The organism is Chitinophaga sp. GbtcB8 (assembly GCF_019091455.1).
GTDB lineage: Bacteria > Bacteroidota > Bacteroidia > Chitinophagales > Chitinophagaceae > Chitinophaga.
This window is the reverse complement of the sequence record NZ_JAGXJN010000028.1, coordinates 1-57,671: the sequence shown is the minus strand read 5'-3', so window position 1 is coordinate 57,671 and position 57,671 is coordinate 1. Positions and strand designations below refer to the sequence as shown.

The 57,671-nt window shown below is 46.6% G+C and carries 47 protein-coding genes and 1 pseudogene (1 of these 48 running past the window's edge); 18 read left to right on the top strand and 30 right to left on the bottom strand.

Annotated elements, in window-relative coordinates; all coding sequences use genetic code 11:
* Positions 1-932, bottom strand: partial view of a phosphocholine-specific phospholipase C gene (locus KVT36_RS21995; protein WP_217605598.1) — the start only. 1,609 nt of this gene lie to the left of the window's left edge; 932 of the gene's 2,541 nt are visible here — the first part of the coding sequence; the start codon lies at positions 930-932; the stop codon falls past the left edge of the window.
* A 173-nt stretch (positions 933-1,105) separates the two neighbouring features.
* Positions 1,106-1,882, bottom strand: coding sequence for an SDR family NAD(P)-dependent oxidoreductase (locus KVT36_RS21990; RefSeq protein WP_217605597.1), 777 nt, complete (start codon positions 1,880-1,882; stop codon positions 1,106-1,108).
* Positions 1,883-2,026: 144 nt separating this feature from the next.
* Between KVT36_RS21990 and KVT36_RS21985 the strand changes: the two genes are divergently transcribed.
* Positions 2,027-3,250, top strand: a complete 1,224-nt coding sequence (locus KVT36_RS21985) for a M57 family metalloprotease (protein ID WP_217605596.1) — start codon at positions 2,027-2,029, stop codon at positions 3,248-3,250.
* A 132-nt stretch (positions 3,251-3,382) separates the two neighbouring features.
* On the opposite strand, the gene KVT36_RS21980 is transcribed toward KVT36_RS21985, so the two are convergent.
* The 4 genes from KVT36_RS21980 to KVT36_RS21965 all read right to left on the bottom strand — a co-directional run bounded on the left by KVT36_RS21980 (position 3,383) and on the right by KVT36_RS21965 (position 6,660).
* Complete coding sequence (locus KVT36_RS21980; RefSeq protein ID WP_217605595.1) at positions 3,383-3,982, bottom strand: Crp/Fnr family transcriptional regulator; 600 nt, start codon at positions 3,980-3,982, stop codon at positions 3,383-3,385.
* A 15-nt stretch (positions 3,983-3,997) separates the two neighbouring features.
* Complete coding sequence (locus KVT36_RS21975; protein WP_217605594.1) at positions 3,998-4,501, bottom strand: hypothetical protein; 504 nt, start codon at positions 4,499-4,501, stop codon at positions 3,998-4,000.
* Between the two features lie 151 nt (positions 4,502-4,652).
* The gene (locus tag KVT36_RS21970) at positions 4,653-5,822 is read right to left on the bottom strand and encodes a M20 family metallopeptidase (protein WP_217605593.1); all 1,170 of its coding nucleotides are present in this window, start codon (positions 5,820-5,822) and stop codon (positions 4,653-4,655) included.
* Positions 5,823-5,874: 52 nt separating this feature from the next.
* Complete coding sequence (locus KVT36_RS21965) at positions 5,875-6,660, bottom strand: alpha/beta hydrolase (protein ID WP_217605592.1); 786 nt, start codon at positions 6,658-6,660, stop codon at positions 5,875-5,877.
* Positions 6,661-6,890: 230 nt separating this feature from the next.
* Here KVT36_RS21965 and KVT36_RS21960 point away from each other — a divergent pair, with 230 nt between their 5' ends.
* Positions 6,891-8,852: a hypothetical protein gene (locus KVT36_RS21960; protein ID WP_217605591.1), complete on the top strand. Its 1,962-nt coding sequence runs from the start codon at positions 6,891-6,893 to the stop codon at positions 8,850-8,852.
* 49 nt (positions 8,853-8,901) lie between these two features.
* Positions 8,902-10,659 (top strand): ABC transporter ATP-binding protein, encoded by a 1,758-nt coding sequence (locus tag KVT36_RS21955; protein WP_217605590.1) that lies wholly within the window; start codon positions 8,902-8,904, stop codon positions 10,657-10,659.
* A 3-nt stretch (positions 10,660-10,662) separates the two neighbouring features.
* On the opposite strand, the gene KVT36_RS21950 is transcribed toward KVT36_RS21955, so the two are convergent.
* Positions 10,663-11,403: a hypothetical protein gene (locus tag KVT36_RS21950; RefSeq protein WP_217605589.1), complete on the bottom strand. Its 741-nt coding sequence runs from the start codon at positions 11,401-11,403 to the stop codon at positions 10,663-10,665.
* Between the two features lie 163 nt (positions 11,404-11,566).
* Positions 11,567-12,817: a hypothetical protein gene (locus KVT36_RS21945; RefSeq protein WP_217605588.1), complete on the bottom strand. Its 1,251-nt coding sequence runs from the start codon at positions 12,815-12,817 to the stop codon at positions 11,567-11,569.
* Positions 12,818-12,873: 56 nt separating this feature from the next.
* On the opposite strand from KVT36_RS21945, the gene KVT36_RS21940 reads away from it, so the two are divergent.
* Positions 12,874-13,455 (top strand): Crp/Fnr family transcriptional regulator, encoded by a 582-nt coding sequence (locus KVT36_RS21940; RefSeq protein WP_217605587.1) that lies wholly within the window; start codon positions 12,874-12,876, stop codon positions 13,453-13,455.
* A 62-nt stretch (positions 13,456-13,517) separates the two neighbouring features.
* The gene (locus KVT36_RS21935) at positions 13,518-13,991 is read left to right on the top strand and encodes a hypothetical protein (protein WP_217605586.1); all 474 of its coding nucleotides are present in this window, start codon (positions 13,518-13,520) and stop codon (positions 13,989-13,991) included.
* 7 nt (positions 13,992-13,998) lie between these two features.
* Here KVT36_RS21935 and KVT36_RS21930 read toward each other — a convergent pair whose 3' ends face one another.
* The gene (locus KVT36_RS21930; protein WP_217605585.1) at positions 13,999-15,240 is read right to left on the bottom strand and encodes an alpha/beta hydrolase-fold protein; all 1,242 of its coding nucleotides are present in this window, start codon (positions 15,238-15,240) and stop codon (positions 13,999-14,001) included.
* A gap of 205 nt (positions 15,241-15,445) precedes the next feature.
* Here KVT36_RS21930 and KVT36_RS21925 point away from each other — a divergent pair, with 205 nt between their 5' ends.
* The 5 genes from KVT36_RS21925 to KVT36_RS21905 all read left to right on the top strand — a co-directional run bounded on the left by KVT36_RS21925 (position 15,446) and on the right by KVT36_RS21905 (position 19,504).
* Entirely contained in the window at positions 15,446-16,843 is a 1,398-nt protein-coding gene (locus tag KVT36_RS21925; protein ID WP_217605584.1) for a family 43 glycosylhydrolase, read from the top strand.
* A 186-nt stretch (positions 16,844-17,029) separates the two neighbouring features.
* Positions 17,030-17,236, top strand: coding sequence for a hypothetical protein (locus KVT36_RS21920; RefSeq protein WP_217605583.1), 207 nt, complete (start codon positions 17,030-17,032; stop codon positions 17,234-17,236).
* Position 17,237: 1 nt separating this feature from the next.
* Positions 17,238-17,954, top strand: a complete 717-nt coding sequence (locus tag KVT36_RS21915; protein WP_217605582.1) for a hypothetical protein — start codon at positions 17,238-17,240, stop codon at positions 17,952-17,954.
* A gap of 10 nt (positions 17,955-17,964) precedes the next feature.
* Positions 17,965-18,525, top strand: a complete 561-nt coding sequence (locus KVT36_RS21910) for a DUF6620 family protein (RefSeq protein ID WP_217605581.1) — start codon at positions 17,965-17,967, stop codon at positions 18,523-18,525.
* A gap of 1 nt (position 18,526) precedes the next feature.
* A complete protein-coding gene (locus tag KVT36_RS21905) occupies positions 18,527-19,504 on the top strand; it encodes an SPFH domain-containing protein (protein WP_217605580.1) in 978 nt (325 codons plus the stop codon).
* A 128-nt stretch (positions 19,505-19,632) separates the two neighbouring features.
* Here the strand turns inward: KVT36_RS21905 and KVT36_RS21900 are convergent, their stop codons facing one another.
* The 5 genes from KVT36_RS21900 to KVT36_RS21880 all read right to left on the bottom strand — a co-directional run bounded on the left by KVT36_RS21900 (position 19,633) and on the right by KVT36_RS21880 (position 27,539).
* Positions 19,633-20,670 carry an aldo/keto reductase gene (locus tag KVT36_RS21900; protein WP_217605579.1) on the bottom strand — a complete coding sequence of 346 codons (1,038 nt, stop codon included), beginning with the start codon at positions 20,668-20,670 and terminating at the stop codon, positions 19,633-19,635.
* A gap of 87 nt (positions 20,671-20,757) precedes the next feature.
* Complete coding sequence (locus KVT36_RS21895; protein ID WP_217605578.1) at positions 20,758-21,627, bottom strand: AraC family transcriptional regulator; 870 nt, start codon at positions 21,625-21,627, stop codon at positions 20,758-20,760.
* An 85-nt stretch (positions 21,628-21,712) separates the two neighbouring features.
* Positions 21,713-22,774, bottom strand: coding sequence for a family 43 glycosylhydrolase (locus KVT36_RS21890; protein WP_254640137.1), 1,062 nt, complete (start codon positions 22,772-22,774; stop codon positions 21,713-21,715).
* Between the two features lie 15 nt (positions 22,775-22,789).
* Positions 22,790-24,349, bottom strand: a complete 1,560-nt coding sequence (locus KVT36_RS21885; protein WP_217605577.1) for a RagB/SusD family nutrient uptake outer membrane protein — start codon at positions 24,347-24,349, stop codon at positions 22,790-22,792.
* A gap of 19 nt (positions 24,350-24,368) precedes the next feature.
* Entirely contained in the window at positions 24,369-27,539 is a 3,171-nt protein-coding gene (locus tag KVT36_RS21880; RefSeq protein ID WP_217605576.1) for a TonB-dependent receptor, read from the bottom strand.
* Between the two features lie 135 nt (positions 27,540-27,674).
* Here KVT36_RS21880 and KVT36_RS21875 point away from each other — a divergent pair, with 135 nt between their 5' ends.
* Together KVT36_RS21875 and KVT36_RS21870 are read left to right on the top strand one after the other, a co-directional pair.
* Positions 27,675-30,845 carry a two-component regulator propeller domain-containing protein gene (locus KVT36_RS21875; RefSeq protein WP_217605575.1) on the top strand — a complete coding sequence of 1,057 codons (3,171 nt, stop codon included), beginning with the start codon at positions 27,675-27,677 and terminating at the stop codon, positions 30,843-30,845.
* Positions 30,817-31,575: a response regulator gene (locus tag KVT36_RS21870; RefSeq protein ID WP_217605574.1), complete on the top strand. Its 759-nt coding sequence runs from the start codon at positions 30,817-30,819 to the stop codon at positions 31,573-31,575. Before KVT36_RS21875 ends, KVT36_RS21870 begins: the two co-directional genes overlap by 29 nt.
* Here the strand turns inward: KVT36_RS21870 and KVT36_RS21865 are convergent.
* The 8 genes from KVT36_RS21865 to KVT36_RS21830 all read right to left on the bottom strand — a co-directional run bounded on the left by KVT36_RS21865 (position 31,572) and on the right by KVT36_RS21830 (position 43,199).
* Entirely contained in the window at positions 31,572-32,801 is a 1,230-nt protein-coding gene (locus KVT36_RS21865) for an MFS transporter (RefSeq protein ID WP_217605573.1), read from the bottom strand. The genes KVT36_RS21870 and KVT36_RS21865 overlap by 4 nt on opposite strands.
* Before the next feature lie 39 nt (positions 32,802-32,840).
* Positions 32,841-33,923 carry a galactose oxidase gene (locus KVT36_RS21860; protein ID WP_254640136.1) on the bottom strand — a complete coding sequence of 361 codons (1,083 nt, stop codon included), beginning with the start codon at positions 33,921-33,923 and terminating at the stop codon, positions 32,841-32,843.
* 47 nt (positions 33,924-33,970) lie between these two features.
* Positions 33,971-34,891 (bottom strand): dihydrodipicolinate synthase family protein, encoded by a 921-nt coding sequence (locus KVT36_RS21855; RefSeq protein ID WP_217605638.1) that lies wholly within the window; start codon positions 34,889-34,891, stop codon positions 33,971-33,973.
* 11 nt (positions 34,892-34,902) lie between these two features.
* A complete protein-coding gene (locus KVT36_RS21850) occupies positions 34,903-36,057 on the bottom strand; it encodes an exo-alpha-sialidase (RefSeq protein ID WP_217605572.1) in 1,155 nt (384 codons plus the stop codon).
* A 12-nt stretch (positions 36,058-36,069) separates the two neighbouring features.
* Positions 36,070-37,542 (bottom strand): RagB/SusD family nutrient uptake outer membrane protein, encoded by a 1,473-nt coding sequence (locus KVT36_RS21845; RefSeq protein ID WP_217605571.1) that lies wholly within the window; start codon positions 37,540-37,542, stop codon positions 36,070-36,072.
* A 29-nt stretch (positions 37,543-37,571) separates the two neighbouring features.
* Positions 37,572-40,922 (bottom strand): SusC/RagA family TonB-linked outer membrane protein, encoded by a 3,351-nt coding sequence (locus KVT36_RS21840; RefSeq protein ID WP_217605570.1) that lies wholly within the window; start codon positions 40,920-40,922, stop codon positions 37,572-37,574.
* 64 nt (positions 40,923-40,986) lie between these two features.
* Complete coding sequence (locus KVT36_RS21835; RefSeq protein ID WP_217605569.1) at positions 40,987-42,228, bottom strand: exo-alpha-sialidase; 1,242 nt, start codon at positions 42,226-42,228, stop codon at positions 40,987-40,989.
* 281 nt (positions 42,229-42,509) lie between these two features.
* Positions 42,510-43,199 (bottom strand): FadR/GntR family transcriptional regulator, encoded by a 690-nt coding sequence (locus tag KVT36_RS21830; RefSeq protein WP_217605568.1) that lies wholly within the window; start codon positions 43,197-43,199, stop codon positions 42,510-42,512.
* 433 nt (positions 43,200-43,632) lie between these two features.
* Between KVT36_RS21830 and KVT36_RS21825 the strand changes: the two genes are divergently transcribed.
* The gene (locus tag KVT36_RS21825; protein WP_217605567.1) at positions 43,633-44,433 is read left to right on the top strand and encodes an OmpA family protein; all 801 of its coding nucleotides are present in this window, start codon (positions 43,633-43,635) and stop codon (positions 44,431-44,433) included.
* A gap of 87 nt (positions 44,434-44,520) precedes the next feature.
* Here the strand turns inward: KVT36_RS21825 and KVT36_RS21820 are convergent, their stop codons facing one another.
* Entirely contained in the window at positions 44,521-45,294 is a 774-nt protein-coding gene (locus KVT36_RS21820; RefSeq protein WP_217605566.1) for a M57 family metalloprotease, read from the bottom strand.
* A gap of 124 nt (positions 45,295-45,418) precedes the next feature.
* A complete protein-coding gene (locus tag KVT36_RS21815; RefSeq protein ID WP_217605565.1) occupies positions 45,419-45,754 on the bottom strand; it encodes a hypothetical protein in 336 nt (111 codons plus the stop codon).
* Positions 45,755-46,165: 411 nt separating this feature from the next.
* Here KVT36_RS21815 and KVT36_RS21810 point away from each other — a divergent pair, with 411 nt between their 5' ends.
* From KVT36_RS21810 to KVT36_RS21800, 3 genes are all read left to right on the top strand, one after another.
* A complete protein-coding gene (locus tag KVT36_RS21810; protein ID WP_217605564.1) occupies positions 46,166-47,206 on the top strand; it encodes an adenylate/guanylate cyclase domain-containing protein in 1,041 nt (346 codons plus the stop codon).
* A 73-nt stretch (positions 47,207-47,279) separates the two neighbouring features.
* Positions 47,280-48,215, top strand: coding sequence for an AraC family transcriptional regulator (locus tag KVT36_RS21805; protein WP_217605563.1), 936 nt, complete (start codon positions 47,280-47,282; stop codon positions 48,213-48,215).
* 147 nt (positions 48,216-48,362) lie between these two features.
* Positions 48,363-49,622, top strand: a complete 1,260-nt coding sequence (locus KVT36_RS21800; RefSeq protein WP_217605562.1) for an MFS transporter — start codon at positions 48,363-48,365, stop codon at positions 49,620-49,622.
* 197 nt (positions 49,623-49,819) lie between these two features.
* Here KVT36_RS21800 and KVT36_RS21795 read toward each other — a convergent pair whose 3' ends face one another.
* On the bottom strand, positions 49,820-50,422 hold the full coding sequence (locus KVT36_RS21795) for an FMN-dependent NADH-azoreductase (protein WP_217605561.1): 603 nt from the start codon (positions 50,420-50,422) through the stop codon (positions 49,820-49,822).
* 191 nt (positions 50,423-50,613) lie between these two features.
* Here KVT36_RS21795 and KVT36_RS21790 point away from each other — a divergent pair, with 191 nt between their 5' ends.
* A complete protein-coding gene (locus KVT36_RS21790) occupies positions 50,614-51,003 on the top strand; it encodes a helix-turn-helix domain-containing protein (protein WP_217605560.1) in 390 nt (129 codons plus the stop codon).
* 11 nt (positions 51,004-51,014) lie between these two features.
* Here KVT36_RS21790 and KVT36_RS21785 read toward each other — a convergent pair whose 3' ends face one another.
* Positions 51,015-51,896, bottom strand: coding sequence for an AraC family transcriptional regulator (locus tag KVT36_RS21785; protein ID WP_217605559.1), 882 nt, complete (start codon positions 51,894-51,896; stop codon positions 51,015-51,017).
* 133 nt (positions 51,897-52,029) lie between these two features.
* On the opposite strand from KVT36_RS21785, the gene KVT36_RS21780 reads away from it, so the two are divergent.
* Positions 52,030-52,857, top strand: a complete 828-nt coding sequence (locus KVT36_RS21780; RefSeq protein ID WP_217605558.1) for a phytanoyl-CoA dioxygenase family protein — start codon at positions 52,030-52,032, stop codon at positions 52,855-52,857.
* 61 nt (positions 52,858-52,918) lie between these two features.
* Here KVT36_RS21780 and KVT36_RS21775 read toward each other — a convergent pair whose 3' ends face one another.
* From KVT36_RS21775 to KVT36_RS33265, 4 genes and pseudogenes are all read right to left on the bottom strand, one after another.
* Positions 52,919-53,614, bottom strand: coding sequence for a M48 family metallopeptidase (locus tag KVT36_RS21775; protein ID WP_217605557.1), 696 nt, complete (start codon positions 53,612-53,614; stop codon positions 52,919-52,921).
* A complete protein-coding gene (locus tag KVT36_RS21770; RefSeq protein WP_217605556.1) occupies positions 53,611-56,775 on the bottom strand; it encodes a type I restriction endonuclease subunit R in 3,165 nt (1,054 codons plus the stop codon). Before KVT36_RS21770 ends, KVT36_RS21775 begins: the two co-directional genes overlap by 4 nt.
* A 38-nt stretch (positions 56,776-56,813) precedes the next feature.
* On the bottom strand, positions 56,814-57,467 hold the full coding sequence (locus KVT36_RS21765) for a restriction endonuclease subunit S (protein WP_217605555.1): 654 nt from the start codon (positions 57,465-57,467) through the stop codon (positions 56,814-56,816).
* 6 nt (positions 57,468-57,473) lie between these two features.
* Positions 57,474-57,593: pseudogene (locus tag KVT36_RS33265) on the bottom strand (restriction endonuclease subunit S); the annotation flags it as partial.
* Positions 57,594-57,671 lie beyond the last annotated feature (78 nt).

Here is a 57,671-nt window from a genome sequence, read left to right as displayed (position 1 = left end):
TCCACTCTTATTTTCTGTGCAGCATCCTCAGAGGAAGGACTGGCTTCCTGCAGCTTGTTGATCTGGTCGGGCAGCGTATCCACCTGCTTTTGCAGGTTCTGGATATAACGCGGTGCAAACTTTACATTGTAAGCGGCAAAAAATTCCAGCAGGTTACAGCCGAAGTTCGATAACCAGGAGCGTTCCTCGCCTTTAAACCCGCCGCCGCAGCTGGTTTCATTCTGGTAAAATTTCCAGGGTATATTATTCTGCTCCAGCAGCTCCGGGAAAGTGTTCCAGGGCAGCTTGGCATAGCTGTAATCATCATTACGGATGTGCGCCTTGGGAATGCCGTCTGTTTCATGCGTGATCTTACCGGTCCAGAAAAAAGAGCGGTTAGGCGTGGTGCTGGTCATGGCAGAACAAAAGTTCTGATCACAAATGGTAAAGGCATCTGCCATGGCATAGTTAAAAGGCAGGTCTTCCCGGTTGTAATAACCCAGTGTAAGCGGCATGGCTGCATACTGCTTATTCCCGGACCTTTTGGCTATCAGCCACTGATCATATTTACCATTATTATTAGCATCTACCTGGCTGGCGCGGGAGTGTGGCAAAGAGCCCATCCAGGTTACTTTGGTATCCTTAATATCTAAACGGAAAGGTGCATAGGTTTCGCCCAGCTCATTGGTTTGCAGCCATACCGGTTTTTTATCAGGTAAGGCCAGCGCACGCGGGTCATTAAAACCACGCACGCCCTGCAAGGTGCCAAAGCAATGGTCAAAAGAACGGTTCTCCTGCATCAGTATCACTACATGTTCTGCATCCAGGTAAGTGCTGCCTAGTGTAGGGTCTATAGCCAATGCGCGTTGAATAGATGCCGGCATAAAAGCTGACAAACCTGCGGCGCCGGATAACAATACTGATTTTTTGAGGAATTCTCTGCGTGTATCCATATTACGAAATCATTAATTTTAAACGGTAAAGAACAGCGGAAAACCATACGTGGCAATGGTTACAGCCTGTAAATTAATACGGTGTTCATACAAATAAAAGCCGCACACGCCCTTTCATTGATGAAGTGGCGAATATGGAGGATAAATGGCAGCAGTTTTTTGTGAGCTGTGTTTTATTCATCGTAAGGCGATGGGCTCACGGAGGTCCAGCCGCCGTCTATGACCAGGCTTTGCCCTGTAATATGTTTGGCATGCGGCGATACCAGGAACAATGCAGCATGCGCAATATCTGCGGTGGTGGCGGGGCGGCCCATAGGTGTTAACCGCGACCAGATCTTTTCATAATCTGCCTCAGAAGTAGTTCTTTCCGTAAGCGTAGCGCCGGGTGCAATGGCATTTATATTAATGCCAAAAGCGGATAGCTCTACTACCAGGCTTTTGGCCAGCATTTCCAATGCAGCTTTCGTCATACCGTAAACGGCTAAATGTTTATGCGCCTGGTGACCGGTAACCGAGGAGGTGAACAGGATGGCGCCGCCCCCGCCCTGCTGTTTCATTTGTTTGGCAGCAGCCTGCGCTAAAAAGAAATTACCACCCAGGTTCACCTGCAGCACTTTATAAAAATCGGTTTCAGGATAAGTAAAAAAATCACCGAATAAAGTAATGCCCGCGTTGCCAATAGCTATATCCAGCCGGCCAAAACGGTCCACTGCTGTTTGCACCAGCTGCTGAATGAACGTTATCTCTGCAACGTTACCGCCTATACCGATACAAACTTTTCCTGTGCTGTCAATATTATGGGCGGCCTGTTGCGCCAGTGCTGCATCTACATCATTTAACAATACCTGTGCACCCTGCTGTACCAGCTGCCGGCAGATCTCATAACCTATACCCTGCCCTGCGCCGGTAACAATAGCTACCTGTCCCTGGAAGATCGGATTAGCAGACATACTCTCTGTTTTTTAGTGAAGAACGTGGATCAATACTACAAGTATAAGAAGTTATTTTCCGGCATCATAACAATTATGCGTATATTCAGGAGAACTCTTTTTACTTGTAACCCATCAACCCTCAATTAAAACCTTTTTAGTACTATGAAAGCAATTCCTCAAATTGTAACCGCGTTACTGATCGCGGTTATTTTTATTGTAGCCTGCAGAAAAGAACAAAAACCCGATTCCCGTAGTGAAACTGTTTCTGAAGAAATTAAAGCCAAAGTAAAAGCCCTGGGGTATTCCACTGTAAACATCCGCAAAGCCGAAGGCGGTTACATGGTGGAATCTGACATTTTCCTGTCTGAAAAAAGCCTGGATCATCCCAGCACTTCCCCTACCCTGGTTATTGCCCGTACGGAGCAATACCGCACCAATAACCTGGTAACCGGCCTGCCCCGGGTTATTGCGGTGAATGCATCCGGCTTACCGGCCAGCTACATAGCATCGGTAGATGCTGCCATTAGCCAGTACAATGCGCTGAACCTGCGGCTTACCTTTCAGCGGGTATCCACTACCGGCGACATTAACATTAACGGCGCCTTCCTGGACGCGGGTGTATGGGGCGCAAGCGGCCCGCCGGATGCCAGTGGCAATCCCTTTAGCAGTATTTTGATCAACACTTCTTCCGGAGGTTTAGGCGCTACACCTAATGTGAACTTTGCAGCCAGTGTAATTGCGCATGAAATGGGGCACTGCATTGGTTTCCGCCATACAGACTGGATGAACCGCTCCTACAGCTGCTCTGTTGGCGGCAGTGAAGGTGAAAGCGTTTACGGCGCTGTACAGATTCCCGGCACCCCTTCAACAGAAGATGCCGGCAGTTGGATGCTGGCCTGCATGGGCACCAACATTACGAATGGCCGGCAGTTTAACATCAATGACAGAGTGGCGCTGCAGTACCTGTATGGTACGCCTTATGCAGCATACACCTTATTTACTAACAGCTGCACCGGCATTGCTGCCAGCTATGGCGCGGTGAACGGGCATGTGGGTGATATAGTAGTGGCAAGGGCCACCTTCAGCGGAGCTGTATCCTGGAATAATATGGCTAATGGCGCAGGTGCGCAGATCTCTCTTTCTGCCAACGGGCAATCAAACGGCGCTTCCTCACCGCACATTACCTCTTCCGGCAGCTTTAATATTTCTGCAGATATTACCTTCACTGTTACCGCTCCTACTACTTATATCAACACCACCGGTGTTATACATAACAGCACCTTCAGCTCTGCGGCAGGTGCAACGTTAACGATAGTTAGTGTGAACGGCGTAGCCAATGGCCAGCAAACCAGCATTTGTTATGGCAGCAGCGGCGGCTCCTGGTAAGCTTGTTAAAATGTAAAATCATAAATGTAAAATTTTAAATGTAAAAGTGGAATGCAGCGAAGTCAGGCCTGGACCTAATCGCTGCATTCCGCTTTTACATTTATGATTTAAAATTTTACATTTTACATTCCATTATTTAGCGCCGGCAATCCGTTTCCGGATCCTGCTCAATGAGGGGTTAGTAATACCCAGGTAAGAAGAAATGTGGTAAGCCGGTATACGGCTGATGATATTTGGATGCTCCTCTACCAGCTTCAGGTAACGCTCTTCCGGGCTATAGAATAAAAATTCCTCTGTGCGCCCCTGAGAATAATTGAAGAACAGCTCTGCCAGCAGCCGCCCGAACCGCTCCCATTCCGGGAACTTTTCATACAGCTGGTACAGGTGCTGGTAAGAGATAGACACTATTTCCGCATCTTCCATAGCCTGTATATAATAAGCACAGGGATAGCGGGTAATAAAGCTCCGGAACGAAACAATGAACTGGTTCTCTGAAAAAAAGAAAATGTTCTTTTCCTCATCCGTTTGCGGATCATTGTAATAAATGCGGAACATACCTTTTACCACCAGGCCCAGGTCATTGCAAACCACGTTCTGCATGTTAAAAAAATCACCCTTACCTATTTTACGCGTGTACCAGAATGGCAAACTCTCTGTAATCAGTGATTCAGAGAGTGCAGAAAAGCTGGTAAGCATGTTGAATAATGTATCCGGTCTGTTTTCCAAAGCCATCAAAATTAATTTTTATCATTTGCTGGCTGCCACCTGCCGCCCTTTCCAGATATGGCGGAACTGCAGCACCAGGCTTATTACATATACCAAAAGTAATCCTTTCAGGGTGTTTTGAATAGCTGGAGAATTAATATCCGTAGCCAGCGGATGTGAGAGCGGCACCCGGGTAAACGTTTCATTAACAGCAGGGAGCAGCGACAACAGCAAGGTAGTGTACATGCAAAAAACAATGAGATAGGCGCCCCAGCCCGCTGCGGCAGGCCGGCTGCCAACAAAGTAAGCCACTGCCAGCAGCACCAGGATCAGAATAGCCAGCGCATGGCCGGGATTAAAACCGCCTGCCCTGGAAAGGCCGAATGCTGTGATACAGCCCAAAGCAGTAAAAATGCTGTAGTATTTACCATTGGGGCTGTAAGGCTCAATTTTACCGCTGCGGACAAGCGCAATAGCGGCAAAAACAAGCGCTACAATAGAAATAGCCGTGTGTATGGTGCCAAGCAGAGACAAGGGATGCTGCATAGTTTAATGGTTTTCTGGTGAACTATTATTGTTGGTTACAAATGTCAGCAGAATAAAAGTGAATAATTTTCACTTAAGTTAAAATCCGGGTAAAGCTACCCGTTTCCGCTTGCACAGAACAAATACCGCTTTGGTTGATGTTTCCCTATCGTCAGCTAAAGCTCCGGATCAGGTCCAGTGCGCCATTGGCTAAGAAAGGCGCACCCAGCTTCATACAATCTTCATGAAACGTTACTTTGGGGTGGTGCAGGAAAAAGGAAGTATTATCTCCCTGTTGCGCACCTAAGAAATAGAATTGTGAAGGCATAAGCCTTGAATAAAAAGAAAAATCTTCCGCTATCAGCTGGCCGGTGCCTTCCTTTACATTGTTTTTGCCAAACACCTGTTCCTGTGCAGGCGCCAGCATCTGATGCACCTGCGCATCATTCAGCAGGCTGGGATAATAAGCCGTAAATTCCAATACAATGCTGCAGCCATAGGAAATTTCCATTCCCTTGATCAGGGCCTGCAGCTTTTCCACTATCCGGTTATAGGTATCAATATTCAATGCTCTTAAGGATCCCTGCAGCAGCACGCCTTTGGGTATTACGTTATGACTGGGCTCCCCGTTAATGGCAATGTTGGTGAATGCCAGCACGGCAGGCTCTATAGTAGCGGTATGGGAAATAATGGATTGCGCTGCTACAATCAGCTGGCTGCTAATCAGCACCGGGTCTGTTACATGCTCCAGGGAGCCTGCATGCCCGCCTTTACCATTTACATGAATGAAAAAGTTGCCCACATTGGCCAGCGCTTCCCCGTTCCTGTAACCCAGCGTACCCAGGGGCAGCAGGGGGTGTACGTGCAGGCCCAGGGCTGCTTTGGCGTCATTGAGCTTTCCGCTTTCTATGATCATTTGCCCGCCGGACTTACCTTTTTCCGGGCTGCGGGCATTGCCCTCTTCCGATGGCTGAAATACCAGCTTTACCGTGCCGTTAAATTCCTGCTCTTTCAGCAGGTAGGCAGCGCCCAGTAACATAGTGGTATGTATATCATGCCCGCAGGCGTGCATTACGCGTTCATGCACTGAGCTGTAAGGCAGGCCGGTATCTTCCATAATAGGCAGCGCATCCATATCCGCACGCAGCACTACCACGGGCCCTTCACCTTTTTGCAGGGTGGCAATAACCCCGGTAACAGCCACTGTTTCAAACGGAATATCCAAAGCCAGCAGGTGATCCTGCACCAGTGCCGTAGTTTTAAATTCTTCAAAGCCCAGCTCCGGGTGTTGGTGCAGCTGCCGTCTTATAGTAACCAGTTTTTGAAACAAATGCTCGTTCATGGGTAAAGCCTTATCGTGTAATTGCCGTTAGGAAGTAAAAAGATAATAAATATTATTGATTGGCCAGCCAGTCCAGTATATAATCCGCATCCTCTTTCCAGGTAGGCTGGCCCAGCACAAAGTGATTACGCCCCGGAAATACTTTATAGTCCAGCACTGATCCGTTCTGATGGTACCTGTTAAAATTGCGCAGGTTCAGGTGTGCCGGTATAATATTATCCTGGCTGCCGGCAGTAAGCAGCAACGGTACATGGCCCTTTGCATAATCCACTTTGGCAGCGCCGGATAAGCCACCCCTTGCCACTACCTTGGATTCCGGCACAGTAAACTGTTCATAGGCCGCCTGCTGTTCCTCCAGCGGCATACCGTTTACAAAAGCGTACTGCCAGTCTGCAAAAGACATCAGGTAAGTTTTTTTTACCGAAGTAAATAAGCCCAATGCTTTCCAGCCTGCTTTCAGGAAGCTAAATTCGTAGGGGAACACGCCGAGTGTAGGTGCGGAATGTATGGCCACGCCGGCAGCGGCCAGGTCACGGTTCACAATGATCTGTGTTATTAACCCGCCCAGCGAATGCCCGATCACTATAGGTTTCAGCGGGTAGTTATTCACGATCTTTGCATAATAATCTATCAGTGCGGTTAAGGTTAAGGCGGCAAGGTCAGTATCATCCGGGCGGCGGCTTCTTAGCTCCGGTGCAGTACCATTCTTAAAAGGCCATGGCGGCGCTGCCGTATCAAAGCCCTTGGCTTCAAAATAAGCACGCCACTCATCCCAGCAGTGATGCGTTACAAAAGCCCCGGTGATAAATACAACAGAATTGGTTTGCAGTGTTGACATGGTTAATTTTTTTTAGGTATAAAACAAGATGGTTCGTGGGGATCATTCAAAGTGCACAGTACTGGCTCAAAGGCTGCAATCAGCAGAGAAGGTAGTAAAAAAAATTGACTTACAGGGGCAGATAGAAATCCGGTAAAATGTCTTAACTTAATAAACGCTTTACCCCAAAGACAGACAGCCGGGACTTAATACAATTAATTCTGCCAACAGTTTACAAAACAATTATCCCCATGCACACGCCCGATACCGTACCAGTATTGTTCACTACCTCCTGGGAATTATGGGAGCACATTCAACAACACACTGCCGTAGAAAGTAACACCCACGACAGGGCACTGGAATACGAAATTATACAACACCTGCCCCTGCCCGGCAGCACCGGCAGCCTGATGGAGGCGCTGCTGGTAGACCATATGCCTGCTGAAAATGATCTGCCGGAAACGCCGGCCATTCACTTAACAGAAGTGCTGCGCAGCCATAACATTTCAATAGAAGCCTTTACGGGCGCGTTGTTCAGCACCATGGAGCCTTTTACTAAAATGCTGGTGGACATTTACAAGCTATTTGAACAGCAGGGCATTACCAGCACCAACAATACCGTAAAGATCGTTTTTGATTTTGAAGGGCATGGGTTGAACCTGGAATTTGATGTGGAGCATTTTAAAGAAGTGCTTAGCCGCTACCGGCATTTAAAACAGCTGCTTACTTTTTATGAATGGAAAGAGCCTAAGCTCAGGGAGCTATCAAACCTGTTCCCGCATAACTGGACTTACAAAGTAAAAGATGCAGGCGTAAAAAAATGGGTAGACGCTTACATAGAAAAAGGGGATATACTTACACCGGACATTGTATTGCCCGCTACAGATGATGAAGCCCTGGACCGTAACCTGGCGCAGGTAATGCGGTTATGGAAAGCCGTGGTAACGGAACAGCTAAGCTATTCCAACAAACGCGAAACCGTAAAAGACAAAACCAGGTACTGGTCAGACGATACTTTTAAAGAAGACCCGGAACAACGTGACCTCAAAGATGTTTACTTCATTACCAGCGATGCATGGCCGGCATTTATGCTGCAATCGGCAGCTGCATTCATTGAATCGCTGGATGTAATGCCCTTTTCTGCAAGGCATGAAGCCGTTGAAAAATTAAACCAGCAGCTAACTGCTTATTTTAATACCCTGCCTGTTACGGAAAAAGAAGCCGATGTGCTGGCAGAAGAGCTGATAGACATCCTTAACCTGCCGGAATGGAAAAAGCGTTATGACCTGTACAACGTGTGGGTGCTTACCTTATTATACAAGGCCATGGCGCCTTTGCAGCCAACCATGCACCATGCAGACGGGCAGCTGCTGCTAAAATTTTCCGGTACGCATATCACTACGCTTGAAACAGCAGACGGCCCGCTGTCGTTATGGTCAGAGTTAAGAAGCCCGCTTAAAAATCCGGCAGGCAAAAGCCGGGAAAACAGTATGCAGCCGGATTACAGCTTTTGCATTAACCAGGGCAGCGGTCATGAAACCGGTGTGGCGGTAATAGAATGCAAACAATATCAAAAAGCATCCCGCTCCAATTTTGTAAATGCCGTTAATGATTATGGCAAGGGCAGAACGGATGCCGCTATTTTCCTGGTAAATTATGGCCCCGTGCATATTACAAGTAACTGGACGCTGGACTACCCGGACCGCTCTTTTATTTTTGGCAATGTAAAGCCGGATGTACCTTCCCCCCATCAATCAGCCAACCAAACGGCCAGCTTTACCGCCAGGTTACAGGAAGTGCTGATGGCGCTGCATTACACACAAGCCGGTACGCCTGCCATTACACATTTTATTGTAGATATTTCCGGCTCTATGCAGGCCCCTTTACAAAACCATGCTTTTATAAAGGAAATAACCACCCTTACCTCACAGGCGCCTGCAGCAAAGCTGCTGGCAGTAGATAATACTATCTACCGCAGCTGGGACCATGCAGAACCAGCCTCTCTAAAGGAATTGCTGGACCTTCCCTTACGGGGCAGCACAGACCTGGCTGCAGCGTTAAAGGGAACAGATGTATCAGGCGCAGTGATCATAACGGATGAAGACGGGCGCAAACAGCTGCGCAGCAACGGCATACGGCCGTACTTACTGGTGATGCAGGAAGCTGATGGCAGCATCCGTAAAATAGAAGGAAATACATATCTGCAAACCTGAAAGCCGGCGCGTCTGTTCCTTAACTGCCGTTTTTTGCTTATTATTAAGCATGCGAATCTTATGGAACTACCTGCAGGAACAAAAGTGGTGGGTGATACTGGCCCTGGTGCTGGCAGGTATTGCACAGCTGCTGAGCCTTACAGACCCTATTATTTTTGGAAAGATCATCGATAATTACGCCACCAACAATAAAGGGCTTAATGAGCAGCAACGGGTGCAGGGCGTGTTATACTGGTTGAGTATTGCCATAGCCATTGCCGTAGTATCCAGGATAGCCAGGGCTTTCCAGGAATATTTTACCCGCAAGGCGGTACAGCTGTTCGGTATGCAGATCTTTAACGATGGGTTAAAACAAACCCTGCGCCTCTCCTTCCAGGAATTTGAAGAACAACGCAGCGGCGAAACACTCTCCATATTACAGAAAGTAAAAACAGATACAGAACGTTTCATTAACTCGTTCATCAACATCCTGTTCTCCTCCGTTGTAGGCATGGGTTTCCTGATCTGGTATTCCATTACCCGCAACTGGATGCTGGTGCCTATTTTTGTGATCGGCATCCTGGTATTGGGATCGCTCACCGGGTTAGTAAGTAAAAAGATCAAGACCGTACAGCGCTCTATTAACAGGGAAACCAACAAAATGTCGGGCGTAATTACGGAATCCCTGCGCAATATAGAGCTGGTAAAAAGCCTGGGGCTTACCTTCCCGGAAATACGCCGCTTAAGGATCCAGACGCAAAAGATCTACGACCTGGAAATGCTGAAAACAACGCGGGTACGCACCCTCTCCTTTTTGCAGGGCACCACGCTGAACCTGTTAAAACAATCCATTTTATTTATACTGTTATGGCTTATTTTCCGCCAGGTATTAAGTACCGGTGAGCTGATTGCCATGCAGTTTATTTCTACCTCTATTTTTGGGCCCCTGCAGGATATTGGCAACATTATCCTCAATTACCGGGAGGTAGAAGCCTCTATTCACAGCTTTGACCAGCTGATGCACAAACCCATTGAGCGCAGGCCGGAAACGCCTGTAGCTACCGGCCCTTTAAAACACATTGGTTTTGACCAGGTGACCTTCCGGCATAAAACTGCCGGTTTTAATGCAATAGACAATGTATCCTTCCGGGTGAAACTGGGCGAAACCATTGCATTTGCAGGCCCCTCCGGTTCGGGGAAATCCACGCTGGTAAAGCTATTGGTGGGTTTGTACCAGCCGGTGTCCGGCGCTATTCTGTTTAATGAGATCCCTTCGGGAGATATCCGCTATAATGAGCTGCGCCGGCAAATAGGCTTTGTAACGCAGGATACGCAGCTGTTTGCAGGCACCATTAAAGAAAACCTGTTGTTTGTAAAAGCCGACGCTACGGATGCGGAAATACTGGATGCCCTGCATAAAGCTGCCTGCACACCCTTACTTTCCCGGTCTGAAAAAGGTATTGATACGGTGCTGGGCGAAGGCGGCATGAAACTTTCCGGCGGAGAAAAACAGCGCATTTCTATTGCCCGGGCGCTGCTGAGAAAACCGCGCCTGCTTATTTTTGACGAGGCTACCTCTGCCCTTGATTCATTAACAGAAGAAGATATTACCAATACTATCCGCGATGTATCCTTAAGCCGGGAGCAGATCACCATCCTCGTTGCGCACCGCCTCTCTACCATTATGCATGCAGATACTATTTACGTGCTGGAAAAAGGAAAGATCTCTGAAACCGGCTCCCATACAGCGCTGCTGGAAAAGAAGGGATTGTATTACGCTATGTGGCGGCAGCAGGTAGGTGAAAGAAGAAGCAACCAGCTGGTATAGCCGTTAATTATAAGTTTTATTCCAGCGAACGCCCTTATCAACAAACTTTAGCAACCCCCGCACCTCGTTCTGTGCAGCGTTGCCCGTAGTGTCTTTAGTTTCTTTCCGTTGCAGGTCAATAACAAATTGCTGCTGGTTGCAATTATCTACAAAGTAGCCGGAGTAGCCTTTATTATCTGTATCGCCAATAGGTGTTTTAATTACTTTATCCACCAGGATATGCAGGGAATCCATTTTAGCCTGGTCCAGGATGGCATAGGCTTTATAGGTGAAGCGGGCATGCCGGTAATAGCTCCTGGTAAGCACATAACAGCAGCCTACTTTTTTTACTACAAATACATGGTAGGCCCAGAGGTCCATTAAATTAGGACCCAGCTGAAAGGCCATTTCAATATTCTGCTTACCGGTATAATATTTAACAAAATCCAGCTGGGAGGCATGGTAGTTGTTCTTGTAATAGTCGTTCCAGAGCTGTGTGAACTTGGTGGTGTCAATACTCTCTACATCCCGGTACCACAGCATACGGTTGGTAGCGGAGTCCAGTTTGTAAAAATCCCATTCTGTAAAATTATCCGCATCGTACTGAGGCAAATAATCATACTGCGGGTTGCTGATAATGGCTTTTGTTTGCAAGGTATCACACTGGCAGGGCTTGGCTTTTTCAGTCGGATAGTCATAAGATACGGCGCCCAGTGCAAATAAACCCACCATTGCAACAGGCGCCAACAGGAAAAATCGATTCATAAGCTAAAATTCATCTATCGGAAAAATTTCACATCGGGCGGATCGGTAGCTAAAATTACGGTACCTGGCTTGAAAATCAAAATACTAGCCCTTCTTCTGCCTAAAATTTAACCTGGAATGATTAAACGTTTTCAGGGTAGCCTTTATTACATCAGGGAAGCCATCACTCCACCATAATACGGATCTCGCTATTCTTGTGCATATCTGTATTTATACCCAGCCTTTTACTGTTACGGCCAAAACGTATGCGCAGCACAGAGGTATTGGGGGGGATCCGGCCCAGGTTATCGGCCATAAAAAGCAATACATTCCCGCCCTTTTGCAATTTCACGGGAATCTTCTGTATGTTATTCCTTACCGGGAAGCCGGTTGCGATCCATTTTCCGTTTAAGCTAAGGGAAATGCTGTCGCCATCCTCCACTCTTTCATCCCACAGCTCCAGCACAATGTTGGCGGTATCCACCTTAATAGTAGCCACCGGTGTGGTGGTTCTTTGTTCTGCAATGGTGGTCAGGCGGTTTTTAGCCGGCTGTACCGGGTGGTAAAGGTCTGCTACCACAAAAGTGGCATAGGCATTGGGCCGGTCGCGGAAATCAAAGCTATATTCCTTACCGTCAATTTTCATATAGAGGTTACCGGTATTGGGGGGCAGCCCGCCATAGTTATCTGCAAAAAAGGCAAACAGGTTACGGCCGGTATCCAGCGCTATGGTTTGCCGGCGGTTCTTATCATTGATCTGCTCTTTGCTGAAGATTGGCCGGGTGTTTTGCACCAGGGTAACGGTATCCTGATCATACTGCTCCTGGTCTTCCACCTGCATCAGCACTGCGCTGTCATTCGCAACGATCTGGTCATACTTGCCAAAATAAAGATCGCTGTGCAGGATACGCTGTACGCTGGAATCTGCCAGGGGCTTGTTATTCACCTTTTTCAGGGTAATGGAATCCCGGTACAGGAAATCGCGCAGCATAACTTTGGTTTGCACCCATATTTCATCATCCGCATATAAACCTCGCATCCAGATACCAAACTGGTTGATCCACATGCGGTTCACAGAGATCTTATCATTCCTGAAATCCAGCGTACCGTTCAGGTACCATAACCAGATGCCCAGCTTAAAAGGGGCTTCCTCCAAGGGATATTTGCCTTTACCAATACCCAGCTGCTGCTCATTTTTGCGGGCTAACAGTAACTCATACACGCCGGTGAAACGTCCATATTGCAGTTTTATTTTTGCGGGGTATAATACCCCCTGCTCCGGCACCCCGATCTGCAGCTGCATGGTAATGGGAGAAGCAGTGGCATACTGCTTAACGGAGCATTGCCAGGTACCGGTCCACTTATCGGTTTGTGCAAATGCTGCGAGGGTAAGGCTGGTGAGGAATACGGATAATAGGCAAATTCTGCGGCGCATAGGGAAAGATAGAAAATATTAATTAAATTCAATCCATCCATCAACACCAGCTTCCCATGAGCGATTTTTTGCTGATACAACAAGCCATCTATAAACTGCAACCGCTGGACGCTGCGGAATGGGATGACTTTTCTCAAAAGCTGCTGCTGAAAAAATATAATAAAGGCGAATTCCTTATCCGGGAAGGGCAGGTGGAGAATTATATTTACTTCCTGAATAAAGGCGCTACCCGTCATTATTTTATTAAAGACGGCAAAGAATTCACTGTTGATTTTCAATTCCAGGGCGATTTTGTGACCGCCTATTACTCACTCATTACCCGCGAGCCCAGCGCTGTTTTTATTGAGCTGCTGGAAGAGGCGGAAGTGGTAGCCATTCCGGTAAACATTCTGAATGAGTTTTATGGAAAATACCATCATGGGGAAAAAATAGGCAGGCTGATGGCGGAATACCAATATATAAAACGCCTGCGCAAAGAAATGGACCTGCTTTCCTATACTGCGGAGGAACGTTATACAGCCCTTATGCAGCGCAACCCGGCCATGATACAGCAAATTTCTGTAAAACACCTGTCGTCCTACCTGGGCATTCACCCGGAAAGCTTAAGCCGCATCCGCAAGCTGCACGCCCGAAACTAACATACATCATTTTTAAGCTACCCGGCATGGTTGAATTTTGTAGTGGCTTAAAGCAAACAATCATGAAACCTTTAATTGTATTACTAGGCGTTTTTACCATTACTTCCCTCATTGCCCGGTTTAGCACCGGCAGCTGGCACCTGCCCTTTGGCGGTAACCTGGCTATGTGCCTTATGTTATTCCTTACTGCAATAGGGCATTTTAAATTTACGCAGGGCATGGCACTGATGTTACCACCCTTTGTGCCTTACAGAACAGGGCTGGTATTAATAACCGGTGTGCTGGAAATCATCCTGGGGCTGGCGCTGCTCTCCCCTGTTCTGCGGCCTTATGCGGGGTATGTGCTGATCGTATTTTTTATACTCATTCTGCCTTCTAATATTTATGCAGCCATCAAACACCTTAATATGGAAAAGGCCAGCTATGATGGTCCCGGGCTTAGCTACCTGTGGTTCAGGATCCCGCTGCAAGCCTTCTTTATTGGCTGGATCTATTATTTCTCCATTTACTTACAATCAAAAGCGGCCGCTGTTTAATGCGGCATTACTTCCCCTTATTCATTTGTTCCAGCTTCCTGCGGGTATCAGGAGTTTCCCTGATAGCAAGCGATTTCAGGTAACAGGCTTTTGCGTTAGCATGATCGCCTTTTGCTTCGTAAAGATCACCCATAGAATCATAGGCATTAAAACTTTTAGGATAGTTATCAATGTTCATCTTTAAAAAGTAAGAGGCGCGGTCAAACTGTTTTGATTGTATCAGGTTATAGCCTATTACATTCACAAGCTCTTCCTCCGGGGACACTTTGTAACCCATTATGCTGCTCACTGTTTCATAATGTTGCACGATCGCTGTATCTCCTTTATAATTGGGTTGTAGCAGCTCCTGGAAAGAGAGGTTATAATTATAAAAACTAAAGATCGTCCGCAGCCCGTCATATTCCGCCACCAGTGGCACGGTGCCATGATTATACTCAGGATAATACTTCCAGCTATAGCGCAATCCATTTTCCGGGTTGGCTTCTAAAGCATGTTCCAGCTCCATAATGGAACGGGTATGCAATTTTATGAAGCCAAGTATTGTTGTATCCTTTGTAGGAGGCATTCCATTATCTATATTATTGGCCACTGCCAGGTATAAAGACCTGCCGGCAAAACTGTTTTTTCCAAGCGTTGATTGCGCCTGTTTTACCAGCTTCTGATCATCCCACATCACACTGGGATCAATGGCAATGTAAGCGTTGAACAGGCGGGTGTGATTGAGCAGGGAATGAATGGCCATCAGCCCTCCCAGGGAATGGCCTATTAATACGCGGTAGGGCGCTGTTGGGTATAAGGAATCTATGTGCGGTATCAGCTCCTTTTCCAGGAAGGAAATAAATTTGTCGCCACCACCGGAACGTGCAACAGATTCACTATCCATCATTGCAGCAGCCGTTACATGGGTAGGCGTAAGATCGCGGTTACGGTCTGTATTAAGTATGCCTACCACTATCACAGGAGGTAACATAATATTGGGGCCTCCCTGGCTGAGCCGTTCTACCATTGCTACCACCGCCTTAAAATGATCATCGCCATCCAGCACATAAATTACAGGACAACGCCGCTGTGCATAGATCCCATCCGGTGCATTGTTTTCCGGCGCATGCACCCAGATCTGCCGGTTTTCATGTAAGGTATTGGAATAAACGGTATCCCTGGTACCTACTATAATATTCTTTTGTGCATGCGCAACAGCAGCAACAAAAAGAGTGGTTATAACAATAAGAAATGTTTTCCGGGTAAACATGTGTAATGCTTTTAAACAAGAGTAAAGCAATTCTGAAAATGCTTTTATGAAATGTGATGAAACCCTGTAAAAGTGGGTTATAACCGTATATTAATAGGAGTAACCTGCATTGACTATTAATCAATTGTAATGCACTCCGTTTTTTGGTGAGCGCAATACTGCAAAATCATTAACTTGGTTATATTAATTAACCCAATAGAACCGTATGAAAAACCTATGTAACCACGTCATCGCAGCGCTGTTAATTTTATGCTGCAGCTGTACCAAACAATTTACCAACAATGACAACAAGGCCGTTTCCGGCGAATTAAAAACTTCAGCCAAAGCCGCTATAGCGGATATGGCGGAAAACCCTTTTGTAAGGTCCATTTACACGGCTGATCCATCGGCACACGTGTGGGCCGATGGACGTTTGTATGTATATCCGTCCCACGACATTGACCCGCCCCGCGGCTGCGACCTGATGGACCAGTACCATGTATTTTCAACGGACGATATGATCCACTGGACAGACCATGGAGAAATACTGCGCGCCAGCCAGGTACCCTGGGGCCGGCCGGAAGGCGGTTTTATGTGGGCGCCTGACTGCGCTTACAAGAATGGCACCTATTATTTTTATTTCCCGCACCCCAGCGCAACGGATTGGGGCAGCAGCTGGAAAATAGGCGTGGCCACCAGCACCAGCCCTGCCCGCAACTTTGTGGTACAGGGTTACATCCAGGGGCTGGAACCGCTTATTGATCCCTGCGTGTTTGTGGATGATGACGGGCAGGCCTATTTTTATTATGGCGGCGGTAATGTTTGCAAAGGCGGCAAGCTGAAAGCTAACATGATGGAGATTGATGGCGCCATGCAAACCATGCAGGGCCTTACAGATTTTCATGAAGCTACGTGGGTGCATAAACGAAACGGCGTTTATTATTTATCGTATGCAGATAACCATGACGTGAACGGGCAGCATAACCGTATGCAGTATGCCACCAGCACCAGCCCTCTGGGGCCCTGGACCTCCAAAGGCGTGTACATTGACCCTACAGATAGTTATACCGATCATGGTTCTATTGTAGAATACAAAGGTCAGTGGTATGCATTTTATCATAACAGCTCCATTTCCCACAACGACTGGACAAGGTCTATTTGTGTAGATAAGCTTTTCTATAATGCTGATGGCACTATCCAGAAAGTGATCCAGACGCCGGGTAACAATAACAATCCTAATCCTGTACCCATTGGCGAAACCATTACGCTGAAAGGTTCCAATAACAATTATGTAAGCAGCGAGAACGGGCAGCAGCCTATGAACTGCAACCGTGCTACTGCGCAGGGCTGGGAACAATTCACCATCATGGATGCCGGTGATGGAAAAGTAGCGTTGTTCACACAGGGCAAATATGTTTCTTCAGAGAACGGCCAGCAGCCGATAAACTGTAACCGTGCGGCCATTGGCCCCTGGGAGCAGTTTGAATGGATCAATAATACAGATGGCACCATTTCCCTGAAAGGTAATAACGGCCTGTATATTTCCAGTGAGAACGGCACACAGGCCATGACCTGTAACCACAGCACGGCCGGTGCTTCAGAAAGATTCAATGTAAATCAATAACGGCGAACGATGATTATGAAACAGGCGGCTGCCCAATGGGCGGCCGTTTTGTTTTCCGGTGGTATAATATTTTTTTGTTAATATTCCGTGTATTGTTAGTGATCCTGATCATGGTTCGCATTTTTAGCACAACTTTTGTAACTTGAACCTGTTTTTTAACCACCCCCTAATAAAAGCAGAGGGCTTATGAGTAATCCATTTAAGAAGATCTCAGACATATCAAAGGAAACCGCCAAAAAATGGGATAATACAAAAGAGGAGGCTGCGTTACAAACCGTTACCTGCCCGCAATGTGCCGCCCCCAGACCGGTTAACACCAATATAGGCACCTGCGCTTACTGCGGGTTCAAATTCATGAATATAGAACTGATCATTAAACCAGGCAAACCCTGATATGAAAGAACAGCTGATCGCACGATGGGATACCTTTCTCCGGAATATAGATAAACGCTTTGAAGAATCGCTGGCACATGGTGAACAGGCCGTGCTGGAAAGCCTGGAAGAAAATTATGACTATTATACCTCTTTCCGTACGCTCATGGCTATACGAATGCAGATAGATGAGTCGGTGATCCGGAAAATTGATACCACCTGGCAGCAGCAGGTATTGCCCCTGATGCAGGCAGATGGCGGCCATTATTGGGCGGATGAATCGCATAAAGGATACCACGCTTCCGACGCCATGCACGAACGCATGCAGCTCTGGTTATATATTACGGAAGGCAAGCTTTCACAGAAGTATTATGATCACGCCATTGAGCTCATCAACCGCGATTTCTTCTGCACCCAGTGTAATGCGCCCCTGCAGGTAAAGAAAGATCTTTTCAGGGCGCATTATATTACCTGTAATTATTGCAGCGCGGTAAACACTTTTGAGCCGGAAACAAAGTATGCCACCATTGGCTGGAACGTAGTAGATAACCTGGCCGCTTTATACGCCCTGCAGGAATATAAAGCTATGCTGCAGGCAAGGAAGAATGGGGGGGATGTTTATCCAAAAGCCGTGCGCGCTTATTGTGAAAAATATTTTGATGAACGCATTAAGCTCATGCCCCACACTGCTGACACCCGTGAGCAGGATATTGAAAAAAAGGTAAACCTCACACTTTAAAATAAGAACAATGGAAACAATCAACGGAGTATCATTTGAAGAGTATGCAGCCGCCTGCGGCAACCTGGCACAAGGCATGCCGGAAGCAACCCTGTTACAGATCCTGCAGCTTGAAAAACCCGTTTGGGACGAAACAGTAGATCAATGGAACATACGCCTGGGTGAGCTGATGACGGAAGACATGAACTACGCCACCAAATATGGTGAGCTGTTTGCCAACCCCAAAGCAGGCCGCTTTGCCGGGGAAACCACCGCTTCCAATGCCGGTGACCTGCTGCACCTGGCACCGGATTATGATGCTTATCAGAAAATATTCTGGCACCAGTCCGTGGCAGCCAGCCATGGCGTAGATCCCGTAACCGTGCTGGAAAGCTACGGCATTGACCTGGGTAAATGGGGTGCGTTGAATATGCACTACATGAATTACCAGAACAACCTGCTGGATCATACACAGCCGGATTATGCAGAAAAATTCCAGTACTTTCAGCAGATACAGGACAAATGGAGCAATCATTTTGAAGCATATTACCAGGATCACAAAACCGATCTCGCAGGAGATATAAATTTCTGATATGGGCTTATTAGATGCTACTAAGAACCAGTTCCGCTCCGTTATAACCTGGGATGACCCGCAGGAATGGGAGATCTTCAGGAAATTCACGGGCCGGAATGATGAGATCAAGAATGCCTCTACGCTGGTTATACAACCCGGGCAGGGCTGCATTTTCACATACGAAGGTAAAATAGAAGGCACCTTCTCTGAACCAGGTATGTATAACCTGGAAACAGATAACAAACCTTTTATTACCACGCTTAAAAAGTTCCTGAACTTTTTTGAGAGTGAGCATAAAACCGGTCTTTGGTTTTACCGGACCGCGGAAATCGTGAACATCCGCTGGGGCACGCGCATTCCCATTACGTATAATGATCCTGTATATAGTTTCCCGGTGAACCTGCGCGCTTACGGAAACTTTTCTATTAAGATCGTTCAGGCAGCGGAATTCTTTACGCGCATTGTAGCGGCTAAGTCCGTGTATTATGCATACGACCTGCAGGAGCTGCTGCTTTCCAGGATCTCGCAACCCATTGGCCAATACCTGGCCAATGCAAAATTCTCCTACGCAGAAGTTGACAGCAATCTTGAAAAAATAGCAGCTGATGCGGCGGAGAAAACGGTTAAGGAGTTTGAGGAATTTGGCTTTATCCTGCTGGATTTTCGCATAGAAGGCGCTGCCTTTGATGAAGAAACCAATAAAAGGATTGGCGGCATTTCCGATGTGCAGGCCGATGTAAAGGCGGCACAACTGGCAGGCGTACCTTTTGAAACCCTGCAGAAAATGATGGCTATGCGCGAAGCTGCTAAGAATGAAGGCGGACAGGCAGCGCACGTGATCACCGCATTGAACCTGAACCAGCCGGCGCCCCAACCTGCTGCCAGCACGCCCTCTGTTAAAGACCGGCTTAAAGCGCTGAAGGAATTGTTTGATGAAGGGCTGCTGGATGAAGAAGAGTACAAGCTTAAAAAGCAGGAGCTGATGAAAGAGTTATAAAGAATGTAAAATGTAAAATTTTAAATCATAAATGTAAAAGTGAAATGCTGCGATACCGGGTACAGGCTCATGTTCGCGGCATTTCACTTTTACATTTGAAATTTTACATTCAAGATTTTACATTCTTGTTATCCTCCTTGCGCCCACCCCTGCCGCACACGATCAGCCGCTACATTTTCCAGCACCCAGGCCGGATATTCTTTAGTAAGCTGGCTTACCTTATCCAATTGCTGCAGCTCTTCCGGCGTAAACTGTACATTCACCGCTGCCAGGTTATCTGTTAGCTGCACAGGTTTATTAGCGCCAATAATCACACTCGTAACTGCGCGCTGGTGCAGCAGCCAGGCCAGTGAAAGCTGGGCCACGGTAGCGCCTTTTGCTTCCGCCATTGTGTGTAGCACATCCAGGATATCAAATGCCCTTTCCTTATTCACCTGTATAATATCAAAGCCCGCCAAACGGCCTTCCTCCGGCGCCTGCCCGCGCTTATATTTGCCGCTTAGTAAACCGCCGGCCAAAGGGCTCCATACCATCAGGCCCACCTGCTGATCATTTAACAGGGGTATCAGCTCCCGCTCCATTTCACGGCTGGCAATGGTATAGTATGCCTGCAGGCTTACAAATTTAGCCAGGTGATTGTGCGCTGAATAGCTTAATGATTTCATCAGCTGCCAGGCAAACAGGTTACTGGCGCCTATATACCGCACCTTGCCGCTGCGCACCAGGTCATTCAGTACATCCAGTGTTTCTTCCAGCGGTGTAAGCGGGTCAAAAGCATGCACCTGGTAAAGATCAATATAATCTGTTTGCAGTCTTTTAAGGCTGGCATCTGCCTGCTGCATAATGTGTTTGCGGCTTAGTCCCTGGTTATTGGGACCAGGCGTCATAGGACGGAATACCTTGGTAGCAATCACCAGCTCATCCCGGTTAATACCTAAATTACGTATAGCCTGCCCCGTAAGCTCTTCCGATTGCCCGAATGAATATACATTGGCAGTGTCTATAAAATTCACGCCTGCATCAATGGCTGTTTTCATCAATCCATCCACACTCTCCTGCCCTAAGCTGCCAATGGCAGCGAAACGGCCACTGCCGCCAAAGGTCATGGTTCCCAGGCAAAGCTCAGAAACTTTCATACCGGTATTACCTAACAAATTGTATCGCATGTTTGTAAGATTTTATACTACAAAATTAGCGGTACCTGCCAGGCCGGCATAATGCCTTTCAAAGTAAAAAGTATAAAAATCAAAGTATTACCTGCGGAGCGATAAAGGAGTAACGCCCGTGTTCTTCTTGAAAAAGTTGTTGAAATAGGTAGGGTATTCAAAGCCCAGGCTTAATGCAATATCTGATACGCTCCAGTCCGTATGTTTTAATAAGGCCTGGGCTTCATGGGTAATCCGTTCGGAGATCAGGATGCTGGTAGATTTGCCGGTTACCTCCTTTACTGCATGGTTCAAATGGTTTACATGTACGGAAAGGCTTTTTGCAAAATCATTGGCCTTTTTCAGCTTCAGCTCCCGGTCCGGTGAGCTGATGGGGAACTGTCTTTCCAGCAGCTCCATGAACAGGGCAGCAATACGGGTAGCTGCATTTGCATGTGGTGCGGAACTAAGCGCCGGCCGCATTTTCAGGGATATATGGATCAGCAGGTTCACATAATTACGGATCACATCATACTTATAAACATAGTCTGTTGCCAGCTCCGTCATCATATCTTCATAGATCCTGTTTACAGCAGCCAGCTGTGTTTTGTCCAGGAAAAACACCTTATCGCTACCGGTCTTAAAAAGTGTGGACTGCTGCAGGTGCTCTATACGCCCGCCTGCTTTCAGAAAAGCTTCCGTAAAAATGCAGGAGTATCCTTTACGCGCTGCCACCTTGCTTTCCAGGGAATAAGGCACCAATGGATTGGTGAAGATCAATGCCGGCTGGTTGATCTCAATACTACGGTCTGCATAATGCAGGATGCTTTTCCCGATCAGCACCCAGATCTTATAAAAATCCCTCCGGTTGTAAGGCGTGGCTTCCAGGGAGCCGGAAGAGGCATATTGCTGCACATTGAACTGGTTCTGCGCCTGCAGGTCAAAGAATTTTTTATCCGGGAGGGGATGTTTTTTCATATTATAAAAGTAAGAAAATCAAAGGCATAAAAAAGCGGCTACTCATTTGCGCAGCCGCTTTATGTCCCTTGTGCTTTGCTTATTATTATTCCCCGGAGGGTACTTTAATAGCCATACCTATATTAACCGGTGTTTTAAAATCCGGCGTGCCATCTGCCTTCCAGGTAAACGGCTGCATACGCGGACTTCTTTTACCACCACAACCCTGCCCTGGCAGCGGGTTAGCATGGTAAATGATCCAGTCTTCCTTTTGATCAATGGATTTAAAGAACCCGTTGTGCCCCGGTCCAAAAGCGCCGGCGCTCTCGCTCTTTGTAAAAACAGGTGTAGCGCTCTTTTGCCAGTCTGCCGCATTCAGCGGGTTACCGCCCTCCTTTAAGGTCAGCATTCCCAGCGCATAATCATCGGTCCAGCACCCGCTGGCAGAGTAAGTAAGGAATACGCGTCCTGCTGCATTCTTCAATATTTCCGGTCCCTCATTCACCTGCGGCAGCCCACCGCTGGCACCTTTTTTCTCCCAGTCATAAGTGGGCGCGGAGATCATGACCCGTGCACCGCTAATAGTCCAGGGATTGCTCATAGCGGCAATATAGATCAGCTGCTGGGTATTCACATCGCCTTCCCAGCCGGACCAGATCATGTACAGCTGGTTGTTGTATTCAAATACAGAGCCATCAATGGCCCATTTATCGGTAGCATCTGCTACCTTTCCCTTAAAGGTCCAGCTGCCCTGTGTAGGATCTGCGCTGGCATTTTCAATTACGTACATACGATGGTTGTCGTTATTACCATCATCGGCCGCAAAATAAACATACCATTTACCCTGCACGTAATGCAGCTCCGGCGCCCAGATCTCGCGGGAATACGGGCCGCTGGCAGGCGCCGTCCATACGGTGTTCATAGACTGCTTGCCCAGCTCCGACATTTTGGTAGTAGCGATCAACCCGATGCGGTTGCCCAGCGTATTGGTATAATAATATTTACCATCCTTAAATATTACCCAGGGATCAGGCCCGCTGTTTAATAAGGGATTGGTAAAAGTAGCGCCGGAAGTATCCGGCTTATTGGTATTGCCATCTGTTCCGTTGCTTCTTGAACAGGAGCTGGCAAACATCAATAACACTAAACATAAAAGACGGTTGATCATAATTCAATTTTTATTTTATTTCCAGCCGGGGTTTTGTTCAAGGTTTGGATTTACATCTAAATCCTGCTGCGGTATGGGCAGCAGCTCATGTTTGCCAACCTGGAAGTTGGCAAAGCCTGCATCGCGCTGTGCCAGCTGCGGGCCCAGATCGCCCCAGCGGGCAAGGTCTTCCCAGCGGTGGCCTTCACCGGATAGTTCCGTAACACGCTCATGTTTTAACTGTGCTAAAAAGGTAGCGCCGCTTAAACCGGGTTTTACTATAGAAAGTTTTTGCAGGCCGGCCCTTTCCCTTACCATATCCACATATTTATAGGCTTCAGCAGAACGGCTTAGCGCATTCAATGCTTCGGCATATAACAGCAGCACATCTGCAAAACGAATGTAACGGTAATTATTACCGGAGTGAAATGATTCTACATCGTCGGTAAAATCATTCAGCAGTTTCCGGAAATATACGTCATGTGTGTTGGGTACTGCAGCGGGGTCGCTGGAATAACCCAGGGAAGAAAATGTTTTACCATATACCAGGGTATAATCCGGTCCTCTTTCATCGGTAGAATCATAAATGAAAGATGCGGCCAGCCGGGGATCACGCTGATTGGTTGTTGTACGCTCCGTTAAAAACTCATGCACTACCCACCTGCGGGCCTGCCCGTCTGTAAAGCCTATGGGGCGTGGCGCAAAGAACGGAGGTATGGAAGAGCCGTAGTTCAGCCTGTCCTGGTTATTAGGGTCCGTATCATCATCATGATTATCTGTTGGGTTCACGGCAAACTGGTATTCAAAAACAGATTCTGTATTATTCTCCGTTGTAATTACAAAGTTGTCCCTGTAATTGGCCATCAGTGAATACACGCCATTACCTTCTCCTGTAAAGAACCACTGGAAAGCATTGGCAGCATCCTGGTACTTACGTTCCTGCATAAACGCTTTTCCCAGCAGCGCATAAGCTGCGCCACGGGTGGCCCTTCCCTTATTATTGTCATTATAGGCAATGGGCAGCGCCGGAGCCGCTTCTGTCAGGTCTTTTTCTATCTGCGCCCATACCTGCGCCTGGGTTGAGGTGGCAGGATGATCGTCCGGCAAAGAGGTTTTCAGCTGCAGGGGTACATTGCCCCACCATTGTGCAAGGTTATAGTAGAACAACGCGCGCATAAATTTGGCTTCGCCCAGTAATTGCTGTTTGGTGGGCTCATCCATTTCTATGGAGGGCACATTATCCAGTATCTGGTTGGCGCGGTTAATGCCTATATAACAATCCTGCCAAACGGTGCGTGTTTCCCACAGGTTGTAATCTGTAATGATGAATCTGTCGAAGTTGTTCACCAGCGTGGGATTGGGGCTTGTGCTATAACCTTCGTCCGTGCGTACCATGCTGATGAAGAACTGGTTCCGGCACAGCCCTACCCGGTGGTAAGTGCTGTACAGGGTATTCACACCATCCTGTGCATCCTTTGCTGTTTTCCAATAGTTGTCTATAGTAGGTGCATTGGGATTGGCTATATCAAGTTTACTTTTGCAACCGGCTGCTAATAACATAGTAGCTATAGCGGAAGCCAGGAATATATTTTTCATAACTTTCGTTTGCTGATGATTAAAATTCACACTGTACACCGAATGAGATAATGCGGCTGGCCGGCCAGTTGCCATTGTCGAAACCGCGGAGCTGTACACCGGAACCTGTTACGTCCGGATCCAGCCCTTTATAACCGGTAATGGTCAGCAGGTTTTGTCCGCTCACATATACTCTTGCATTAGCTATGTTGGCTTTTTTAAGCAGGCTTTCCGGCAGGGAATAACCCAGCTCTAAATTGCGGATCCTTGCATAGGAGCCGTTTTCCAGCCAACGGGAGCTGTTCGCATAATTGTTGGAGCTAATGCCGGCATCTCCAACCTCTACACCTAGCCTGGGATCACTGGTATTGGTGTTGGTAGGTGTCCAGGGATTTATATCTGTGCGGAAGTTAGTGGTCTGGTAACCATCCAGCACACGGCGGATATCGTTATATACTTTATAACCAAACACACCTACTACCTGCAGGTTCAGTGAGAATTGTTTGTAGCTGGCATTGAACTGTGCGCCACCCTGGAACTTAGGCCAGGGAGAGCCTATCAGCACACGGTCATCATTATTGATCTGCCCGTCGCCGTTATTATCCAGGTATTTTACATCACCCGGTTTTGCCTGGGGCTGTATTACTGTGCCGTTCTTGTTCTTGTAGTTATTGATCTCTTCCTGGCTCTGGAAAAGGCCTTCCGACTTTAACATATACCAGGAGCTCATGGGGTTTCCGATCTTTGATCTTACAAAAGTAATATCAGGCACATCTACATAATCAACACCGGCGCCCTGGTTACCCACTGCTATAACCCTGTTTTGAATAGTGGTACCATTAACACCTATGTCCCATTTGAAGGGGCCTTCATTATGCCGGTATGTTACGCTGAATTCTATGCCACGGTTACGGATAGAGGCGGCGTTGGATATGATCTTTGAATCGGCAGTGCCCAGGTAATAACCCAAAGGCACATTCACCAGCACGTCTTTTGACAGGTTGTTGTATGCTTCCAGTGTTACCGCGATCCTATCGTTGAATAAAGATGCATCTACACCTATATTTGTTTCTTTACGTTTTTCCCAGCGCAGGTCCGGGTTATTGATAGTGGCCTGGTAACCACCGGCAACAGGAGTTTGACCTACTCCGTACACCGCTCTGGGGCTTCTGTTAAGAAAACCCAGTGTAGGCCAGGAACCGCCCAGGTCCTGCAATACGTTACTAATACCCAGCTCTCCGTAAGAAGCGCGCAGCTTCAGATCAGATACCCAGTTCACATTAAAGAACGGTTCTTTGCTGATACGCCAGGATGCGGCGGCAGCATAAAAATTACCGGTTCTGTAATCCGGACCGAACCTGGAATCCTGGTCTATTCTGCCGGATAAGGTCACCAGGTATTTGTCACTATACGAATAATTTAACCGGCCTAAAAAACCCTGGATGCGGTAAAATGCTGAAGCACCGCTGCCGGAAGAGGCTATCCCCAAACCGGATGTAATAGTGGAAAGCGTTTGTCCGCCAATATGCTGTAAACCTGTACGGCTGCCATTGGTATACTCCCGCTTTACCTGCTGATAGGAATAACCCACCACGCCGTTTATATTATGTGCGCTAAAAGTTTTGTTGAAGTTCAGCGTATGCTCCAGCAGCATATTCGTGAACTGCGATCTTTCTTCTGTTACAAAAGTAGCTGCCGGCTGGTTGGCGTAACGCCAGATGCCCGTATCCCGCACCTCTTTTGCAAAATCAAAGCTGGCTTCCAAACCGCCGTTAAGGCGATAGCTTAACCAGTCAGCGATCTTAAAATCAACATATGCATTACCAACTATTTTAGAGTAGTTGAAATTACCTTTATCCAATGCTGCTACTGCCAGGTAGTTGTTAGCATAGGTAGGTATTTCAGTAGTGCCTATGCCCCAGCCGCCGGGGTTATTGGGAATGGATTTATAAACATCGCTTTGTACATTAATAATAGGCAGCATTTGCGGGGCTTCATAAAAAGCATTGATGCCGCCCATGGGATTCCTGCCGCTGGTATAGCTAAGCACCATATTCTCTCCTACGGTCAGTCTGCCCTTTTTGGCTTCTGTATTGATCCGTAAGCTGGTCCTGTCAAAATCATTGGCCTGTAATACGCCTTTGTTCTTAAAATAGCTGCCGGAAATCAAATAGCTTCCACTGGGGCCGCCACCGGATACGCCTATATTATAATCCTGCGTATTGCCGGTACGGTAAATAGCATCCTGCCAGTCTGTATTAATAGTATTATTCGCCAGCTGCGCGGCAACGCCGGGAGGCAGTGTTTGGCCGGAATTGGCGTACTGCGTTTGCGCCGTTTTCAGATACTGGCCTGCATCCATTACATCCCAGCGTTTGGGTATTTCCTGCACACCATATTTAGCGGAGAAGCTCACCTTTGCCGGCCCGGAACGGCCTTTGCGGGTGGTGATGATAATTACGCCATTCGCTGCCCGTGAGCCATAAATAGCAGCTGCAGAGGCATCTTTCAGCACCTGCATAGATTCAATGTCGTTAGTATTGATGGTGGAGTTTGCGTCTGCAATCATCCCATCAATAACATACAGGGGCGTACTGTTGGTGAAGCTGGCCACACCCCTTATTTCTACCACTGAATTTTGCCCCGGGGCGCCGCCATTACGCACCGTTACACCAGGCACAAGCCCCTGCAGGGATTCAACCGCCGAATTAGCGGTAACGGCAGATGAGTTCTTAATGTTCACCGGGGCAATGGCGCCGGTAAGATCTTTTTTGCGTACGGTCTGGTAACCGATCACCACTACTTCATTCATACCTATGTTGGTACTTTCCAACGTAATGGCATAATTGGCAGCGCCGGTTACAGGCGTTTCCTTACTTGCATACCCGATGTAGGATACTACCAGCACATCGCCTGCAGCTGCCTGGATCGTGAACTTACCCTCGTTGTTGGTGCTTGCCGATACCTGTTTGCCTTTCACTACCACCGTAGCACCGGGCAGCATTTCCCCTTCGGAAGACTTTACAGTCCCGCTTACAGGTGATTGCGCAAACACCGCCGCCTGTATGCACAACAGGCTTATCATTAATAGGAACAAAGGCCGCAGCCTGGTATTAAAAAAGATGACGTGAAACAACAAAAAAGATAAAGGATAACGTGGGCCGCCCTTATGTGATGGCAGCTGATCCCCCCCCGAGTAGAAGAATTTCATAACGTTCGTTTAAAAGTAAAATAACAGTAATTGAATGAGAAGGACTGTTCACCACGTCTCAAAAAGTGTTCAATTTTTCTCACTTATGCTCTTTAAAGCTTTTGTATCTTTAATTCAGGGTACAAACAATTCCAGATGCGCTTTTGGGGCCACGTCATGTTGTTATTAATTATTGCCGCTGTTGCCGGTCATCGTGCAAAGGGGCAATCATACTATTTCAAAACATACCAGGTTGAAAATGGCTTATCCAATAATGCAGTGCTAAGCAGCTTGCTGGATACAAAAGGTTTTTTATGGTTAGGCACCCGGGATGGCCTTAACCGTTTTGATGGTTATTCCTTTAAAGTATTTCTGCCGGATGCTGCTGTGCCTAAGACCTTAGGCAACAACTATATTCATACCTTGTATGAATACGGAGGTATGATATGGGCCGGCACAGAAAAAGGATTGTTCCGCATGAACCCTGCCACCGAACAGTTCAGCCATTTTGAAGCCAGTGGCCAGGCAGCAGTACGTGATATTAAAGCAGACGGTAAAGGTAATATCTGGTTCATAGCAGATTTTACACTGGTGAAGTATAATACTGCAACAGGCAAAGTGGAAAGATATGATCCGCAAAAATATTTTGACGCCAGCGCAGTATGTATAGCTGTTGACGGTACCGTATGGGTGCCCACCCGCAACAGCAAAATTGAAAAATACAATGCAACTGATAACAGCTTTACAGCTTATGATGTTTTTAATAAATCGCCGCAGCCCATTTCCAGGATCATTAATAAGATCTATGATACCGGCCAGGGTTTTCTGCTGATTGGCACTGCCAAGCAGGGTTTCAAAAAGTTTGATCCGCTTACCGGCAACTATACAGACCTGGTACGTGCTAACCCGGATGGTACCCCCCTGTTTGTAAGGGATATCATCGGCAAGGATAAAAATCACTACTGGATCGCTACTGAATCAGGCATCTATGTATATGATGCGCTGACAAATGAAAGCCATCACCTGCAAAAACAATACAACAATCCCTGGTCTTTATCAGATAATGCAGTGTATACCTTATGCCGGGATAAAGAAGGCGGCATGTGGGCAGGTACTTATTTCGGAGGACTGAACTATTGCCCCGAGCCTTATACCTACTTTGAAAAATTCTTTCCCATCACTAACGAGAACTCACTAACGGGCAATGCTGTACGGGAAATTCATCCTGACCAATACGGTAACCTGTGGATAGGCACAGAAGACCGGGGCCTGAATAAGCTGGATGTAAAAAATAACCGGTTCAGCTGCTTTGAGCCTTCCGGTATACCAACTGCCATTTCCAACACCAACCTGCATGGGCTGCTGCTAACAGGCGATACCTTATGGATAGGAACTTTTGAAAGCGGGCTGGATCTGTTCAACATCCGCAGCAACAAAGTGATCAGGCACTATATGGATGATGGCACACCCCATTCCTTCAATAGTAATTTTATCTATAGTATTTACCGCACGCCCGGTGGCGATGTTTTGCTAACTACCGCAGCAGGCATCTACAAAGCGCTGCCTGACAGAAGCGGCTTTGAGCCTTTTAATGGATTACCGCAGAACTTCTTTTATACTACTGTATTACAGGATAGCAAGGGGCTTATCTGGGCAGGCACCTCCCGCGATGGCCTGTATTGCCTGGATCCGCAAACAGGCCAGAACCAGCTCTTTTTAAAGAATAACCGTATTAATCAGGTGATGGAAGACAGCCATGGGGATCTGTGGATCACTACGGAAGAAGGTTTGTATCAATACAAACATAATGGCGCACAATGGAAATGTTATACCATGCAGCAGGGTTTTCCCAGTAACCTCATGTACTGTGTGCTGGAAGATGAGAAAAAGCAGGAGCTGTGGATCAGCACCTCTAAAGGGCTGGCGCGTTTTAACCCGCACTCTGGTAACCTAAAGGTATATACGAAAGCCAATGGTTTACTGAGTGATCAGTTTAATTACAGCTCAGCCTACAAGGACAGCAGCGGCAATATGTACTTTGGCTGTGTAAAGGGTATGATCCGTTTTAATCCCGCCTTCTTTGAGGAAAACCATCATGAGCCGCCGGTATATTTCACAGGGTTCCAGGTATCCAACCGGGAGCTGGAAATTGGCGGTAAAGATGGTATCCTGAAACAGTCTATTATTTTTACAGATACCATCCGCCTGCCTTACAATAAGTCGTCATTCAGCATCAACTTTGCTGCGCTAAGCTTTACAGCGCCTGAAATGACCCAGTACGCCTACAAAATGGAAGGGCTTCGGGAAGCCTGGACCTACAGCGCTAACCGCACCGTGTATTTTACAGAGCTGCTGCCCGGTAAATATACCTTTCGCTTAAAAGCAGCCAATAACAGCGGGCAGTGGAATGGTAAAGAAACGCTGCTTTTTATAGAAGTGCTGCCACCCTTCTGGGCCAGCCCGCTTGCTTTTGCCTTGTATGTGGTATTGATAATAGTGATCGTATGGCTGCTGGTACGCAACTATCACCGGCGCAACAAGGAAAAAACACGCCGCCGTATGGAGCTGCTGGAATATGAAAAAGAGAAAGAGATCTATCGCTCCAAGATCGAATTTTTTACCAATGTAGCGCATGAGATCCGCAACCCGCTCACGCTTATTAAAGGGCCATTGGAAAAAGCATTGAAAAAGGCGGCCGCCTTACCGGATATGCTCAAATACCTGAAAACAATGGAGCGCAATACCAACCGGCTGGTGGAATTAAGCCAGCAGCTGCTGGACTTCCGGCAAACAGAAAAAGAAGGTTACCGCTTAAATTTTGTACGCACCGATGTATCAGCGCTTACAAAGGAAATATTTGAAACCTTTATTCCCATAGCAGAAGAAAAACATTTCAGCTATGTGCTTCAGCTGCCGGATAAACCATTGTTTGCCTACCTGGATGTGGAAGCGTTCCGCAAAATAGCCGGCAACCTGGTGGATAATGCGTTAAAATACGGCGAAGCACAGGTAAGCATACACTTAACCATGGAAGCGCCGGAAAACAACTGGTTCCTGCTGATCATAGAAAATGATGGCCCGCTGGTGCCTGAAAGCTGGAAAGAAAAGATCTTTGAACCTTTTGTAAGATTAAAAAGCTCTTCCGGCAAACCGGGCAGCGGCATAGGGCTGGCCCTGGCAAGATCATTGGCCAGCCTGCATCACGGCACCCTGCTGCCTGAGCTAACGGAAAAGAATAAATTTGTGCTGCGGTTACCCGTGCACCAGGATGTTGAATTTGAATTTAAAAAGGTACGTTATGCACCCAACGCTGCTGCTGGTAGATGACAATGAAGAAATACTGGTTTTCCTGAAAGATGACCTGGAGGAACATTACGCCATTTTTACCGCCGGCAGCGGTATAGAGGCATTGGAAGTACTGAACACGGAAGTGATACAGCTGGTAGTATCTGATGTAATGATGCCGGACATGGATGGCTTTGAGCTCTGCAGCCATATTAAGAACAATGTGGAGTACTGCCATATACCCGTGATATTGCTTACCGCCAAAAACACGTTACAAGCTAAGATTGAAGGGCTGGAAATAGGTGCAGATGCTTATGTAGAAAAACCTTTCTCCCCTGAATTTTTGCAGGCGCAGATAGCCAGCCTGCTCAGCAACCGCAATAAGGTAAAAGCCCATTTTGCAAGCTCACCGCTGGCGCATATAAAAAGCATGGCCTATAATAAGGCCGATGAACAGTTCCTGGGAAATTTGCAGCAGATCATTGGCAAACACCTGGATGATAAAATGCTGGATGTGGAATTCCTGGCAAAACAGATGAATATGAGCCGCCCTACTTTATACCGGAAGATCAGCGTACTGTCTGATATGAGCCCTTATGAGCTCATCAGTCTTACCCGTTTAAAAAAAGCGGCAGAGCTGCTGCTCACCGGCAACTATAAGGTAAATGAAGTAGCGGACATGCTGGGATTCAGCTCCCTGGCTAATTTCGGAAGAAGCTTCAGTAAACAGTTTGGCCTGTCGCCGGTGGAGTATATGAAACGGAACAGCTAATCAGCAGCGTCTTTAACCTTAGGCCGCAGGAACATCAACAGCATCCCAACAGCTGCCAGGATCACTACAGACATTAAAGCAAAATCCCGCCCCAGGTGGCCTGCATCGGTTGACTTACCCAGGAAGTTGGTAATAAATGCACCGGAAAATACACCGCCCATATTCATAAGTCCATAAGCCGTAGCCCTGTGCCGGGGCGCAACAAACTGGCACAGGATGGGCATATTATTGCCGTCAAACATGCCAAAGCCAATACCAAAACAAAAGGCAGATGCTACAAGAAAGAAAGTAGAATGCCCCACACCCAGCAGGAACAGCGCCGGTATGGTTAACCCCAGGCCAATGGCGCTGGTATAAACACGGCCTTTCACATTCCACTGCACCCAGCGGTCAGATAATAAACCACCTGCAATTACACCTATGAAGGAAGATGCTGCTATGGTAATAGTGGCTACCGGGCCCGCCTGGCTCATTGGCACATGCAGGCTGTTGGAAAAAAGTGTAGGCAGCCAGTTCTTGATAGCCCAGCCAGGTATGCTGGGAATGGAAAAATACAACAGGATGATCCAGAACGGTAACAGGGTTAATAAGCCTTTCAGTCCATGGAAAAAATGAGGCTGCTCTTCATCCGTAAGCGGGCCTGTTGCTGCAGATACACGTTTTTCTCTCAGGAAAAAGATCAGTACTACGGCATATACAACACCAATAAGTCCAAAGCTGTGAAAAGTAGTTTGCCAGGAGTAGGCAGCTGCAATGGTAGCGCCAAAACCACCCAGGGCCTGCCCCATATACAGCCCGGTCATATGTATGCCTACTGCCAGCGAGCGGGTGGAAGAGCTGTGGTAATCCGCTATCAGGGATAATGCTGCAGGAATGTACAATGCCTCGCTGATACCCATCACAGCCCTTAACCAGTAAAGCTGGTTAAAACCGGTAGCGTAACTCATCAACAGGGTAACGCCGGACCATACGAACAGACTGCCAATGATCAGCCACTTGCGGCTAACCTTATCTGCAATAATGCCGGACACCGGCGACATTAACCCATAGATCCAAAGAAAAACCGCCATTAAACGGCCAAAGTTAGTGGCGCTTTCCAGCTCCCGGATGTCCAGCTGAATGGAAGGCCTCATGGTTGAAAGCATTTGCCTGTCCAGGTAATTCAGCAAGGCTACAAACCAAAGCAGGGCTACCACTACCCATGGATAATATCGTGCTTGTTTCATCTTTTCCCTGTTGCTTTAAATTCAAATATGCTGTTCTATTTAATGCTGCTGTGCGCCGGCAGCTGTTGCGGTCAGCACATTCGGCGTTCTTGTGCCCGGGCGTACCTCCCCGCCGGGAAAGACCAGCAGCCCATTCCATTGTACAAAGGTTGTGGTTACCGGCGCCCAGATGCTTGCGTTGGGATTTGTTACCGCATCCGCATTACGGAGGGTATCTATTTTTCCACTGCGTGCCCAGGTATCTGCGTTAAGATCATAGACCAGTATCTCATCAGAAAATCCCGGATGCCGCTCCCGCAGCGCAGCAGCCTTCTCCGCATCCTTACCTGTATCGCCGCCAAAAATGTTCAGCACATGATCATTGCTGGCCAGGGCAGGCGTAGGTGCAGCTACTGTTGCAAACGGCATGTCAGCACATTTATGCCAGCCGGTTTCCGGGTTATAGCGGTAAGCATCTTTTAAATACTCCCGCTTTCCGTTCTTCAGGGCAGTCCCGCTAAACAGGAAAAAATCGTGCCCCAGAGCACCGGCAACGCCCAGCATACGGGCAGGGCCTGGCCAGGACGGCAGCAAACGCCAGTGGCGTGCGGCTGCTGTATCTTTTAAGTTCAGCATATAAAAATCAGCTGCAGCTGCCTGTGCATCCGGTGATCTTAAACCACCGGCAATATAAATACAGCTATCTGCCATAACACCGCATGCATTGGCCAGTGGTTCCGGTAATGAAGGCATAACGGTAACGGCTATCTGCCCCTGCTGCCAGCTTATCAGAAAAACATCACTATAATGCCCCTGCGCATTACTGCCACCAATACAGATCAGCCCACTTTCCGTTGATATGGATACGCCATAACCCAGCGGCCGCGGGAGTTTGCCGGCTTCCTTCCAATGTTCCTGTGGATGCTCCAGCACAAAGATCCTGTCAGACCAAACCTTTTTTCCGCCATTCCAGGGTGTGCCGCCATTGGGAAAATTACTGCCCCCTGCAACAATCAAAGCACCATTTGCAACCCCTGCAAAAGAGCCTGCAAATCCTGTTTTATCCGGTATGGCAGGCAAGGTATCCCAATGATACCCCGCCTGTGTAACCATGCTTCCGCCATGCATACAACTTTCAATCATACACCAGGTTGAGAAAATAAATATGAAATAATAAATACGCCTCATGACTATGCATTGGAAGCAGCTTCCTTCAGTACCGCTGCAAATTTTATCTCCTGCAGGTAATTACTGATGTCTTGCTCCTGCTGTGCAGATAAGCTCACCAGCGGCAGCCGGCAAGGCCCCAGATCCATGCCCATCAGCTTCATAATTGTTTTTTGTGTAGGGATGGGCGAATACCTGGAAAGGCAGCGTATCATGTTAATGGCATGCAGCTGCATTTGCTGCGCTTCTGCTATCTTTCCCTCACGGAAATATGCCATCACCTTCAGGTACAGCGGTGCTGCAAAAGTGTAGGTGCTGCCAATGGCTGCCTGTGCGCCTACTGCCAGCGCAGGCAGCAGCAGCTCATCGTACCCATAGAGAATGTCAAACCTGCCGTTCTTATAATTCAGGCAGGCCTGGTATTCATGCAGGGTGGCAGCGGTATACTTGATACCGGCCAGGTTAGGGATCTTCCCTTCTGCCAGCCGTAAAAATTCCAGCATATCTATTCCCATGCCAGTGATCACCGGGATATGGTAGTAATAAAAAGGCATATCCGGCGCAGCAGCTGCAATTTCAGCCATACAATCCACCAGGTTATTTACAGACGCTGGTTTAAAATAGAATGCCGCTACTGCGGATATTGCATCTGCACCGATCTTTTTTGCATGCACTGCCAGCTTCCTGGCTTCCGCTATGGATGGATGCCCTACATGCACCAGCACCAGGCAGCGCTTGTTCACTGCTTTTACATATGCTTCCGCAATGGTCATGCGTTCCTCTGAGGTAAGGTTAGGACCTTCCCCATTGGTGCCGCAAATAAAAACGCCCTGTACTCCTTCACTGATCAGCTTATCTACCAGGCGGGGTATAAGGGACAGATCCAGTGAACCATCTTCATTAAATGTGCTGAATGTAGCCGCTATCAATCCTTGAATTCTCATCACTTGTATTGTTATTTTTTATTGTTTAGTAACCATGCCGCATTAAACTTTTTCAGCACCAGGCTATAATTGAATCCTTTAAAGTCTTTTGTGTTGGTTTCATACAGGCAGTAAACTGTATTGTTCTTTCCCACTGCCATATCACTGTACCCGGAGGGGCCGCTGTCCAGCACCCGCTGCACCGGCCAGGTTTCACCATTATCATAGGAAAGCTTTACCGTGAGGTTACGGCGGGGCTGCTTGTCTATATTCCTGCTATCCGGGTTGGTAAATAACAGGGCATTCTTCCATTCAGGCAGGCTTACAATACTGGCCATACAGGCAGGATCAAACAGCTCTTCTTCAAACCGTATCGGGCTCCAGTTGGAAATACCATCATTGCTGATGCTAAAGGCCCTTCTTTTAATTGCTGAGCCAGTGCGTGTGCTTAACAACACACGGCCGTCTGCCAGCTGCACAGGCGTACTTTCATTGGGATTAGCAACAGCGGCAGTACTATCTGCTACAATGGCTCCCCGCTTCCAGGTTTTACCCAGATCATCACTATAGATAGTGGCCAAACAGGATGGCGAATGGCTTCTGTGCGGGGTAAGCTTACGGGAATTTGCCAGCCAGGTGGCAGCCAGCAGCCTGCCGTTCTTGAGCTGAATGCCATGGCCGGGGCCAGGCGCTAATACCTTCCAGCTGTAATCCGGTTTAAACTGCTCATACACGGCAGTGATATTAACCGGCGGCGCCCAGGTACGGCCATCATCTGCCGACCAGGTGTAAAAAGCCTTATCATAATCTCTCTGGTACAGCAAATGGATAGTGCCATTTGCATCTACGATCGGCACGGGGTTGCCTGCAGGCCCCTGACTGTTGCTGTCAATAGGCATTATCTCGCTCCAGGTCTTACCCTCATCTGTGCTCCTGCGCATGGCCAGGTGCATACCGGCCCAGTCGCTGGCGCTGCCTATCCTGGCCTCACAGAAAGCCAGCAGGGTATTTTGTTTGGTTAGTACCAGCGCAGGTATGCGCATGGAGGTGTACCGGCCGCCCGGCTCAAATACCAGGTGACTTTCGTTTACCGCCTTGCCTGCTGTTCCTTTAGTAGTGCTGCAGGCCTGCACTAGAACACCTGCGGCCAGCAGCAGGAATAAGAATCTTTTTTTGTTTGCCATCATTTATCCGGGCTTTTAGTAACCATCCGTTTGTTTAATATTCGGGTTATTTGCCAGTACGGTACTGTTAACAGGCCAGAACAGCGGTGTGCTTTTACCGGCCAGGTTGGGTACATACGTATATACGTTAACGGTACCTCCCTTATGAAATCTTAACAGATCAAACCACCTTTTGTTCTCGAAAAAAAGCTCGCGGCCACGCTCATCCAGAATTTCCTTTTCTACCGCTGTCTTCGTTACAGCTCCGGTATATGCGCCGGTGCCGGCCCTTGCTCTTACATAATCCAGGTATTTTACGCTGTTGGTCACATCGTTTAATGCGGCATATGCTTCTGCTTTCATCAGGTACACATCTGCCAGCCGGTAAAGAATAATATCGTTATCCGGCACCCGGTCGTCTGAATACTTTGTACCGGGGTATTTGGTGATCCAGGATATTTTAGGACCACTGGGTTGCCTTTCCAGGATCCAGGTAAAGGGAATGCGCTTATCTGCCGTATTTGAGAATAACGATTTGGATAAGGGGCTTATCTGGTAAGCACCCTGCCCGTTCCCTGATGAAACAGCGTAAGGTATGGAATCAAGATTCAATGCGCCCTGTATGATGGAGAGAAAAGGCAGCGCGTTCTTGGAATAGTTGCCGGATGCTGTTTCATCCCGCTGGAAATAAGCCGCCATCAGCACTTCCTTATTAGAAGAAGCGCGGAGGCCTGTAACATTTCCAAAATTATCATTCAGGCTTAATCCCGTGGTTTCAATATCGCTGATAAGGGTAACCGCTTCCTGCAGGTCAGCATTGCCGCTGCCCAGCACCTTGGCGCTCCATAAAAGGGCATCTGCCTTCATAGCCAGTACAGATCCGTATGCAAAACGGTATTTGGATGGATAGCTGGTTGCAGAAAAATTAGACATGCCTTTCAATTGCTGCAGGGCAGCATCCAGGTCGGCCTTTATTTGTTTCATTACTTCTGTAGCCGGTGAGCGGGGCAGCAGCGGAACATTGTCATTTACTATCGCCTCCAGCATCAGCGGGGCATCGCCAATTACCCTTAACAGGTGAAAATAAAAGTATGCACGCAAGGCATAAGTTTCGGCAACTATTTTCTTTTTCAGGTCCGGGTTAGAGCTAAAGGCAAAACCCTGGATCTTATCCAGCAGCAGGTTACAGTGGCCTATGCCTTTGTACCATTCCGCATAATTCACTGCACCGGAAGAAGGTGATAAAGTATGTGACCATGCTACCGTAAACCTTGAGTTGGAAGCGGAGATCAGCTCCTCTCCCCTTTCTGTTCCATAAGTAACATTATTGGCAAGAGAGCGCATCACCGTGTAAATGCCTACCAGGTTAGGCTCAAAATCGCCCTCATTCTTAAAGAACACCTGTTCTGTAATGCTGCTCTGCGGTGTTACATCCAGTATGCTCTTACATCCTGATAATATAGCTGCTGATAAAAACACCATTAATATTTTCAAGCATAATTTTTTCATAAAAACCATGTTTATTCCATCTAAAAAAATCAGAACCTCAAATTTGCACCCAGTGAAAACTGACGTGGCCTGGGATACCCGCCGGGGTCAAAACCACTATATATTTCAGGGTTTAGCCCGGTGTAACCGGTCAGGTAGGCCACGTTATAAACACTTGCAAAAACGTTCAGCCCTGCTGCTTTGAATCTATTGGTGATAGCGGCGGGAAAATCATAGGACAATGTGATCTCACGCAATGCCAGGAAATCTCCTTTTTCAAACATCACAGATACATCTGACCCATAACCGTTATTATTACCCAGCGTTGCGCTGCGCAGGTAGTTGCGCTGCCCGAAGTCATAATCGGCAAAAGAGAACCTTGCATATTTTTTACCTTCATCGCCCTGGGTTTTCCAAACATCCGGTCCTATAGCCTGCGAAGGCGCACCTTCATTAAAAGCCCTGCCCTGTCCCATGGAACGTGCCAGCGCACCGTTACTGATAATATGACCCAATGCATAATCGGCAGTGATCCTTAAAGAAAATCCTTTGTAGTTAAATGTGTTCTGAATACCTCCTATCTTATCCGGGTTACGGTAACCTAAGAATACCTGGTCTTTGGTATCAATTACCCCGTCATTATTAACATCTTCAAAAATAAAATCACCTCCCCGCTTGCCTACGATAATACCCTGCGGTGAAGCCAGGTTATCTTTAATGCGTGCGTTCCATGCGGCTGCTTCCTCATTGGTTGCAAATACGCCCAGCACATTATAACCCCAGATACCGTAAGGCCTTTCCCCTTCTGCAAAACCACCGGCTTCAATTTCCTTTCCGCTGGTTTTATCAAAAATAATATCACCTCCCTGCCGGTTCTTAGCACGGTTATTCTGCGGCAGTTGTGTAATAACAGTTCTGTTAAATGCAAAAGAGAAATTGGCGTTCCAGCTGAATTTTGGCGAGCGTATGATGGCGGCGCCTATGGCTACCTCTACCCCACGGTTACGGAGCGCCCCGTTATTATAGGTGATGGTAGTGAATGGCGCTTCTGCAGGAAGCGGTTTGGAAGTAAGCCTGTCTTTAGTGAGCTTATTATAATAGTCAACAGAAAGCGTGATCCGGTCTTTCAGGAAACCGGCATCCACGGCCAGGTCTGTAGTAACGGTAGATTCCCAGCGCAGGCCGGGGTTGGATAAACCTGCCCGTATAATGCCTGCATACATAGCATAACTGGCGGATGAATACTTTCCGTAAGTATCTGACAGGCTTAACCCGCTGAGGCCTGCAATACCCCAGCTGCCCCTAACTTTCAGGGAACTTACGATATTACTTTTCCAGAAGCTTTCCTTATCAATATTCCACCCGGCGGAAAGAGAGGGGAATAATGCATATTTATTATCCGGTGCAAAATTAGAGAATCCATCATAACGTAAGGTACCACCCAGTATGTACTTCATTTTATAATCGTAGCTGAACTGGCCAAAGAAGCTGGCCGACCTTGTTTCGCCCAGCGTAGTAGCAAAATCCACTACGTTGCTGAAAACGGAGCCATTAATAACAGTGGTGGTAGGTTCATCTATGGTATAAATATAATCATTGGTAGCGCGCTGTGAGCCCATATCCTTTACATGGTTGGTATTGCGGGTATAGTTCATACCGGCCAGCAGGGTAACATGATGATCCTGCTGAAGGTTAAAATCATACTGTAATACCTGGTCTATCATCAATTGGCGGGAGCTGTTGGTGTAATCATCTTTCCAGCGCTGCATAGAGGGTTGCACCTCATCTGCAGGCGTGCCTTTTCTCATGAACATCTCCGTATAGTCGTCAATTAAATAGGAAAGAGATGGTTTGAAGTGCAGCCCTTTTATAATAGTCCAGTCTGCGGCCATACGGGTTACCATACGCTCTGTGGATGTCCTCATATCATCATACTTGAGCGTATGAAAACGGTTCCTTACGGTGTAAAGCTCGCCTGGCGTGGGGTTGCCGTCGTCCTTAAAGATCCTGATAAGCGGTGTGATACGGATGGCTCTTACCAGGTCGTTCTGATAGGCATCTACATATTTCGGGATCACATTCTGGTAATTCACCATAAAGTCCAGCTTAAGATTGTCGTAAGCCTGGTATCCGAAATTACCCAATACATTGTAGCGCTTATAGGCCGTGCCTACCAGCACTCCTTTCTGGTCCGTATAACCCATGGAAAAATTGTAATCCGCTTTATCCGTACCACCGCTGATGGTTACATTATCAGTATTGCTCAGGCCTGTTTTCCAGAGCATGTCCTGGTAATGATTATCTGCATACAGCAATTTGGTTCCGGGGTTTATGGGATCGTCCATTGTCTGCCAGCCGTTTGCCAGCAGGTTATCCACGTACTGCTGCCCTTCTACCGCTACTATGTTATCATACAATGCGGTCAGGTATATATTCTTGCCGTACTGCCCGGGCTGAGTGTATACGCGGGTGCCGGCAGAAAAGCCGCCGTTATTCAGCAGGTTATCTTTATTAATGGCATCGTCTGTATTGGCTACAGTTGTACGTGCCAGGCGCAAGTATTCTGATGCGGAAAGATAGTCGTAATCCCTGGCCTGCGTTTCCCAGGTGGTTCTGTGGCTCAGCGTAATGCTGGACCTTGTGTTCAGCCTTCCTCTTTTTGTTTTGATAACAATCACCCCATTTGCGCCACGGGCGCCGTAAATGGCGGTGGAAGCAGCATCTTTCATCACCTGCAGGGATTCAATATCATCCGGGTTCACATCATTCATAGAACGGAATACGCCGTCAATGATCACCAGTGGATCGCTCCCGTCTGATGCGCCTATGGATTCGCCATTATTATTACCCAGGCCGGAACCATATGCATTGGGCTTGGTGCCACCGCGGATAATGATGTTGGTAGCGCCTATGCCGGGCTGCCCCTGCGTGATGGGAATAGACACACCGGCCACTTTACCCTGCAGTGCCTGCACCGGGTTAGGGTTTGGATTATTCTTCAGCTCTGCCGCATCCAGCTTGGAAATAGCAGCTGTATTCTTTTTAACGGATTGCTCCGTATAACCTACGATCAATACTTCGCCCAGCTGTGAGGAGATGGTTGATAACAGGATGTTGTGCTCTCTCCTGTTGTTTACAGGAACTTCTTTTGTGGCATAGTTGATCATGCGGAGCAGCAATGTTTCATTGCCGGATGCCAGCTTTACAATAAAGTGGCCGCCTTCATCGGTAACGGTACCGGAGGCGGGTTTGCTTTTTACGGAGATGCTCACCCCTATTAGTGGCTCGTGGGTGGCAGAGTCACGGACTGTCCCGGATACCGTGAACTCAGCGGACTGGCTGTAACTTTTCTGTAGGCCGAACAGGAAAAGTAAACAGCAGCAAATTCTTAAGCATTTCATTTGAGTCTGTTAAAAGGTTCAAAAAATGTTTGGCAGATGCTCTGGTAAAGGGATCCCTGATCTATCAAGGTTCAGGATTTCCGTTCAGGATCCAGGGCAGATTAAACTTGTGAAATTCAATTGAACGGTGACTGGTGGAATTATTATTTGTATCCTCATTGGTTTCTATTAAAGCGGCAACATGATAGTCTGCAGTTTTGATCATGCTGGTGTAACCTCCCTTACCTTGTTGCTGGGCCTCATCTTCTGTAAGCCAGTCGTAGATACGCCTGCTTATGGGCCAGGTTTGCCCGTTATCATAGCTGATGCGCACGCGCATTTTTCCGCGGGTAACAGTGCTGGCAGAGTTCAGGAATACGATGCGGTTTGGCGCATCAGTATTATAGCGCAGGATGGATGCTTCGCACTTGGGATCCAGCAGCGTATTATCTGATGTGAAGGCGGGAAAGCCGCTTTCAATGCTGCCTACCGATACCCTTCTTCTTTTGGAAAGCTCCCACTGGCTGGTAACCGGGCGGTCATTGCGCAGCAAGGTGCCATCCATTCTTTCTACAATAGTACCTTCATCAGAACCCGCAGGTGTAGGTGAATAATTCCATGTAGCGCCATGATCATCACTGTAAATATTACGGCCTTTGGCAGGAATGATTAACCTGCCGGGATGGTTGAATTGTGTAACGATGCCAATGCCCGGGCCCATAGCATCCCAGGTATATCCCGGCGGCAGCAGGGCAGCTGTTCTGTCAGCCGGTGTTGACCAGGTAGCGCCCTGGTCATCGCTATAGCTGGAATATACTTTCCGTTCGCCCCAGGTATCAACCTGGCTGATGGAGGTTAAGGCCCCATCATTCCAGGACATAAACACCCATATTCTTCCGTTAGTGCCGGAAGATGGATCATATACGGAAGTAGGGTTTCCCCAGGTGTCGTCGCCGGAAGCGGCAATCTCGCCCATGGCTGTCCAGGTGGCGCCATTATCAAAAGAGCGTTTATACACCACGTTTATATCGCCCCAGTCAGTATTGTTCCAGCGCCTGCATTCGCAGATGGCTACCAGGGTGCCGTTCTTGGTTTTAACAATGGAAGGAATGCGGAAGGAGTGCTGCCCACTGGGGCCGCCATCAAAAAGTGTAAGGTAACTATGAGATTGCGCAGCTGCAGTAGCGGCCATTACTGCCCCTTTACCGGCTGATCCAGGAACGGGTTGCAGCTGTTGTTCTGTACTGCTTTTTTTGCAGGCGGCAATAAGCAGGCAGGCGGCGGCAATCAGGGTGCAGCCCCCTAATAGTGGAATTGTGGATTTCATAACGTAGGTTTTATTAGTAGTTATGTTCTACATAATAAATGTAGAATTTGTTTTTAGATTACAAAAATTTTAGGGCAGATTTTTTTTATTGGAGGAGGGGAAGTAATGGAAATAAAAGTGGTAAATGCCTGTATGGCAGGGCATTTCAGCAATATTTGATCAGGATATGTAGATTAATGTATGCCTTATTACGGGCCACTCCGGCAGTATTCCAGCAGGTGGATGACAGGTGTGGATGAGGTGAATGCTGTATTTCAGGACGTTACGGCCCCCGCTCCCGGTTATTTTTTAAAACTCTTTACCCGGTCAAAATGGGGCTGCAGGTGAGATAACATCCCTTCCTTAAAATCCTCGACCGTTCCTTTCCTTAATATTTTAACGAGGTCCTGGTGGGTGACTTTTCCTGAAATCACTTTCTTTTTTTCCAGCTTTATCACATATCCGAAAATAGGCAATAACAGGCTCTGAAAGCGTTTGAGCGTATTGTTGCCCGTCATTTCATATAACTTGCTGTGGAATGCGATCTCGTTGCTGATCCGGAAATTATTGTCTTTCTCTTTCATTTCCCGGGCTGCAATTTCTTCCAGCTCATCCAGGTCTTTTTCCGTTTTATGGATATATAAAAGATCGGCAATCCCCATTTCCAGCGCCAGCCTTAGCTCAAACAGATCCTGCAGCGTGGTTTCGTCCATAATCTCCGGGGTCATCACTTTTTCAAAAGTGCCTACAATATCAGGATTGGAAATAACCATGCCTGATTTTTTCTTGGCTTCTACAATTCCAAGCATTTTAAAGCGGCTTAACGCCTCCCTTACTACATTACGGCTCACACCCAAAGCTGCCGCCAGCTCCAGCTCCGTAGGCAGGGGATCACCAGGCTTAAAGGATTTCTGCGCAAAATACTCCCTCAGGCTTATCTCTACCCGCTCAGCCATCGACCTGGATGAAATTGGTTTAATACCATTAACCATAAATGCTTCTTTTGTACTACAAGTAAACAAATATATAAAGAAATTATCGCTGCCTGTGTTTATATAATTATTACCTGTATTTACAGGAACAGACCATTTAAGATCTTCCAGCCACTTCTGCCAGATCAATAAATACTGTTGCCGGAGCCTGTATGCCATCAGCACAATGCACTCCGGGGCATGATAGCAGGTTCCATTTAGGCATAAAGTTTGCCAATCACCTGGGTTATTCATAAATAATACTAAGCTCCGTTCCTGTTAAAGGGCTGGTTAAAATACTCACAGGAACGCGGGCCATTTCGCATTGGGAAATAATAACTTATGCTGTCATGAAAAAAATTTAATGCCAGCTTTCATGAAAGTGCCGGAAAATTCCGGCAACATAATTACGATAGCTCACTGATTGTTTATACTTTAATCCAAAAGTTTTATTATGAAGTATGCCGGAAAAACCTTTTCAATATTAATCGTATCGCTACTGCTGCTGGCAAGCTGTGTATCCAAGAGAAAATACCTTGACTCACAGGTAGCATTACGCTTATCAAAAAGCGACAGCATATCACTGGCCAGGAAGATCAATAGCCTGCAGGATAATATTGCACAGCTGCAGCAGCAGATCAAAGAATTAACCGATGCCAACACCAACGCACAAGCCACACAAAGCCAGCTGAACTCACAGCTAAGCAGCAGTAAAGAAGCCTATCAGCAACAGCAGCAAAAGCTGCAGCAGCTACAGTCGCTGCTGGATCAGCAAAAACAAAAAGCTGCAGAGCTTAGAAAAAAAATGACAGATGCGCTGAGCGGGTTTAATTCCAATGAATTAACCGTGTCACAAAAGAACGGTAAGGTATATGTAAGCCTTAGTGAAAATCTGCTCTTCCCTTCCGGGAGCGCTGAAGTGAATGCCAAAGGTAAAGATGCATTGAGCAAGCTGGCCGCTGTGCTCATCATCAACCCCGATATATCTGTTAACATTGAAGGACACACGGACTCTATTCCCATTCGCAGCAAATACCCTGATAACTGGGCGCTGAGCACCGCCAGGTCTACCGCTATTGTAAGGATCCTGGTTAATACTTACCACGTAGATCCTGCAAAGGTAGTGGCCTCCGGTCACAGCCAGTACGATCCTGTTGAAAGCAACAGCACGCCGGAAGGAAGGGCCAGGAACAGAAGAACAGAAATTATACTCACACCTAAGCTGGATGAGCTGTATAAATTAATTGGTTCGTGACATAAGGTTATGGTCTTTTTTATATAAGCTAAAAAGGGAAAGCTGCCGTTATAATGGCAGCTTTCCCTTTTAATACGAGATATTATATTATTGCGGATACAGGATCTGTGTAGCCAGCACATCCCCTGCTGTAAAACCATTCCAGGGCAGTACAAATGAATTCATAACAGAGTTAGCATCTGTTTGCGGAGTACCGGGTATGTATGTTCCACTGGTTTGATTGGTATGATGGAAGCCAATGGTGTGGCCCAGCTCATGCGTTATAGCAAACAGCTTCTGATTAGCTGCCAGGGTATTATAATATGCATTGATTTCAACACTTACACCAGGCCGGCCATTTGAGGCGGGTAAATAAGCCCGTGCAATCCAGTTTGCAGTTTCGTTACCCATAAAAACCCTGCAATGTGAGCCCGACTGGCTGGTTACAATAGACATGCCCAGCCTGGTGCCGTTAACAGCGTTCCAGTTATTCACCGCGCCCTGGATAGCCGTTCTCCAGTTGGAGGGTACAGCTGCATCAATGTACAGCTTAATATTAGTGTTGTAAGTGTTGCTTACAATATAAGTGTTCCTCCGTTGCTCTGTCTGGGGAACGCCGGAGTTGTCTTTCTTCCATACTGCTACACGTTGTTTAAGTTCCGGTAAGGTCATCAGGATGTCCTGTTCAACAATTACGCGGTCTTTGTCAAAAACAATGTGCTGTTTATCAAATCCAAGGCTGGTAAGGTAACTGGTCATTTCTTCGATGTTGTCAGCAGCAACAACATCTTTTTTCTCCTCTTTGGAGCACGCAGAGAATAGTACAATTAAAAAAGTAAGGCTAAGAACGGAATAAAGGTGTGTTTTCTTAGGGGATCTCATAGTAAAAATATTAAGCGTTAAACAATGTACTAAAGCTAACGCATATGGGGTGTAGTATACCTTCAGTCTTTAGGAATTTAATAGCTGTAGTGATCAATTTATGATCACTACAGCTATTCCAGGATCAATACTGAAGCTGTAACCCTCTTATTTTATTCAGGGCATCATCCAGCAAACTATAATCATCCGGAGCTATTTTTTGTTCAAGCACTTCATTTACCCAGCGGTCATAGCTGGTAGTAAATAACAACATTCCCTGCTCCGTTAGATGGGAGGCTTTGATCTGGGTTTGCGCATTAATCTCCTCCCCGGGATTTAAGATCCGGGTAACAGTCAGGTTCTTCTGTTCAAGATAATTAATAATACTCCTGAAATAACTGTAAACAATAGCATTCCGTAATACATGTCCCCTGCCCCTTTTTGTATTCCAGTTAACTTTGTCAATGGTGTAGTCTTTCATTGTTATGCTCTTATGGTTAAATAACTTTCCGGGATGTTGCAAAATTGATGCTAGGCATATGGTCATCTGATAAAAAAGTGTTTACATTAAATACAAATAATTAATTACTAATTATTTGTAAATTATCAACACCTAACTAACACCGGACCTTGTTAATAAGCAGTTTCAGGAAGAAATTATTGATCCTGATTGCTCATAAATTGGTGGATCGATAGCTTGCAGAACAATACACAACGAAACTTTTTATAATAGATACAATGGCCCTGTTACCGCCCCAAAACAAAGTGTTGCTTTCTATAAACAAAATGCCCATCGTATAAATTGCAGGTATTCGATGGTTTTGTAAGGAACGGCCCGGCGCAGTTTTACCTGAAAAAAGGATATATTGTAAATGGAAACTTACACTTCACTATGAACAAGAGTACTTCGTACAAGCTGAAGCAGCTATTCATTATTACGGTGATATGGCTAATAATAGGTTTTCTTATTCCGTTCTACGACCGGCTCGCTCTTTTTACAACCAATGCTGTACTACCGGTGCCTAAATACACCCTTCTGGAGGCCATCATTATCAATATGGGAGCCGCGCTTATAGGCGCCCTGTTAGGTGGCAGCTTCCTGATATTTTTTGTTAATGTGCGGTTCAGGGATAAATCTTACGGTTATACGATCCTTGCGGTAGCGCTTTGTTTTATATTGGTGATTGCGATTGTTAATATCATCCTCCGCTTATTCAACATCCCTTCTGACTGGGACCGGATCCTGAAGAACTGCATGGTATGGGGTGTTATCGTCACTATTACACAGCTGTTTGTTCAGATCAATAACAAATTCGGACAAGGGGTTTTCTGGAACATCATCCGCGGCAAGTACAACACTCCCAAGGAAGAGCAGCGGATCTTCATGTTCCTGGATCTAAACTCCTCTACTACCATCGCGGAGCAGCTGGGTAATAAAAAATACCATGCTTTTCTGAAAGATATTTTTACCGATATCACGGATCCCATACTGGACAACAATGGGGAGATCTATCAATATGTGGGCGATGAAGTGATCGTAGCCTGGAAGTATGACGAAGGCATACGCAACAGTAAATGTGTGCAATGCTTCTTTGACATCAAGCTCCACCTGCAGCAGCTGCACAACAAGTATATGCAGCAGTATGGGCTGATGCCATCCTTTAAAGCAGGCATCCATTGCGGCAAGGTGGTGGCCGGCGAAGTTGGCATCATTAAAAGGGATATTACCTATTCAGGCGATGTATTAAATACAACATCCAGGATCCAGGGCATGTGCAAACAGTTCAATGAAGAAGTGATCGTATCCGGCGTGCTGGCCGCCTCCCTGCGCCTGGCAGGCCATTTTGCAACGCTGCCGCTTGGTTCTATTAAGCTGAAGGGGAAAGAGAAGGAAATGCTGCTGATAGCGCTTAAAGCTATGACAGCTGAGTGAAGGTGCATTGAGCTTCGTTTGTTTACCGCATTCACCAAATTCCTTACCTTTGAATTATATAAGGGTAAAAGCTATGACAGACAAACTCATTCCCACTGAATCCCTGGTGCAATTCTACAAACGCACCGGCCAGGATATTCCACCGGAGCTCCTTCACGAATCCGGCAAAGCTCATTTTAATGTGCGTGAAACCCTTACCTGCACCCGCAAAACGCCTTTCAACCGACGTGATTATTTCAAGATATGCCTCAGCAGCACCACCGGAAAAGGCAGCGGCATACTGCTGTATAACGACCAGGAAATACAGCTGAACCAAAGCTGCCTGATCTTTACCAATCCTGCTGTGCCTACTTCCATAGAAGTAACCGCACCGTTTAACCGCTTTTACTGTTTATTCAACATGCCCTTTATAGAAGGCTTTATACCCCGTGATGTACAGTATGCCTGCCCTTTGTTCAATCCTGCCATGCAGCCGGTAATACCCGTCACAAAGGAAGAAAGAGAGCGGCTAAGCGTGTACTTCACGCAAATGCAGGTGCTGCAGGCCTCTGATTATCCTTTTAAATGGGATATGATCCGCAACCTGCTGCAGCTGCTCATTCATGAAGGCATCCGTTTACAACAAAGCCGCCAGGCGCCGGCTTCCCTGGTACGCGACCGGCTGGTAAATGATTTCTTTGCCTTGCTGAACCAGCAGTTCCCGGTAGACTCGCCTGAAACACCTTTGAAGCTATTGACGCCGGCCCGCTTTGCTGACCTGCTGCATGTGCATGTGAACCATTTGAACAGTGTAGTAAAAAAGCATACGCATAAAACCACCCGTGAAATTATTCACGAACGCGTGATCACCGAAGCAAAAACATTACTGCGCAATACGAACTGGAATATTTCAGAGATCGCCTATGCGCTGGGCTTTGAATATCCTTCGCACTTCAATAAATATTTCAAGCAGGTTAGCACCCAAACACCATTGGAATTCCGCATGGGAAAGAAGATGGTGGCAGCCTGAACCCCTCTGACAGGTATTCATAAGTTATCTTGACCCCCCAAATTGGTCCCGGGAAATATTTGATTTGTATAATCATCCCTTTGAATCGTGTAATTGACATGGACGCCAGCTGTCCTACCTTTACAGGGCCAATTTAAAACGATTAATATGAGAAGGATCAAAGAATCAAGAACAGGTTTGAACACCATCATGGCGCTGGGCCTTATTCCATTGTCGGGTTTTGCCATGGATGTGTTTATCCCGTCATTACCCGATATGGCGGTGCAATTACATACTTCACCAGCTTCTATTCAGCTTACGCTTTCCCTCTTTATCATCAGCTATGGTATTTCACAGCTGATCGTAGGCGGACTGATTGACAGCTATGGCCGCTACGTTCCTAACATGGCAGCACTGCTGGTATTCAGTGCGGCCAGCTTTATCATTGCCTGGTCCACTAATCTGCAAATGATCTATGCCATGCGTATAGTGCAGGGATTTACGGTAGCAGTAATTGCAATAAGCAAGCGTGCCTTTTTCATGGACCTCTATACAGGAGAAGCATTAAAGAAATACACGAGCATGTTCTCCGTGATCTGGGCCATTGCGCCCATCGTGGCGCCTTTCCTGGGCGGATTTTTTGAAACAACCTGGGGCTGGTCTTCCAACTTCATGTTCCTCGGTTACTTCGGACTGGCATTTTTTGTGATTGAAGCGATGATTGGCGGCGAGTCGATGAAAACGGCGCAGCCATTCAGCGTACGGTCAACGGTGCAAACGTATAGCAAGATGCTCAAAACACAGGATTTTACTGCGGGCATTATAATACTAGGACTTACCTATGGCATGGTGCTGCTGTATGGTATGTGCAGTCCGTTTTTGATTGAGCACAAGCTGCATTTCATGGCTACAACAACAGGTTATTGTTCCTTGTTCTCCGGGGTGGCGGTGATGATCGGCGGGTCCGTATCGAGAATGCTGGTAAGTAAAGCGTTCACTAAAAAATTAGTGCTGGCCAGTATTGCACAGCTGCTTACTGTAGCCATTATGATACCGCTCACAATCTACTACCACAATTTATTTACGCTGTTAGTATATGTTTTCCTGTTGCATAGCACAGCCGGGTTTATCTTCAATAACCTGATGTCGTATTGTTTGATCCGCTTTCCGCAATATGCAGGTAAGGCAAGCGGCTTAACAGGCGGAGGATTTGCGGTGGTAACTTCTATACTGAGCTCTTTTATGGTAAACACTATTTCCATTACCAGCCAGGCTGTACTGGGCGTGGCTTATGGCATTGTAGCTGTGCTTGTGTTCCTGTTGCTGATAAAAACAAAATGGAAAGGGGAAGAAGAAAGGAAAGCAGAGGTGGATGAAGTAGAGGAGGAACAGGTACCTGGAATACAATCAATAGTGGTGGAAGGATAATAGTTATGTAATAGTTAGTCTTTTTTTTCATGCCGTGCCCTGTACAACAATGCTGCCCGGAAGATCTTTTAAAGTTGTCTTTGACATGATGATCTTCCAGGCAGCTTTGCTCAAACGTACAATTCTACTGTACTTAAAATTCAGATCGGTCTTTTCATCTCATTAATGAACGATCATAATTTAGATGATTGCATATCTTAATCAATGCGGATGCTTTCAATACCTTTTTCCAGGGCATATTCCTTTACACCGGGAACTTTGACGCCTTCCGCACGGAATACAGTCATGTCTGTCATACCTAAAAACCCGAGAAATGCTTTCAGATAAGGCGCTACAAAATCGTTCCCTTTGGAAGGCCCTTCTGAATAGATGCCGCCGGAAGACATGGCAACGTACACTTTCTTACCAGTGACCATTCCAACCGGGCCATTTTCGTTGTAGCCGAAGGTTATCCCTGCCCTTGTGATATGGTCGATCCAGGCCTTCAGCGCAGTGTGGATCGTGAAGTTATAAAGCGGAGCGCCGATCACAATGATATCTGACGCCATTAACTGTTTTACCGCCTCATCCGAGTAGCGTAGCGACTCCTTTGCTTCAGCAGTCAATTGTTCGCCGGGTGTAAACATAGACTGAAGGATCGTAGGATTTAAATGCGGGATATCCAGATCGTTCAAATTCACTTCTTCTACGGTGCTGCCCGGATATTTTTCGATCCCCTTTTCAACAATGGCTTTACTGAGCCTAAAGCTATAAGATTGATTTCCCTGAATGCTGGAAATTAAATGAAGGATACGTTTCATAAACGCCTGATTAAATGTTAGCTACTTCTGCATGGCAGGAACAATTCCCGTATGTTGCACCAAAGGGGTGCTCAGGATGGTAGAACTGTTCTTGCAATTATCGCAGGCAAAAGTAGCTGCGCCGGCTGTTGAAAGGATCGTACTTTCCTGAAGGAAAGCGCTTCCCTTCAGGAAAGTGCATATCTTTAGGTATGACGATGATGATTCCCGATACGATGCCCGGTAAAGCAGAATGCTCCAATTCGCTTAAGAATGTATTGGATGCCTTGTACGTTCTTAATGGCAAATGGAAACTTGCTTTGATCCTTAGTTTGGTACAATCTTCCAAACGTTTTAACGAGATCCAGAACGAGATGAGCGGAATATCTCCAAAAGTTTTAGCAAAAGAGCTCAAAGATCTGGAGTTGAATGAGTTCATCAAACGCAAGGTGTATCCCACTACGCCGGCGACCATTGTTTACGAAGCAACCGAATATAGCCTGACGCTGAAAAACGTGCTGCGTGAGCTTACTGCCTGGGGTGGGCAGCATCGGGAAAAGATCAGGCAAAGTATGCGGCAGAAGCGTTACGAGTTGCGTTAATTTACCCCATCCTATATTTCATGTTTGCTTTCTCCCAAAAATGCCTTCCTGTAATTTCTTGGGTTCATTTTGTAGTAATTGATGAATTGCCGGTTGAAATTAGAAATATTGTTATAACCACAGTCATAACAAATGGAAGTAATGGAGCTGCTGGATTCAACCAAAAGCCTGGAAGCTTTTTGTAACCGCAGCTCCTGCAAAAAGAAGGAAAAGCTTTTGCGGGTTCTGAGCGAAAAAAAACGGGAGAAGGCATTTTCATGCATTTCAGCAATAGCCGCTGCTTCAGCAAGTTTTATATCGTTTTCAAAATTAGCAGTAATCCAATCCAGCACTTTGCATAAGCGGGTTGATTCTTTTTCGTTATGCCCGGTCATTGGAGCTTTTGTAATAGGTGATACTTCTTCTGAATCTGCTATGATCCTTAAAACATCTAAAAGCGTGATCAACCGTTTTAAACCGGTATCCGTAACAATTTCTCTTAGTTTTTCATTCACGCTTTTGCCGGTTTCGCCCAAAATATCCAATCCCGAAACCGCTTTTTGCAATAACAATTTTAAGGTAGCGGCTTCAGGCAATGATAAAAGATCATTTCCCAGCGATTGTTCCGTAAAATGAATGACAATAGATCTGGCCTTCAGGGCAGGGTTGTTGTTATAATATTCCGCATCATTCTTGTAAATGTGCGGAATATTGGGGCCAATGAGTGCAAGACTGCCCGGTTTAAAATCTGATATATGATCCCCGATGATCCGCTTGCCGGTACTTTCCACGATGGTTACCAGCTCATACTCCGGGTGGTAATGCCAGGGCGTGGGATAATAAGCATATTCAAAGTCCCTTACCACAAACGATTCTTTGTTTGCTTTAGGCAAATGTTCCAGCGCAGGTTTCATTACTGATTTTTTAATGACTAAAACACAATTAAAATTAAGGAAATCTTGCTATAATAGTATTTATTGGCTGGTTTAAACTGGTAGTTTATCAAAACAGGCCGCTCTACTTTTATGCCTGAAATCTTCATCTCCTATGGCAAATTTTAAACTAACGCCCAGCCAGGCTGCTGCATACGAAAAAGATGGTTACCTGATCGTAAGGAATTTTATCTCTTTAGACGAGCTGCACAAACTGCAGGAAGTTACTTTCTCAGATAGCAATATGCACAAACATGCGTTTGACCTGAATGACCAAAGCGGTAAAAAAACAAAACTTACTTTATGGTATTCTCCCGGAAATGATGTGTATGGCTTATTAACCAAAAGCAAACGAATGGTTGATGCCGTTAACCTGCTGATGGAAGGCGATAGCAGCGTTTGTCATTTTCACAGTAAGCTCATGCAAAAAGAGCCTAAAGTGGGCGGTGCATGGGAATGGCACCAGGATTATGGGTATTGGTACAAAAATGAATTTCTTTTCCCCGGGCAGATGATCTCTGTTATGATTGCCATCACAGATGCCAACAGGGAAAACGGCTGCCTGCAGGTAATAAAAGCAACCCATAAAATGGGCCGTATTGAACATGGATTTTCAGGTGAGCAGGTAGGCGCCTCTCAACATTATGTGGATTTAGTGCTGAAAACAAAAGAACTGGTATTTGTAGAGCTGAAAGCAGGTGATGCATTGTTCTTTCATCCTAATCTGCTGCATCGCTCAGAGGCAAATTTGTCTGACAACCCAAGATGGTCGATAATATCTGTATACAACCGCGCTGAAAATGTGCCTTATAATGAGCCTTCACAATCCAGCACTATTCCTTTAACTGCTGTGCCGGATGAAGCGTTGCTGGAGTGGGAAGGAGGTGATATTTCTGAAGCGGCTAATTTTCTGACGAAGGAGGAGGACGAGGCGTTAAAGTGATGATGATGGCAAGAGGCTAAAGATTACTTTGTTTCTACACTATTAAATTAAAAGACTCGTATCAGGCCATCAAAGCTTCTAATTTATCTTTCCATTTTTCCCAATCCGGCATAAGCGCCGATTGTAGCTGAAAGAACTTTTGTGTGTGGTGTTTATGGATCAGATGACATAATTCATGTACAATGATATATTCGATACAGGCTTTCGGTGCTTTAATGAGTTCAGGATTCAGAATGATCTTTCCTTTTGCCGTACAACTTCCCCAGCGGGTAGGCATTTCCTGCATAAACAGCCCTTCTGGTTGTACACCATATTTCCCAAAGTGCTGTATCCAGGGCTCAGCTATCTCCGCAAATTTTGCCTTTGCACGATACCGGTACCAATTAGTAAGTACGGATTGTGCCGTGCTTTTAGGGGTATGGTATACCTGGATTTCTTTACCTGAAAAATGTACTTCGTTCTTTTTGGCGGTTGCAACGCGCAAACGGTACTGCCTGCCCAGGTATAAGTGAGATTCTCCACCCCGGTATTGTTTCTCCGGCTGTTTAGGGTAAAAGCGCAGGAAAAAGCTTTGCTGTTTTAATATCCAGCGGGCCCGTTTCTCCAGCTTTTCCTCAATACGCTCCTGGGGTGTTCCTTCAGGTGCTTTTACCAATACCGCCATATCAGGTGTTACGGTAATGCCAAGCGTTTTCCGTTCACTGAATTCAAGATGATATTGGATCTTTATAGCTCCGTACTGTAGTTCCTGCATCATGCTTTATACCTTGCTTTAGCTATATCCATACATTGATTGGCAAGTGACTCTGCTTGTTCTATAGACAATTGTAATTCATCAATCAGGTATTCACCGATGTAAAAATTCATTCTCCGGATCACATCCAGCTTATGCTGCCAGTCAACGACAAGATATTGCCGGATAATATGATCGGCAGCTTGCGCGAAGTCAATACTTCGCTGTTCAGATAACTTACCTTCTGCTATGCAGAGGCGATAAAAAGCGATAGATTCGGCCTTATCCTTTAATACTGGTGGTATATCCTCGCCACTGCGATTGATCGCCTGGTCCCGGTATTGATTCAGCTTTTTCAATGCCCCTGCTTCTGAAATACGTTGTGCCCGCAGCTCAGCAATGGTTTGCTGTATAAGCTCTGAAAGCTTTCTATAGAATACCGGGTCCTCATCCATACGTTCTGTAATGTGCCGGGATGTACGGCTTGCAATTGTTTCCGCCTTAGCACGGTCGCCAATTACTTTCTGCAGCTCACGTTCAAAAGCATCCGTATCCAGTATGCTTATCTGCTCCGTCAAACGAATGACCTCTTCGGTGGTAACGTGTTGATCCAATAATTTCTGTAATTGCTTTTCGTAGCGGCTAAAATCTACTTTATCAGAATAAGTTTGGCTGACAGCGTTGCGTAACTGAGTGAAAAATCTTAAATCATCTTTTAAACGTTGTTTGCGGAATTCAGGTGTGTTATTTTCAAAGTCAATCGAAGAGAATGCCAGCTTCAGACAGCGTGCGAATTCGCTAAACTTGTCATAAAACGACTCACGAACAGCTTTATCTGCCAACAAGTTACTATAGCTAACGATATCATATTTATTACGTAAGCTTTTGAAAATATCAGTCAGTTCAGAATGCAACTGCGGCAAATGGTCAATTTCCGATTGAATATTTGTTACGGTCCCATCGAGGTCAGCGGCTTCAAACTCTTCCAGGCTGGAATAAATATTCATTGCTGCATCCAGGTCGCCCAATACGCCTTCATAGTCGATGACATAACCCCAGTCTTTGCCAGAGGCTACCCGGTTTACACGCGCTATGGCTTGCAACAGTGTATGGCCTTTCAACTTCCGACAGAGATACATAACTACAACACGCGGCTCATCGAAGCCGGTGAGCAGCTTATCAACCACAATCAACAGGTCAGGATAATCCGTTTTTTTGAACTGGGTGATGATACCGGCTTCAAAATCCTTTCCGTGTTTGTTCTCCATCATTTTCCAGAAAGCCACTACCTCATCTGCAGGGCTTTCATGAATATCTTCGTAGCCTTCACGGATATCAGGCGGTGAGATAACAACTTCACTGGTGACTTTACCGATTAGGTCGAAGGCTTTTTTGTATTTGATAGCCGTAGCTTTATCCGGCGTAACCACCATACCTTTGAAGCCGCTACGCTCTCCTGTGCGGTCAGGTCCCCAGTTATGAGTATAATGATCGCTAATATCTCGGGCTATTTCATCTATACGCTGCTCCGTTTTGGCAAGGAGATTGGCCCGGCTGTATTTCTTTTTCAGATCGGCAGTTTCATAGGGCGTTAAGTCTTCGGCTACATGATCGAAACCACGGTCCAGCGCTTTCTGGTTCACATCCTGTACGGCATGCCGCCCTTCATAAATGATAGGCACGATGGCGCCATCTTCTACTGCTTCCCGTATGGTATAAGCATCAATAATACCACCGAACTTTTGTGCAGTACTTTTCTCCTTCTTCATAAGCGGGGTACCGGTAAATGCCAGGAAACAGGCATTGGGCAATACTTTCTGCATCTTCACGTTAAAGCTGCCGTATTGCGTGCGGTGTCCTTCATCAATCAAAACAAAAATATCGGGCGATGCCAAAGGTGTACGTCCCAGGCGCTCTACCGCTGCTTCAAATTTATTGATCACTGTGGTAACAACAGCATCGCTCTTGCTTTGTAAAAGCTCTGCCAGCTGAGCGCCTGTACGGGCACGATGTACAGCTACTTCCACCTGTGCAAAGGTTGTTGTGATCTGTGTGTCCAGGTCTACGCGATCAGTCACCAATACTATCTTCGGATTGCGTACTTCCTGGTGAATACGTCGTGCCAACATAGCCATGGTTAGGCTTTTACCACTGCCCTGGGTATGCCATATTACGCCACCGTGGCGCCGGCCATCTTTTGTTTCCTGTATGCGGCGAATGATCTTTTCAATAGCAAAGTATTGCTGGTAACGGGCTATTTTCTTATAACGGCCTCCTTCGAAAATGATGTAATCTTTAATAAGCGGTAACAGGCGCTGCGGACGGCACAGGTAATAGATATACATATCCTGCTCGCTGACTTTTACCTCACCGGATAGGCGTTGTGCCCAGGCATCTATTGCTATTTCGCTACGGACAGCGCTTAATGCAGCCCGCTCCACTACGCTGACCGGTTGATTTAATAAGACTTCCAATTCATGGTTATCCTCCGTTTCCTCCTCCTTCCAGCTTGCCCAGAATTCCGCTTTGGTATCAGTAGTGCCGTATTTTGCCTGCAGGGTAGCACAAGCGAGCAAAAGCTGGCTGTAAGCATACAATGGGCGAATGCCGTCTTCAGTTTGGTTGCGGGTGTGCTGCGAGATAGCCTGACTGAGAGGCTCTTTCATGTCTGGACGCTTACACTCAATAACAACCAGCGGTATGCCGTTCACGAACAGCACAATATCAGGGCGAAGGCAGTCACGGCTTCCTGTACGCATCACGTCATACTCTTCGGTAACATGGTATACATTGCGCTCCGGATGTTGCCAGTCAATATATTGCAGGGTAAAACTCTTCTTGTCACCATCTATGTTTTGCTCTAATGCTTTACCTAAAGTAAGGCGTTCGTAGGCTTTTTGACTGGCGCTAATGTAACCATCCTGGAAGGGCAGCTCCTTAACCGCCTGGATACCGGCTTCTATATTGCCGTCACTGAACACGGTGGTTTTATTACTGCCTACTTGTATGCTATTAATGGCTTTGAGCTGGGTGCGCAAAACATCTTCAAGCAGTACATTACTGGTTTTACCGCCGCGTGCAGCCAATGCTTCCTCCGGATTGAGATAAGTATAGCCCAGCCGCATTAGTAATTGTAGTGCGGGTAGCTGGGAAGCATCGTTTTCGCGGAAGGATGGATGAGACATTGGTTATTGTTTTACATTAGCAGATGTACCTGAGCGATTTATGTTTTTACTCTTACTTTACCTGTCAGCAGTATCTGCATCAGCCCTTTCTTTTGCTGCTGCAGCGCGACAAGGTGGCGGCGGTGGATTTGGATTTCATTTTCGGAGGTGCTGAGGATGGTGGCGATGGCGGTTTGTTCAGGTAAGGACGGTAATAAGATCTTTATTTTAGAAAACTTATCCCATCGCAAACCTCCGCGTCTATCAATTGAACCTTCCATTCTACGACGATATTCAAGTATATATCGATGTGTTTTTAGTAAACGAAAGAGAAATAAATTATTAATAAGAAGTTCGTTCGTTTTAAAAACGGTGTACATTGGACTTATTAATCCTTTATCATATTTATCCTGATAGCCTATGCTACCTTCTTCAATATGGTTAGTAGCATAAGCAAAATGTTTTCTTGGTACTATTTTATAAGTACTTAGGTCATCTGCAAAAATTTTTCTTCCAAAGTATTCAAGGGAAGGCACCAGTCCGTCATATTTAGTACAAGATAATACAACAGTGTTCTTGTTAGTTCTATTCTTTAGAGATATTTCTTCCGCAATATCTCCAATCAAAGTCTCCTTCCTCACTCCCCTAAACTCCTTTAGTTTCTTTTTACCACTAAGTAATTGCTGCAACAAAGCCCTATGGCGCTTTTGCAATGCCGCGATTAGCTGCTGCTCTTTGGCTATGGCGGCATCCCAGGTAGAGAGGATAGCGGCTATACGGCGTTGCTCGGGAAGTGGGGGAAGGGGAATTGGCGTGGCTTTTACCTGAGATGAATTTATCGGTAGTATTACATAAAGTGTGTCAACGGGTTTAAAGATTCAGTTTTAATCGATCACTAAATATAATAGATAATTGTG

Excerpts from the sequence above, each read along its gene's own strand:
- KVT36_RS21990 (WP_217605597.1), bottom strand. The coding sequence starts at position 1,882 with ATGTCTGCTAATCCGATCTTCCAGGGACAGGTAGCTATTGTTACCGGC.
- KVT36_RS21985 (WP_217605596.1), top strand. The coding sequence starts at position 2,027 with ATGAAAGCAATTCCTCAAATTGTAACCGCGTTACTGATCGCGGTTATT.
- KVT36_RS21980 (WP_217605595.1), bottom strand. The coding sequence starts at position 3,982 with ATGGCTTTGGAAAACAGACCGGATACATTATTCAACATGCTTACCAGC.
- KVT36_RS21975 (WP_217605594.1), bottom strand. The coding sequence starts at position 4,501 with ATGCAGCATCCCTTGTCTCTGCTTGGCACCATACACACGGCTATTTCT.
- KVT36_RS21970 (WP_217605593.1), bottom strand. The coding sequence starts at position 5,822 with ATGAACGAGCATTTGTTTCAAAAACTGGTTACTATAAGACGGCAGCTG.
- KVT36_RS21965 (WP_217605592.1), bottom strand. The coding sequence starts at position 6,660 with ATGTCAACACTGCAAACCAATTCTGTTGTATTTATCACCGGGGCTTTT.
- KVT36_RS21960 (WP_217605591.1), top strand. The coding sequence starts at position 6,891 with ATGCACACGCCCGATACCGTACCAGTATTGTTCACTACCTCCTGGGAA.
- KVT36_RS21955 (WP_217605590.1), top strand. The coding sequence starts at position 8,902 with ATGCGAATCTTATGGAACTACCTGCAGGAACAAAAGTGGTGGGTGATA.
- KVT36_RS21950 (WP_217605589.1), bottom strand. The coding sequence starts at position 11,403 with ATGAATCGATTTTTCCTGTTGGCGCCTGTTGCAATGGTGGGTTTATTT.
- KVT36_RS21945 (WP_217605588.1), bottom strand. The coding sequence starts at position 12,817 with ATGCGCCGCAGAATTTGCCTATTATCCGTATTCCTCACCAGCCTTACC.
- KVT36_RS21940 (WP_217605587.1), top strand. The coding sequence starts at position 12,874 with ATGAGCGATTTTTTGCTGATACAACAAGCCATCTATAAACTGCAACCG.
- KVT36_RS21935 (WP_217605586.1), top strand. The coding sequence starts at position 13,518 with ATGAAACCTTTAATTGTATTACTAGGCGTTTTTACCATTACTTCCCTC.
- KVT36_RS21930 (WP_217605585.1), bottom strand. The coding sequence starts at position 15,240 with ATGTTTACCCGGAAAACATTTCTTATTGTTATAACCACTCTTTTTGTT.
- KVT36_RS21925 (WP_217605584.1), top strand. The coding sequence starts at position 15,446 with ATGAAAAACCTATGTAACCACGTCATCGCAGCGCTGTTAATTTTATGC.
- KVT36_RS21920 (WP_217605583.1), top strand. The coding sequence starts at position 17,030 with ATGAGTAATCCATTTAAGAAGATCTCAGACATATCAAAGGAAACCGCC.
- KVT36_RS21915 (WP_217605582.1), top strand. The coding sequence starts at position 17,238 with ATGAAAGAACAGCTGATCGCACGATGGGATACCTTTCTCCGGAATATA.
- KVT36_RS21910 (WP_217605581.1), top strand. The coding sequence starts at position 17,965 with ATGGAAACAATCAACGGAGTATCATTTGAAGAGTATGCAGCCGCCTGC.
- KVT36_RS21905 (WP_217605580.1), top strand. The coding sequence starts at position 18,527 with ATGGGCTTATTAGATGCTACTAAGAACCAGTTCCGCTCCGTTATAACC.
- KVT36_RS21900 (WP_217605579.1), bottom strand. The coding sequence starts at position 20,670 with ATGCGATACAATTTGTTAGGTAATACCGGTATGAAAGTTTCTGAGCTT.
- KVT36_RS21895 (WP_217605578.1), bottom strand. The coding sequence starts at position 21,627 with ATGAAAAAACATCCCCTCCCGGATAAAAAATTCTTTGACCTGCAGGCG.
- KVT36_RS21890 (WP_254640137.1), bottom strand. The coding sequence starts at position 22,774 with ATGATCAACCGTCTTTTATGTTTAGTGTTATTGATGTTTGCCAGCTCC.
- KVT36_RS21885 (WP_217605577.1), bottom strand. The coding sequence starts at position 24,349 with ATGAAAAATATATTCCTGGCTTCCGCTATAGCTACTATGTTATTAGCA.
- KVT36_RS21880 (WP_217605576.1), bottom strand. The coding sequence starts at position 27,539 with ATGAAATTCTTCTACTCGGGGGGGGATCAGCTGCCATCACATAAGGGC.
- KVT36_RS21875 (WP_217605575.1), top strand. The coding sequence starts at position 27,675 with ATGCGCTTTTGGGGCCACGTCATGTTGTTATTAATTATTGCCGCTGTT.
- KVT36_RS21870 (WP_217605574.1), top strand. The coding sequence starts at position 30,817 with ATGCACCCAACGCTGCTGCTGGTAGATGACAATGAAGAAATACTGGTT.
- KVT36_RS21865 (WP_217605573.1), bottom strand. The coding sequence starts at position 32,801 with ATGAAACAAGCACGATATTATCCATGGGTAGTGGTAGCCCTGCTTTGG.
- KVT36_RS21860 (WP_254640136.1), bottom strand. The coding sequence starts at position 33,923 with ATGATTGAAAGTTGTATGCATGGCGGAAGCATGGTTACACAGGCGGGG.
- KVT36_RS21855 (WP_217605638.1), bottom strand. The coding sequence starts at position 34,891 with ATGAGAATTCAAGGATTGATAGCGGCTACATTCAGCACATTTAATGAA.
- KVT36_RS21850 (WP_217605572.1), bottom strand. The coding sequence starts at position 36,057 with ATGATGGCAAACAAAAAAAGATTCTTATTCCTGCTGCTGGCCGCAGGT.
- KVT36_RS21845 (WP_217605571.1), bottom strand. The coding sequence starts at position 37,542 with ATGAAAAAATTATGCTTGAAAATATTAATGGTGTTTTTATCAGCAGCT.
- KVT36_RS21840 (WP_217605570.1), bottom strand. The coding sequence starts at position 40,922 with ATGAAATGCTTAAGAATTTGCTGCTGTTTACTTTTCCTGTTCGGCCTA.
- KVT36_RS21835 (WP_217605569.1), bottom strand. The coding sequence starts at position 42,228 with ATGAAATCCACAATTCCACTATTAGGGGGCTGCACCCTGATTGCCGCC.
- KVT36_RS21830 (WP_217605568.1), bottom strand. The coding sequence starts at position 43,199 with ATGGTTAATGGTATTAAACCAATTTCATCCAGGTCGATGGCTGAGCGG.
- KVT36_RS21825 (WP_217605567.1), top strand. The coding sequence starts at position 43,633 with ATGAAGTATGCCGGAAAAACCTTTTCAATATTAATCGTATCGCTACTG.
- KVT36_RS21820 (WP_217605566.1), bottom strand. The coding sequence starts at position 45,294 with ATGAGATCCCCTAAGAAAACACACCTTTATTCCGTTCTTAGCCTTACT.
- KVT36_RS21815 (WP_217605565.1), bottom strand. The coding sequence starts at position 45,754 with ATGAAAGACTACACCATTGACAAAGTTAACTGGAATACAAAAAGGGGC.
- KVT36_RS21810 (WP_217605564.1), top strand. The coding sequence starts at position 46,166 with ATGAACAAGAGTACTTCGTACAAGCTGAAGCAGCTATTCATTATTACG.
- KVT36_RS21805 (WP_217605563.1), top strand. The coding sequence starts at position 47,280 with ATGACAGACAAACTCATTCCCACTGAATCCCTGGTGCAATTCTACAAA.
- KVT36_RS21800 (WP_217605562.1), top strand. The coding sequence starts at position 48,363 with ATGAGAAGGATCAAAGAATCAAGAACAGGTTTGAACACCATCATGGCG.
- KVT36_RS21795 (WP_217605561.1), bottom strand. The coding sequence starts at position 50,422 with ATGAAACGTATCCTTCATTTAATTTCCAGCATTCAGGGAAATCAATCT.
- KVT36_RS21790 (WP_217605560.1), top strand. The coding sequence starts at position 50,614 with ATGACGATGATGATTCCCGATACGATGCCCGGTAAAGCAGAATGCTCC.
- KVT36_RS21785 (WP_217605559.1), bottom strand. The coding sequence starts at position 51,896 with ATGAAACCTGCGCTGGAACATTTGCCTAAAGCAAACAAAGAATCGTTT.
- KVT36_RS21780 (WP_217605558.1), top strand. The coding sequence starts at position 52,030 with ATGGCAAATTTTAAACTAACGCCCAGCCAGGCTGCTGCATACGAAAAA.
- KVT36_RS21775 (WP_217605557.1), bottom strand. The coding sequence starts at position 53,614 with ATGATGCAGGAACTACAGTACGGAGCTATAAAGATCCAATATCATCTT.
- KVT36_RS21770 (WP_217605556.1), bottom strand. The coding sequence starts at position 56,775 with ATGTCTCATCCATCCTTCCGCGAAAACGATGCTTCCCAGCTACCCGCA.